We start from the raw sequence: 57,671 nt of genomic DNA on the forward strand, positions 1-57,671 counted from the left end.
ACTCGATACCGAGGGGCTGCTCAGCAAAACCCTTCCCAGAGACAAGCCACACTCTGGAGCCGCCGTTTACCCGGCGCACGCTGCGCTAGCACTCACAGAGCGGCCTGCCGCATTGTCGTCCGCATTCGCCGATACAGGCGTCGACTACGTTGCGATAAACGGGGCAACCGTCTACCGAGCTCGCGACGACGCAGCCGCCATGCGCCTGGTAGCAGCGCTCAGGAACGGTGCATTGAACACAGTTGGTCTTGTTAAGGCCGAAGCCCCAGCACACCTCCCGGTGGCGCATTGCTACGACCTAGATCCGAACCTCAACATGACTGGAGTCAACAACCCGCGATGCATTGCGCCAGTCGGCCGATACGTCATTTCGGTTGCTGGGGCAAACCTTCAAGAAGTGCGTCAACGGGCTGCTGCACAGTACAAGTTACTCGCGACGGCAGGCTAACCTCGATCTTTCGCGGGGCCTTCGGCCTGACGTAGCTGGTTTCGGATTGACCATCATGTCAATCCGGAAATACAATCCGGGCCTGTGGTACCGACAGCGAACCCGCTGATCGGGCCGACACCGCTTGCCTGAGACTGCGGATCAACCGTTCTCAACCTGGCTCAGGCCCAGGTTATGGCCGGCCTCCGCAACATCGCCAATGCCCACCGACAGACATCACGCTCGCGACATCAACCGGCCCGTCGAACTACTGATCACCCGCTGAGATCCGACTTTGCCAGAGCTCTACGGGGATTGCGCAGATCGTATGGGGCCGCGCGGGCGGGGGTCGTTGGCTGAATAGGGCCGACAAGCGGCCCCGCCAAAGATCACTGCCACAGCGCGATATGAACCAAAACAGCGGGTCCGGACTGTTACCCGGACCCGCCGTTGAATGGAAGATCAGCCCTCAAGCATTTTGGCGAGTTGCCCGTCCATCGCCTTCATGTTTTCCGCACCCGACAGGGTCTTGGTACCAATGGCCGCGAGGGCAGTGTTCAGCTGGATCGCATCACCCTGCCACTTGGATTGAATGACAGCGAACGCAGTCGAACCCGCACCCTCGGACCAGTTCGCCTCAATGAAACGCTGGAACTCGTTCTCGTAGTCCTGCAGCGCGGTGGTGATATCCTCCGCCGCCTTCTTCAGACCGGTACCGGAATCGTTGATCGCACCGAATTCATACCGGATTGCACCGAGGTCAGCCATTTTTTACCCTCCTTGTATTATGTGATGTCTTTTAGGAAAGATCGAGCTCGTGGGACGCGATGATTTCCTGCGCGACCCCGATCTCTGTCTCGCTGATCGTGTTCGCGACAGTTGCAACATTGTCGGAAGATTCGAAAAGCTTCTGGTTCATGCTCCGGGCGGCATTGAGGTAGCTGGTCATCGACTGCTGGAATGCCGTGCCCGCTGCGCCCTGGAAGGCCGGATTATTCACGTCCTGAGCGAGACCGTCGGCCCTCAGGATCATGGCATTGATATCGTCGTGCTTGACCTTCATGCTCTCGGAGAAGCTCTTAATCTCGGCCGGCTCCGCACTGAAACCCATCTTGTGACTCCTTCGCAGTCAACGGTGGGCCAGACCCCCCTGCTGGCGATCTGCGCCCCTTCATCTTGGTTGGACGCACCATCGGCGCGTTCGGTTCCATCATTTTCGGAAGAGTTTTCCGGACCTACGGCGAGATCGTGACAGTCTTCATCACTTCCTCACAAGCAGTGCTGACAGTCCCCCATCCTCCCGGGCCGTACTGGCAACCGACGTTGGTCTGGATGCCGTGGTCGAGTAGGACGTACCACCTGACGACGGATCCGTCGCCAGGAGATTCTTGGTAGCCGATCCCCCGGCGCCCAGCGAACACCACGTCACGCTCGGGGGTGCCGAACCGCCCTGGTTCAGCCTTCGCGATACGTGCTGTGATGTCCCTTAGCACTTCATCATATCCAGCCTGTTCTGCAACAGTGTTGTATGTCACAGTAATCCGGGCGGGGGTGGCGCCGCGCGAAACGAGCGCGGCTCGGTCCGTGTTGGATCCGGCGGTGAGCTGCCACTCCACCGGGATATTGAAGGTGACGCGACCCATCACGTGGTGTCGTGGTGCGGCGGCGCCCGAACCCAGCGTTGGTGGTGCGCTCGGTGTCAAGGGCACTTGGGTGGTTACCGGTGCCATCCGGGAAGTCGTGGAGGCGGTTGCCGCGTCGGCATCGCTGCCGCGGGTGGTTACGACCACGCCGACGGTGAGCACGGTGACCAGTACTGCTGCTGCCGCAACGATTTTCGCTGTGGCTAAGCGCGGGGAAGGCGCTGTGGCGGCGGCTCGCTCACGCAGGGTACCGACCCAGTCGGCGTTGTGCTCCGGAGCTTGGCGGGAGCGCTGTTCGTTGTGAGCCGACGGTGAAAGCAGCAGCCCTGTTGTAGGCATCGCCTGGACTAGTGGCGTCGGCTGTGCCGTCCACGACTCTGTGACGAACTGACGGAGACGATCCAAGAGCGGCTCGTCATGCGGGCCGACGAGGATCACCGAGGACGGACGGTAGCCGCCGAGCACCTTGCTAATTATGGAGATCAGCAGTTCGACCGCATCGTCGTTCCAGTCACCCGCGGCCAGGGTCGGTTCGAGTTCGCTGGCGGTAACCTCGATCTGATCCCTGGTTCGGTTGACCGCGGTAACCATGACGTCCAGCGACCCGATCTCGATGACCACGATGAGTTCCGACGCCGCGAACGACTGTCGCGACCTGGCGACACGAACAGCGATAGATTCCAGCACGATCGAACCGGAGTACCGCCCGAAGGAGCGACCAATACCAGTCCGCTGTGCCGCTGACCAGGAACTCGGGTGCGCGACCCCAATCGAACCGACCGGTGTTGACGGGGACAGGTCGGCGAAGACCTGGTCGACCACGGCATCGGTGGCGGCGGCCGTCGACATCGGCTGCGGCTCGAACCCGATCCACGCCGAATCCGATAGCGCGAAGGCGGAGATCGCAGGCTGCATCGGACCGACCGGTGCGCCGACCACGATGCCGTCCCGCACCGGCAACACCGTGGGTGCGACATCCGCGTGCCTGGCAGCGTTCCGCGCCAGAACGCGCGAATCGCTGACCACTACGTCGATATCGGTCACAAGGCCGGGCTCCATGCCACCTGCACCAGATCGATTGCGTTCCTGGTAACCAGGGTGCCGCGGCCCGGCGGCATCGCGCTGGCTCGCACGGTGCCGAACAGCTGGCCTTCGTCTCGGCTGCCGCTCATCACGAGACCGATGCAACCGACATCGCGCATCCGGGAGATGACCGGCTCGTACAGCGCACGCGAGGCACCACCCGAGCGGCGCGCGATGATCAGGTGGAAGCCGATGTCCTTGGCGTGCGGTATGAACTCGATCAAAGGCGAGAGCGGATTGCCCGACGATGTGACGACCAGGTCATAGTCGTCGATAACTAGATAAAACTCCGGCCCGCTCCACCAAGAGCGCGCCCGCAGTTCCTGCTGAGTGATCTTCGGACCGGGCATCCGAGACTTCAGAATGCCGACAATCTGTTGCACGTATGCAGTCAACACCTCTGACGAGGGCGCATAACCGGCAAGGTGTTTTGTCTCGACTGAGCCAAGCAAGGTACGGCGGTAGTCACCAAGGATGATCTTGGCCTGGGCCGACGTATTCGACTCCACGATTCCCTGCACGATGCCGCGCAGCAATGCGGTCTTACCGCACTCACTATCTCCGAACACCAAGAAGTGCGGCGTCTCACCCAGATTGAGCATGGCAGGCGCCAGTTCCGACTCATTGACACCGATCGGAACCTGCAGATTCGGCCGCGAGGTATCCAACCCCATCGGCCAATTGTTCATCGCCTGCAGCAGCGCCGGGCGCTCGAGCAGCTCAGGCAGCGTGCGGGTGCCGGGGGCGGGGCGCCCAGGCGTGCGCTGCGCGATCAACTCGACCGCATTCGCGACACCGACACTGAGATCCATCGGATCGGAGCTGCCGTCGACACGTGGCAGTGCCATCAGCATGTGCAGCGCGTCCGGCGTGATACCGCGACCCGGACGGCCCTGTGGCACAAGTGAGGCGAACTTGCGGCCGATGTCGGAGTCCATCGGGTCACCGAGGCGGAGTTCGATGCGCGTGGCGATCTGGTCCTTCAGGGCTGGGCGCGCTTCCATCCACCGGGACAGTGCGATGACGACGTGGACGCCGTAGGAGAGTCCTTGCAGGGCAAGGTTGGTGATCTGCTGCTCAAGTGCCTCGTAGTCCTGGCGGATCGTGCCGAAGCCGTCGATGACGAGGAAGGCGTCGCCGTAGGGGTCGGCGTGGGCGCCTGCCGCGGCGGGGCTGCTCTTGGGGTCCATCGCACGCAGGCGGCGGTACTCCACCATGGACTCGATGCCCAGCTGGTGGAAGCGCTGTTCGCGCTGACGGACCAGGGTGCTCATCTCGGCGACCGTGCGCCGGACCTTGTCCGGGTCCAACCGGTTGGCGACCGAGCCGACGTGCGGCAGACCTTCCAGGCTGGACAGGGTGCCACCACCGAAGTCGAGGCAGTAGAACTGCACCTGCTCGGCGGTGTGGGTCATCGACATGGCCATCACCAGGGAGCGCAGTGCCGTCGACTTGCCCGACTGCGGGCCACCGACGATCGCCACATGGCCGCGCGAACCCGAGAGGTCCAGCATCATCGGGTCGCGGCGCTGGTCGTACGGCCGGTCGACGATGCCGATCGGTGCACGCAGGGTGGCGGCGGCGGAGTACTCACCGGTGATGATCGAACGCGGAATCAACTGGTCCAGGGTCGGGGCGTCATCGAGCGGCGGCAGCCAGATCTCGTGGGCGGGGCGGCCGTGGCCGGTGATGCGGGAGACCAGCATGTTCAGGTTCGACATCTGGTCGCCGTCGTCGCTGGGGGACTCGGGCTCGTAGGTCGATTCGACCGGGACCGGGACACGGTCGGCGGTGCGGAAGCCGACGTGGTTGGCGCTGAACGGGCGGGCGTTGACGTCGATTTCGCCGCCGACGATGCCTGCGCTGGTGACCTCGCGCTGGGGGCCGCCGCCGACGTAGGGGCCGGAGACGTAGGAGGCCTGGAAGCGCTGAATCTCGCCGGAGTCGGCCTTGAGGTAGCCGCCGCCGGGGGAGTTCGGGAGGTTGTAGGCGTCGGGGACGCCGAGGACCTGGCGGGACTCGTTGGCGGAGAAGGTCTTCAGGCCGATGCGGTAGGACAGGTGGGATTCGAGGCCCTTGAGCTTGCCCTCTTCCAGGCGCTGCGAGGCGAGCAGGAGGTGGACGTGCAGCGAGCGGCCCAGGCGGCCGATCATCACGAACAGTTCGGCGAAATCGGGGTGCTGGGTGAGGAGTTCGGAGAACTCGTCGAGCACGACGAACAGCGCGGGGAGCGGGTCGAGGTCGGCGCCGGCGGCGCGGGCCTTCTCGTATTCGGAGACGTTGGCGAAATTGCCTGCCTGGCGCAGGACTTCCTGGCGGCGGTTCATCTCGCCTGCCAGCGCGTCCTTCATACGGTCGACGAGGTCGGCCTCGTCTTCGAGGTTGGTGATGACCGCGGCGACGTGCGGGACGCCGTCGAGGCCGAGGAAGGTCGCACCACCCTTGAAGTCGACCAGGACCAGGTTGAGCTGGTCGGGCGAGTGGGTGGCGAGCAGGCTGAGCACGAGGGTGCGCAGGAACTCGGATTTACCGGAACCGGTTGCGCCGATGCACAGGCCGTGCGGGCCCATGCCGTTCTCGGCGGCTTCCTTGATGTCGAGTTCGACCGGGTTGCCGTCGGCACCGACACCGAACGCGACGCGCAGTCGTTCGCGACCGTAGCGCGGGCGCCAGGCGCTGGCGGGGTTGAAGTTGCCGATGTCGCCGAGGCTCATCAGCTGCGACCAGGTGGAGATGGTCTCGTTGTCGTCGGTCTCGACATCGCTGCTGCGCTGGGTGGCTGCGCGGTAGGGGGCGAGGCGGCGGGCGGCCTGCTGGGCCTGCTCGGCGCTGACGCGGTCGATGGTGGCGAAGCGTTCCTGGTTGCCGGTGGCGCCGCGGCCGAGGCATTCGCCGTCCTCGACGACCATCTTGATGCCGCGCGAAACAGCAAGGCGGGGTGCGTAATTGCACAGGTCGATGATGGTGACGCCCTCGAAGCCGGATTCGCGGAGCTGATCGTCCTCGGCTTCGAGCAGGCCGCCGTCGACGACGATCACGACGTGCACCAGGTTCGGGTTGTTCGGCTGGTTACGCGAGTAGCGCACGCGGTTGCCGAGCAGCGGGTGCAGGCTGCTCAGCGCTTCGCGGATGGAGCCGTAGAACATGCGCTGGGTGCCGATGCCGTCGGAGACCTCGGGGTGCTGGGTGTGCGGGAGCCACTTGGTCCACTCCCACTCGCGCGCGGTGTCGGGGCCGCAGACGACGGCGACGAGCACCTGGTCGGGGGCCTGGAACATGCACAGCTGCAACAGCATCGCGCGGGTCATGTCGCGTGCCTGGGCGCGGTCGCCGTCGAGGGCGATGGTGCCGAAACCCTTCACCGCGATGGCGGTGGGCAGGTCGGGAACCGTCGAATGCGCGCGGACGAAGCGGCGCAGCGAGACGGCGGCGATCGGTTCCAGTTCCTCGACCGGGCCGGTCTCGGGGGCGACCAGCCGGGTGGCCAGGCGCTGACCGCCGAGACCGATGCGGGCGTGGCAGAAGTCCTTGTCGCCGGAGCGGCGCTCCCACATGCGGCTGGTGCCCGCGAGCATCCAGATCAGGCCGGGCTCGGGGTGGCTCCACTCGACGGCGGCGCGTTGCTGTTTGGCGGTTTCGTCGACGTCCTTGCGGACCTGGTCGAGGTAGCGCAGGTAGTCCTTGCGGTCCTCGTTGGCCTCGGCGGCCTTGGCGCCCTTGCCACTTCCCTGGCCGAACATGGTGACCATCGACATGATCATCATCAGCGGGAACATCATCGACATCGGGTTGCGCATCATGTCGCCACCCTGCGTGAACATCAGCGCCATCATGCCGACCATGCCGACGACCATGACGACGGGCATCAGCTTCATCAGCAGGTTGCCCGGGGTGATCCGGGGGATCTCGGGCGGCGGCTGCAACGTGACCTCGCCACCTGGCGTGCGCGGCATCTCGCGCCGGGCACGGCGCTGGAACCTGACTGTGCTCATGGTCGAAGACTCCCCCTGCTTGACTACTCGCTGCCTGTCCTCGCGACGGGCTCAGTGTAGAGGTCGCGGCCGACATGTCGTATGGTTCGTCAGGCATTCTGCTGTCCGAACGGTGAGTTCCGCAAACTGTCGATCGTCTGAGCGGTCGAGCGGAAACACGAGGTAGAGACGGAGTTGGGGGAGTTTTGACGCACGCGCGACTCGATCATCTTGAAGAGGATTCCGCGCGCGGCATCGTTCGCGCACCGGACCTGGCCCGGGTGACGATTCTGGCCAAGCACACGCAGGTCGACATGGCGATTCCGGTCGATGTGCCGGTCGCGCTCGTCATTCCGAGCGTGGTCGACATGGTCGCTCAGCACAGCCGGTCCAATGATTTCGACAACGACGGCGAGCGCTACGAGCCCGCCGAATGGGTGCTCGCCCGGATCGGCCACCCCCCGTTCTCGAACTCCCTCAGCCTCGGTGAGCACGGCGTCCGTGACGGCGAACTCCTCATGCTGGAGAGCGCATCGCACACCGCGCCGACGCCGCTGTTCGACGACATCATGTACAATGTCGCGATCGCCGACGCCGAGCACTACCGGAGCTGGACGCCGAAGACGGCGCGCATCACCGGTTCTGTGCTCGCCGCGATCACGATGCTGGTCGGCTGCTTCGGCCTGCTCGCCGCGCCGGACGCGTTGCCGTTCTGGGTGACCGGCTCGCTCGCGCTGTTCGTCGCCATCCTGTGCGTCGTCGCGGGCACGGTTCTCAGCCGCATGTACGGCGACACCTCCGCCGCGCTGGTCCTCGGCGGCTGCGCGCTGCCGACCGCGTTCACCGGCGGGATGCTGCTGGTCCCTGACCATTACGGCTGGGCCCATCTACTGCTCGGTTCAACGCTGTTCGGCGCCACCGCGGTGCTGGCCTGGCGCGTCACCGGTGTCGGTCTCGCCCTGTTCATCGGCGCCGCAACGGTATCGGTGTTCGTCATTCCCGCGGCGATCGTCGGGTTGCTCACCGATCAGCCGGTCAAGGCCGTCGGCGCGGTCGTCGCCGCGGTCGCGCTGGCCGGGCTGTCGCTGTCGCCGCGCGTGTCCATGCTGCTGGCGAAGCTGCCGCTGCCACCGGTGCCCTCCCCCGGCACCCCGATCGACCCGACCGAGGACGACCCGGACGACCACCGCGCCCTGCCGACCCTCGACGCGTTGCGCGCCAGGTCGGAGCGGGCCCGCAACTACCTCGCCGGCCTGGTCACCGCGACCACGCTGGTCACCGTCGTCGGCGCGCTGCTCGCGATCGACGCGGGCGCCGACGACGCCTACTGGCCCGGTATCGCGCTCGCGCTGGTCTGCGCGGCCGTGCTGATGTTCCGCAGCCGTACCTACGCGGGCGCCGAGCAGGCGATCGTGCTGATCGCGGGCGGCGCGGCGATCGTGCTGATCATGCTGATCGGCGTCTCGCTCGAAATGCGCCAGCCGCTGGTGGTTTTCGGTGCCGCGCTGGCCATCCTGATCGCCGCGCTGGTGATCGGCCTTATCGTGCCGAACCAGTCGGCGACACCGCCGATGCGCCGGGCCGTCGAACTGCTCGAGTACGCGTTCGTCGCCGCGGTGCTGCCGCTGGTGTTCTGGGTCGCCGAGCTCTACTCCCTCGTCCGCGGGCTGTGAACGCGAGCCTGCGCGTCGCGGCGGCGGCCGTGGCGCTCGGTGTCGGCGCGTCGTTCGGGCTCGGGGCCGCACCGGCTTCGGCCGAGCGTCCGCCCGCGGCCGATCCAGCGAACCTGCCCGCCGGTGATCCGGCCGCACCGCCCGAGAAAACCGAAGTCGGGTCGAACGCGGTGTGCACCACCGTGGCGACCGGCGGCGACGGCGCCGCAGTGCCGGATGCGCAACGCTCGCTCGATCTGACCCGTGCCTGGGAGTTCTCCCGCGGCGCAGGCCAATTGATCGCGGTGATCGACACCGGGGTGAGCAGGCACGACCGGCTGCCCGACATGATCGCCGGCGGTGACTACGTCGCCAATTCCGGTGACGGCGCCGAGGATTGCGATGCGCACGGCACCTTCGTGGCCGGGTTGATCGCGGCGACGCAGATCCCCGGACAGGGTTTCGCCGGGGTCGCGCCCGAGGCACGCATCCTCACCATCCGGCAGACCAGCAAGATGTATCAGAAGGAGGGGGCCAACCGGAACAAGGCTCCCGAGGAGATGCCCGACGGCTACGGCAACCTGAACACCATGGCCTCGGCCATCCGGCGCGCCGCCGATATGGGCGCGAGCGTCATCAATGTCTCCGAGGTGTGGTGCGGCACCAACAAGGGCGTCAACGACAGTGCCGTCGGGGCGGCGTTGCAGTACGCGGTCGAGGTGAAGAACGCGGTTCCTGTTGTCGCCGCGGGTAATTCGGATACCTGCAAGACCGCGAACACCGTGATCGACCCGCTCGAACCGAACGCGGACCCGTGGACGAAGACCGCGATGATGGTCAGCCCGGCCCGCTGGGACGACTATGTGCTCGCCGTCGGCTCGATCGACGCGAACGGCGCGCCGTCGAAGTTCACGGTCGCCGGACCGTGGCTCAGTGTCGCGGCGCCAGGCGAGAACATGACCTCACTGAGCCCGCGTGGCGCCGGGACCGCGACCGGGACGGTCAATCAGCAGGGCGCGACCGCCGCGATCAGCGGAACCAGTTTCGCGACGCCGCTGGTGTCCGGGGTGGTCGCGCTTGTCCGCGCGCGTTTCCCCGAACTCAGCGCCAAAGAGGTGATGAAGCGGGTCCAGGCGACAGCGCACGCGCCTGCCGAGGGCTGGAATCAGTACATCGGCTACGGCAGCGTCGATCCGATCGCCGCGCTCACCGCCGAGGTCACCGGATCGCTGCCGCCGAAGCGGCCGTCGCCTTCCAAGCAGGTGCAGCTCGCGGTGCCCGCACCGGCGCCCGTACCGGACAACACCGCCCGGAATGTGGGGTTGATCGGCGCGGGCACCGTCGGCCTGCTGTTCGTGCTCGGCATGCTCGCGTCCTACCCGATCCGCCGCCGGTTCGGAGTACGCGAAGACACCTGAGTTCGCGGGGCGGCGGACGCGGTACCGTCCTCGGGTACACACCCGTCGAACCAGGTAGCCGCATGGATCCGTTGACCACTGACCGCCCGCCGACCCGCAGGCAGCGGTGGGAACGCGCGACCAATCTGCCGCTGATGGTGCTGGCCGTGCTGTTCCTGCTGCTGTACGCCTGGCGGGTGCTCGACACCGATGCCTCGCCGACGCTGGATTCCGGTCTGCTGTGGGCCGATATCGGCATCTGGGCGGTCTTCGCGGTGGACTTCGCGGTCCGGCTGCGCTTGTCCACGAATCGCGCGCGGTTCGTCCGCAAGCATCCGCTGGACCTGCTCGTCGTGCTGGTGCCGCCGTTTCGCCCGCTGCGTCTGGTGCGCGCCGCGCTGCTGCTGCTCGACACCCTCAACCGGGCGACGAAACCACGTACGCGGCTGGTCACTTTCGTCGCCACCAGTTCGCTGCTGATCCTGCTGCTGTCGAGCCTGGCGTTCTTCGACGCCGAGTACGGCGCACCCGAGAGCAAGATCAAGACCTTCGGCGATGCCCTGTGGTGGTCGGCGGTCTCGGTGACGACCGTCGGCTACGGCGACGTCTACCCGGTGACCACCGAGGGCAGGCTGGTGTCGCTGGTTTTGATGACCCTCGGCATCGGCCTGATCTCGTTCGCCATCGGCACGATGACCAGCTGGGTCGTCGAACAGCTCAAGACGGTCGACGACACGGCCGATCGCGCCGAGCGGACCCTCGCCGAACTGGTCGCCGAGGTCCGCTCGCTGCGCACCGAGGTAGCCGAACTCCGCGAGCGGTCGCAGGCTCCGCCCGGCTAGTTGGCGGCGGGGTTGACCGTCGCGACCGGCTGCTTGGCCGGCGACGGATCAGGGGCGATGCCGTCGTGCGCGACCATGGCGTCCTCGCGGCCGAGGCTCGGACCACCCGCGAGCAGACCGACGATCGGCCACGGCGCTGGTTCGGCCTTCACCTTCTCCAGCCCGAGTGCCTTGGCCGCGTCGGCGTTCTTGATGCCGAAACGGACGCCGGTGTCGGCGATGTAGAACAGGCTGTCCTTGCGGCGGCTGTCGGGTTCGATGCCGGTGGTCTGGACGTAGGCGCCGGTGGCGGGCGGGATGTAGACGGAGTCGGCGTTGGCCTTGGACCCGTCGGCCTGGGCCAGGTTGACCAGCTTGGCATTGTCCGGGATGGGCAGCGCGATACCGGTGAGCACGGAGAGTTCGGCGCGGGCGGTGCCGTCGGCGTTGTCGGTGGCGCCCGCGATCGGCTTCCAGGTCAGGCAGCTGACGGGCTGGTCCTTGGCGGTCACCAGGGTCGGCCGGTCCTTCGGGTACGACCCCACCTTCAGCGCGCTGGAGACGTTGGCGAAGGTGTGCTCGGTCGACTGGATGGTCGTTCCAGTCATGTTGGTGTTGTACGAGTTCCGGATGATCTGCGCGGTCAGCGCGCTCACCGGCTGGAGTCCGTCCTGCAACACCACATAGTCCTGGTTCGCGGCGTTGAATACCTGGACGACGTCACCGATCTTGTGCCCGCTGACGCTGTAGGACGGGGTGCCGCCGGGGTTGTCGATGGTCGGCGAGATGATCGGCAGCACTTCGGGGATCGCGTTGAGCAGGCCCTCACCGATCGGTCGCGGTGTCTCGCCGACGATTCCGAGTGCCTTGGTGACGGCGGGATCGGTCAGGTTCACCCTGGCGCGTTTGCCCTCGTAGACAAGGTATGCGGAGTCCTTGCCCTGCACCAGCAGCGCCTTGCTCACGTCCAGCACCGAAGCCTTCGAGCCGAGATCGGGCGAACCGGCCAGGACCGAAGTGGTCAGGTCCTTGCTGCCGTCGGCCTTGAGCTGGTCGCACACCGACCACTGCCTGCCCTTGCCGTCCTTGTCGTACATGATCGACGACGGCGCACCCGGAATACCGATCAGCTGACCGCGCGGCTTCTTGCCGAGCTCGGATTCCTTGACGATCACGGCCTTCGACGCCTCACCGGCGGCCAGCCGGGCCGAGGCCAGGTTGAGCGCGGGGTGCACGACGTTCTCGATGACGACATAGACGCCGCCGGATTCCTTGCCGATCAGGATCTTGCTGTCGCCGATCTTGTCCTGCGGACGCAACAGCGCGAGGATGCCGCAACCGGCAAGGACGACCAGGCCGAGCACCAAACCGACCGCGTACGCACGGGTCTGGGCACGCATCGGATCGTGCAGCATGCGCACGTCCCGGCGCACCAGGGCGTGCTCCATCCGCCGCACCAGGAAGCGGTAACCGCTGACCTGCCAGCGTGTAGTGGGTTTTGAAGGCATGGTTCCTCCCCCGAACAGTGCTCTCGTCCGGGCAACACAGTACAGTTCCCGGCAGCACTTGTTCACATTCGGGGGAGGAACCAATGGCCGAGTTCACTGGTGCGGGTCCGCGTCCACTGTTCGGTCGCATCACGTTGCCGCACCTGCTCATCGCGCAGGTGCTCGGCTTGACCGCAGGACTCCTCACGCTGGTGTGCGGCCTCGGTCCCTTCCCCGCGCTCGGCATCGCCGTCGTCGTCGCGCTGGTGCCGCTGATCCCGATCGGCAAGCGGACTCTCCTCGACTGGCTGAGCACCATCCGCCGCTATACGAGCAAGCGCGACTACACCCTCGGCGACACCGTCGACTTCCGTGACACCGACGGCCGTTCGCTCGGCCTGTACTGGGACGGCAGCCGCGTGGTCACCGTGGTCGAGGTGCTGCCGCCCAAGGGCGGGCTGACCAGGATCGCCCGCAACGCCGTGCACGCCTCCCACCTGCTCCCCCTGCCCGAGCTGGCCGCCTGCCTCAACCAGCACGACATCCTGCTCAGCGGCATCGACATCATCAGCCACGGCCACCGCAGCCGCTCCGGCACGCCCGCGGGCGCGATCTACGAATCGCTGCTCGGCCCATTGCCCGCCACCGCGCATCGCACGGTCTGGCTCGCGATCAGCTTCGACGCGGTGGCCTGCCCCGATGCGACGGCCCGGCGCGGCGGCGGCACCGACGGCGCTTCGCGCGCGGTCACCATCGCGACTCAGCGCATCATGCGCACGCTCGAGGACGCCGACTGCAGCGCCCGTATTCTCACCGCGCCCGAAATCCGCAAGGCCGTGCAGCAGATCACCGCGGGCCTCGACCCCCGCACGCTCACCCAGCGGTGGAAGTACGCCGAGATCGGCAACACGGTCAATATCGGCGGCGCGGTCGACCCCAAGCAGCTCGGTTCGGATCTGCTCGCGCAGCTGTGGGTCGCGCCATCGCGCGGCACCACCGTCGCCGTGCGGCTGCGTCCCGGTAGCGACGCCGAATCGGTGAGCGTCGGCGCCGCATGGCGATTGACCGCCCGTGAGCTGCCGGAGAAGTCGTCGAGCAAGGGCATGGTGTCGATGAACGGCAGGCACCGGGACGCGCTGCTCGCGCATCTGCCGATCGCGGTGCCCGGCGTGGACGACACTGTGCCGACCACCGAGTATCCGATCGATGTCATCGGGGCGCTGCATCTGCCGTCGGCGGGCTGCGGTCAGCTGCTCGGTTCCGACGACGAGGGCAACGGTGTCGCCGCCAGGATCATCGGTGCCGGTATCTCCTCGGTCTATGTGGCGGGCGAGCTGTATCTGGCCCAGCAGCTGGTGTTCCGCGCGCTCGCGGTCGGCGAGCGGGTGCTCGTGCGGACCGACCGGGCGCAGGCCTGGGAGCAACTGGTGAGCACCGTCGGTAACCCGGAGCGGCTGACGATCGCGGTCGAAACACACCAGTCCGACGCGGGTTTCACCGCCACCGTCGTCGACGGTGTGCTGGCGCCCGCTCCGCACGCCGGTGTCACCACGATCTATCTGACCGGCGATCCCAACGGCTGGCCCGCTTCCCGTCCCGATCTGGAGATCTACCAGCCGGGCGCGATCGGCAACCGGGTGGTGCTGCGGACCGGAACGACCAGGGTCAACCTCACCCTGGTGTCGATCCCGCGTGAGGCGACCTACATCGGCCAGCCGCGCGGCCAGCGCTCGATGGCGAACGCCTGACCGGTCGGCATTTTCGTGCAATTCGCCGCTGTGGAGTCAGAAAACTGACCGGCGACGGCCGGATTGCACGAAAAAGCCGTGTCGAGCGACCGGAGGCACTACTCGCACAGGCCGCACTGGCAGACAGCTGAGCGCTCAGCCGGGATAAGGGTCCGCGGCTCTGGCAGCGCGCAGAGTCCGCCCCCACCAAGCCAATTGGCCGAGCATCCTGGCACTCGCGTCGATGGCGGCATGGTCGTCGGTCACGCCCTGTGCGTCGAATCGGCGTTTGGCCTGGGCGAAGCTCACCGACTCGCGCACCGAGACCATGTGCAGTTCGGCGACCACCTGCCGCAGCTGTTCGACCGCGCGCAAGCCGCCCGAGAGCCCGCCGTAGGAGACGAAACCGATCGGCTTGGCCCGCCATTCGCGTTTGGCGCTGTCGAGTGCCGTTTTCAGAGACGCCGGGTAGCCGTGGTTGTACTCGGAGGTGACGACCGCGAACGCGTCGGCGGCGGCCAGCCTGGCCCGGAACGCGTCGACCTCGGGTGTCTCGGTGAGGTCGACGGGCAACGCGATGTCGCGCAGGTCGAGCACGCCGACCTCGAATTCCGGCCGCTCGGCGACCATCCCGAGAAACCAGTCGGCCACCACGGGCGCGAACCGCTCGGGGCGGGTACTGGCGACGACGACCTCCAACCGCAGCGGTGTGTCCATCCCCCGAGCTTATCGATGCCGACCAGACCCCCCACCAGCGGCGCACGATGGATCGGGCACGATGGCACAGTCGCACGGAAGGGGCAGACGTGATCATCGGGCGGTGGCAGCTGGTGGAGACGCTCGGCGCGCCGGACACGTGGTCGATGTTGACCGCGGGCACCACCCCGCGGGACTGGGCGTCGTATCAGCGGGCGATTCCGGCCGCGCTGCAACCGCTGATCGTCGCCGCCCACGACTCCGGCGCACCGGTCGAGCGGGTGCTGCCGAAATCCCGGAATCCGTGGTCGGAGATGCGATTGCGGGCCGAGCCCGTGGTGTGGCCGGGGTCGCGCGCGCACGCGGTGAAGGTGTGGGTGGGTACGCAGGCCCCTGCCGAGGAGCTTCGGGTCGCGCCGTTCCAGATCGACGCGCGCGCCAGGATCTTGTGGTCCCGGCCCGCCGGTCTCGGCCCGCATTTCGGATCCGCTCCGGTCGAATACCGCGGCGCCGAGCCGTTCCAGCGGATCGAGCGCTTCGATCGCGCACTGGATATCGTCGCCGACCTGACGCGTTCCGAGCCGGGCGGCCGGTGGTCCGGGGTGGCGACCGTGCACTCGGCGGCGGGTCCCCGGTCGCTGCTGGTTGCCGCGCGCAACGGAGCGGAGGCGCAGCGGTTTTCCTGGCGTGGCCTGTCGGTGGACGTCACCGACAGCGTTGCCCCGCAACACAAGTCGTTCGAGGCGGCGACCCTCGAGTTGCTCAGGAACACCCAGCCCGGCCTGTATCTGTGCATCCTCGATACCGCGCAGGTCCGCCAGGTTCGATGGGTCACCGAACCTGTGCCCGGGCTGCGCTGGCGCGGGATCGACGAACGGCTGATCCCGCATCCCGAGGACCGGGCCAAGATCGCCGACGCTCGCGCGCGGATCCTGGCCGGTGCCGCCAGTGCCGCGCTGACCGGGGTGCGGCTGGCCGCCGAGCCGGGTGGGTGGGTCGTCGCGGATATCGAGGTATCGCCGTTGCCCGCGGGCGACGGCGCGGGGCCTGTCTTCGTGCTCGCTCAGCTACAGGTCACCGCGCCGCCCGCGTGATCAGGGCAGTTCGAAGGGCAGCGATACCCCGGCGTGCACGCGGCAGCGCTCGCAGGTGTCCTCGCTGTCGACCGCGGCGACCGCGCGGCGCATGAGCTCCTTGAACGGGCCGAGGTTCTTCTTGAACTCGGCGAACACGTCCACCGCGTGCACGCCGTCGCCCTCCTCGAGACCCGCGTCCAGGTCGGTGACGAGAGCGACTGCGGCGTAGCACATCTCGAGTTCGCGGGCGAGCACCGCTTCGGGGTGGCCGGTCATGTTGACCAGGTCCCAGCCCTGTCCGGCGAACCAGCGGCTCTCGGCCCTGGTGGAGAAGCGCGGGCCCTGCACGACGACCATCGTGCCCGAGTCCTCGACGCGCAGCTCGGTGGCGATCGCGGACTTCACCGCGGCGGTGCGCAGGTCGTCGCAGTAGGGGTCGGCGAAGGAGACGTGGATGCCGCCGCCGTCGAAGTAGGTCTGCGGGCGGCCCGAGGTCCGGTCGACGAGCTGGTCGGGCACGGCCACGGTGCCGGGACCCCAGTCGGCGCGCAGGCTGCCGACGGCACACGGCGCGAGCACCCGGCGCACGCCGAGCGAGCGCAGTGCCCACATGTTGGCCTGGTACGGCAGGGTGTGCGGCGCGAACTCGTGCTGCTTGCCGTGGCGCGGCAGGAACGCGACGGCACGACCGTCGACCTCGCCGACCGCGACGGGCGCGCTCGGCGCGCCGTACGGTGTGTCGACCTCGACGTGGGTGGCGTCGTTGTCGAAGAAGTCATAGAAACCGCTGCCGCCGATGACGGCGAGGGCGGGCCGGGGAAGCGAACTCATACCGGTGATTCTCCCGTCTGGGCAGGTCGCGCGCATCACCGGGATCGCGCAGACGGCCCTATCTGACAATTCCGGCCGGAAACTGTACCCTAGGGGGGTATCAGCTCGCGCAGGCGAGCATCCCGGCCGGCGAGGAGACCTTCGGTGACTGCACCCACCCCCGACACCGCTACCGGCGGCGAGCACGCGGGCCACGGCCACGGCTACATCACCGCCAAGGACGACTACCTCAAGCGGCTGCGCCGCATCGAGGGCCAGGCCCGCGGCCTGCAGCGGATGGTCGAGGAGGAGAAGTACTGCATCGACATCCTGACGCAGGTCTCCGCGATGACCAAGGCACTGCAGGCGGTCGCGATGGGCCTGCTCGAGGACCACATCTCGCACTGCGTCGTCGACGCGGCGGTGGCCGGTGGACCCGAGGCCGAAGCCAAGATCAAAGAGGCGACCGACGCGATCGCGCGACTGGTCCGCTCCTGACCAGTCGGCCTGATCCTCAGGCGCCCGCGAGTTCGGCTCGCACCGGCTCCCGCCGCGCGACCCGGCCGCTGGGCACCCGGAAGTTCTCGGTGCACTCACTGTGCGCGACCGGCCGCACCGCACGGGTGATGTCCAGATCGGCGAACAGCAGACCTTCCTCCCCCTCGACCAGCGGCGGCGCCAGCTCGAGGCCGCCGGGGCCGAAGATCCGGGAGACGCCACCGCCGCCACGCAACAGGCGGCGACCCGGCAGGCGGGCGTCGACGACTTCCCAGCCCGCGACCGGCACCACGGCGACCGGCGCGATCACATAGGCCGGGCCGTCCATCGCATAGCGGACGCTGGCCGCGGTGTTGAGTTCCGGCCCCCACTCCTTGCCCTCGCCGTAGTACACGGTGAAGCCCGACCACGCGGCGATGTGGATCTGCTCGCGCTCGTCGTGCATCCGGGAGCGCACCGCGGGACGCATGTGGTCGGCCCCACCGAGGACACCGATCCGGCCGAGTTCGGTGTCACGGACCAGCAGCTTGCTGTCGGCGGCGCCGAAGACGGTGCGCTCCAGCCCGGTCGGCTCCGCCTTGCGGGCGATCGCGATCTCGCCTTTCACGTCGATGAGCGCCTGGGACATGAACACCTCGCGGCCCGCGCGCTCGGCGAAACCGATCGAGACGTGAATGCCCTTGCGACGCGCGGCGTAAGCGAGCGCCCGCAGCTCCGGCCCTTCGGCGGTCAGCGCGTTGGCCAGGTAGCGCGCGATGAACTCCTCGCCCCAGTCGACCGAATTGAGCCACATCCACCACGGGAACCCGGGCAGGAAGGTCTCGGGGAACGCGACCAGCCGCGCACCACCATCGGCGGCCTCGTCGATCAGCTCGATAGCCTGTTCGACTCCGGCGGACAAGTTCAACCACTTCGGCTCGGCTTGCACCGCAGCCACGCGTACCCGACCAAACATCGTGACCCCTGTCGCTCAATCCGTGAAAGGTGTTCGATTCACTCTCTCGCAGATGGGGGCGACATAAACTGTCATAGCGTGCCACTCGACTGACCGTCCGTGCCAAACCGGCGAATCCGCCCGGAAGTCCGGCCTGTTTTCCCGTCTCGAGGCCGGTAGACCCGATTTCTCGAGAGCATCAAGTCGTGTCCCGCACTAAGCATTCCACACGCACGCCGAACCGCGCACCGGTAACAGTGGTCCGAAAAGGGACATCCTCAATTCTGCGCCGTCACAGGCCGGAACAAAGTCGGTAACCGGCGCGGTATTCGCCGGGAGCCATGCCGAATTCCGCATGGAATACGCGATAGAAGTGCCGTTCCGCGGCGAATCCGGCGGCCGCGGCGATCTCCTCGATCGAGCGCATCCGCCCGTCGCACAACAGTTCGCAGGCATATTCGAGTCGCATCCGCAGCAAGCGGCGGGCCGGACTCTCCTCGCCTTCGAACAGGCGGTAAAGGGTGCGGCGGGAAATGGCGAAGCGATGCGCGACCGCGTCGACGGTGAGGTCGGCATCGGCGAACCGGCGCCGCATGAACGCGATGACCCTGGCCCTGGTGAGCTCGGCGGCCGACGGCCCGCGCGGCATCGAACCGGCGGCGAGCGCCAGCGCCGACGCCATCATCCCGACGCCGTGCCTGGCCAGTTCGGCGGCCACCTCGGGGTCGCTGTGGTGCACCCGCGCCAGACCGCGGAAATACGCGCCGACCGCCGATGCCGGATGGTCGGGGCCGAGCGCGATCGCCGAGGGCAGCGTGCCGAGCGGGGCGCCGACGGTGTCGAGAGCGGAGACCGGCACCTGCACGACGACCTTGTCGAACTCCTCGTCGATCTCCCAGCGGTAGGGCCTGGCGCTGTCGTAGAACACCATGCTGCCCGCCTCGACGTGCGCGGTCCTGCCGTCCTGCTGCATGACACCGCGCCCGCCCAGGTAGATGCTGGCCAGGATGTAGCGATCCTCGGCCGCGCCGATCAGCCGCGGCGTCCGCCGGACCGTCTGCGCGCCCGCCTGGACCGAGGTGACCAGCAGCCCGTCGAACTCCGTGGCGGCGATCCGGCCGCCGAAGCGCTCGGTGGCGTGGGGCGTCACCGCGAGCGGGATGTAGGTCTCGCTCATCAGCGATTCCCAGCGCTCGATTACGCGGTGGGCAGGCTGATCGGGTCCGGTCCGAACGCTGACCGTCGTCCGTCGATTCAGCACCACCCCGCGCCCTCCCTTGATCGCCAGCCAGCCCGCGTGCGGACAGCATGCCACACAAATTCGGACATATCGCCCATGCGCAATCGGCTCACGCGGTGTGGCGGCCGTCTGCGCCGCGACCGGAAACGGGTGCGGTGACCAGCCGATACTCCCCGGGCGTCATCCCGGTCTCCACCCGGAAAGCACGGAAGAAATGGCGTTCGGAGGCGAAGCCGGAGGCCTGCGCGATCGACGCCGTCGACCGGCCGGCATCGCGGATCAGCAGGACCTGCGCGCACTCGACGCGCATGCGTCGCAGCACCGTACTCAACCCCTCGCCGGTCTCGTCGAACAGCCGGTACAGGCTGCGCCGCGACACCAGGCACGCGCGGGCGATCTCGTCGACGGTCAGGCCCGCGTCGGTACACCGCGCGCGCATGAACGACAGCACCTGCTCCCGCGATAGCGCCTGCGCCGACGCCCCCGACGGGACCGAGCCACCGGCGAGTGTGATCGCCGACGCCAGCAGCTTCACCCCGTTCGCGGCCAGCACCGCGGCCTGTTCGGGTGCGCTCTGCTGGATACGGGCCAGGTCGCGGAAGAAACCGGCCACGACACCGCCGGGGCTGTCGGCCTGCACGGTCACGGCGGTGGGCAGCGCGCTGCGATCGGCGGGGACGTGTTCGCCGAGCAAGGCCAACGGCACCCTGGCCACGACCTGCGCCCACGAGCCGTCCAGGTCCCAGTGATAGGGCCGGGTGGTGTCGTAGAAGACCATGTCCCCCGGTCGCACCACCGCGATGCGCCCGTCCTGGTGCATCCTGCCGAAACCCGCGGTGAGAATGCTGACGAACAGGAACTCGCCGTCGGTATGGGCGATGCCGCTCTTGGTACGCCGAACGCGCTGGCCACTGGCACCGACAGTCGACAATTCGAAGCCGGGCATGGCGCCGCGCACGATCCACCCGTGGAATGCCTGATCGCGTACGGGGTCGACCGCCAGCGGCACATAGCTTTCCGACAGCGATGCCTCCCACCGCGCGAAGGCCTCGCCCGCCTGCAATTCCGGACCGTCGTTCAGTCGCAGCTCGACGAGAGGCTCCGACGACTCCACGCCACCCACCCCGCTCTCTTGCCCACCGACCAGCAAACCGCGGGCGTCACAATGAATCACCCGTCGCGTGATGTCAGAGCCTGCCAGATTCACGGATGTGTCGCCACCGTACGATTCAGAATGGAATATTTATCGTTCATCAAATATTCAACCGACCCCGGCCTTTGCAGGAGATACGGGCCGGACCATTCGGTCGTGTACGGCCGGTTTGTGATGCTTATCACGCATGCCCGATACGCGTCGTGTCGCGCTCAGAGTGCGACGGACCGCCGCCGGGCAACCATCCGGTATTCCCCCGGCGTCATGCCCGTCGCTTCCCGGAACACGCGATAGAACTGACATGCCTGACTACCTTGTGCAGCTTGCAAAGTCAGCGATCCGGTGACGGAATCCGCCGTCGCCCGGCGACGATCTCCAGAGCCAGCAATCCCACGCCCGCGACCACCGCGATCAGCACGGCCACCCGCACGGTCGGGTAGTCCCAGAACACGAGCACCGTCGCGGCGACGATCAGCACCGCGTACCGCAACCAGCCGATGTTCGCCGAGACGAAGCCGGACACCGGGCCGCGCTCGCCCCGGCGGAGCCGGTCCAGCACCCGGTCGGCGGTCGTGCGCACCCAGGTCGCAGGCGCCGACGGCCCGGCCAGGAAGGCGGCGAGTGCGACGAGAGCGCCGAGCACCGCGAGCACCCGCATGCTCACCCGCAACGGCAGTAGCAATGTGTCGAAGACGGTGCGCGCGACGTCCTCCGAGAGGTCCCGCGCCGAAACATGATCCAGATACACACCGCGCGCGAGCATCAGCGCCACCGCGAGCACGACCATGGCCACCAGCACGCTCGCGCCGACACCGAGAATCGCGCGCCGCCGAAAGCCGGTGCCCGCCACCAGGACCGCACCGATCGCGCAGGCGAGCGCGGCCACCGCGAGCACGATCGCCCCCCGATCGAGCAGGCGCACGGCCTGCTGGGCCTTGGCCAGCGCGTCGGATTCGGCGATCACGAATTCGGACCGCAGATCGACGACCCGGTCCGCCAGGGCGAATCCGCGACTGTCCAGTTCGTCGCCGACCTCGTCCAGCATCTGGTCGAGGGAGATCGTCACGACGCCGCCGGCGCCCACCTGAACGACACCGGTGTCCTTTCCGGTCAACGCCGTGACCAGCGCGCGATGCGCCTGCCGGTTCGCCGCGTTCCACAGGCGCGGAAAGGCGTCACTGCGCACGAGGGCGGTCGCCGCGTCCCTGACCAGCTCCTCGGATCGGGCAGCCAGCATCGAGGGCAGGCTACGCACCAGCGCCGCGGCGAGCGGGCCACGGTCCTCGGCGTCGCCGACGGACTCGAGCAGATCCGACGTCGCGCTCTCGACATCGATCCTGGCCATGACGGTCCTGGTCAACGCGTCGGCGACGGCATTCTGGACCACCGGATCGTCGGCCAGCGGCGCCATCGTCTCGACATAGTGATCGGTATCGAGGACTTCGGCGCGCAGATAACCGGCGACGACGGCGGTCAGCGTGAACAGCCCGGTGACGACCACCAGCAAGACAACGGCTATCCGCCGGAAAGGGCGAACCCGGCCACCAGAATCACCTGTCATCTGCCCGGCTTTCTCGCTGACGTCGAGTCGGGCTATCGTATCCCCGCCAAGGCGGCAGCGGCCGCAACCACGCAGCGACTAATCGCCGCAGCAGCCTCCCGCGGCGGGCAGGGTCCTGGCCTCCCTGGTCTGGGCGTTGCGCGCGGCGAGGTCGGTGTCGGCCGGGTAGTCGACGGCGACCAGGCTCAGGCCGTGGGCGGGCGCGACCGTCACCGAACTCGAGCGCTCCGTCTCGGTGAGCAGGCTCGCGACCCACTCGGGTGTCCGGCGGCCCTCACCGACGGCGAGGATAGCGCCGACCAGACTGCGCACCATCGACCAGCAGAACGCGTCGGCGCTGACAGCGGCGTTGAGCAGTTCGCCGTCGCGTTCCCAGTCGAATCGTTGCAGCTCACGCACGGTCGTCGCGCCTTCGCGGCGACGGCAGAAGGCCGCGAAATCGTGCAGGCCGAGCAGTGTCGCCGAGGCGGCGCGCATCGCGTCGAGGTCGAGCCCCGGCTTGGCGGCGACCACGCTGCGGGCGTGCAGCGGCTCGGCGCCGTAGCGCGCGGTGGTCAGCCGGTAGACGTAGTGGCGGCGGATCGCGGAGAAGCGGGCATCGAAATCCGCGGGCGCGGGGGCCACCTCGGTGATGCGCACGTCCTTGGGCAGGAACCGCGCCATCCGGTACAGCAGCTTGTCGGCGTCGAGTTCGCCGGTGGTGTCGAAGTGCGCGACCTGCCCTTCGGCGTGCACCCCGGCATCGGTGCGCCCGGCGACGGTGAGCTGGATCGGCTCGCGGAACACCTTCGACAGCGATTCCTCCAGCGTGCCCTGCACCGTGCGCAGGCCGGGCTGACGCGCCCAGCCGGTGAAATCGGTGCCGTCGTAGCTGATCCCGAGCCGCACCCGGATCGAGCTCCGCTCGGTGTCGTCCATCGCTTCCTCCGCACCTGATGTCACTGGCAAAAGAACGAGCCCGTCACCCACGAAGGGTGACGGGCTCGGCCGAACTCCTGAGAATCAGGCGTCCTTCTTGTCCTCGGCGGCCTCGTCGGCGGCCGGAGCCTCGGCGACAACCTCTTCGGTGGTCTCCTCGGCGGCGGGCGCCTCGGCCTTCTGCGAAGCGGCGACGCGACGGGCCCGATCGGCCTCGTTGGTCACGGTCTTCTCGCGGACCAGTTCGATGACGGCCATCGGCGCGTTGTCACCCTTGCGCGGCAGCGCCTTGGTGATGCGGGTGTAGCCACCCTCGCGACCCTCGAACGAGGGGCCGATCTCCGCGAACAGCGCGTGCACGATGTCCTTGTTGCGGATGACCTTCATGACCTCGCGACGGTCGGCGAGCGTGCCGCCCTTCGCCTTGGTGATGAGCTTCTCGGCGTAGGGGCGAACCGCCTTGGCCTTCGACTCGGTGGTCGTGATACGACCGTGCTCGAAAAGCGCCGTGGCCAGGTTGGCGAAGATCGCCTTCTGGTGCGACGCCGACCCGCCGAAGCGGGCACCCTTCTTGGGCTTAGGCATTGGATTCTCCTTGGGAAAGATCGTCCGGGGTGCCCCCCGAAGATCTAGAGCTGTTCGGTCTCGGCGTAGTCCTGCTCGCCGCCGTCGGTGTCACTGAAGGTGCCGGAATCGCTCCAGGTGCCGGTGCTCGCGTCGTAACCCACCACGGAGGACGGGTCGAACGAGGCGGGCGAGTCCTTCAGCGAGAGGCCGAGCGCGTGCAGCTTGACCTTGACCTCGTCGATGGACTTCTGGCCGAAGTTGCGGATGTCGAGCAGGTCCGACTCGGTACGGGCGACAAGCTCGCCCACCGTGTGCACACCCTCGCGCTTGAGGCAGTTGTAGGACCGGACGGTGAGGTCCAGGTCCTCGATCGGCAGACCGAAGGAGGCGATGTGATCCGCCTCGGCCGGGCTGGGGCCGATCTCGATGCCCTCGGCTTCGACGTTGAGCTCACGGGCCAGGCCGAAGAGCTCGACCAGGGTCTTACCCGCCGAAGCGAGCGCGTCCCGCGCCGTGATGGAGTTCTTGGTCTCCACGTCGAGGATGAGACGGTCGAAGTCGGTGCGCTGCTCGACACGGGTGGCCTCGACCTTGTAGGTCACCTTGAGCACCGGGGAGTAGATCGAATCCACCGGGATCCGGCCGATTTCCGCACCGGTCGCCTTGTTCTGCACGGCGGGCACGTAACCGCGGCCCCGCTCGACGACGAGCTCGATCTCGAGCTTGCCCTTGTCGTTCAGGGTGGCGATGTGCATGTCCGGGTTGTGCACGACAACACCAGCCGGCGGGACGATGTCACCAGCGGTGACGGTGCCGGGGCCCTGCTTACGCACGTACATGGTGACCGGCTCGTCCTCTTCGGAGGACACGACCAGACCCTTGAGGTTCAGGATGATGTCGGTGACATCTTCCTTCACGCCGGGAACGGTGGTGAACTCGTGCAGGACACCGTCGATGCGGATGCTCGTGACCGCGGCCCCCGGGATGGAGGACAGCAGGGTACGACGCAGCGAGTTGCCGAGGGTGTAACCGAAGCCCGGCTCGAGGGGTTCGATGGTGAACTTCGAGCGGTTCTCCGCCACAACCTCTTCGGTCAGTGTCGGACGCTGGGAAATCAGCATGAGGATCTACTTCCTGTCAGGGCGTCCGCTATTTGACGCCTAATCAGTGATTGCGGGGGCCGCCGTCTAAACGGCCCCCACCCTGCGGGTACACCGTCCACGGTTTAACGGGGACGGCCCACCAGCATTTACGACTTACTTCGAGTAGTACTCGACGATGAGCTGTTCCTGCAGCGGCACATCGATCTGCGCGCGCTCGGGCAGCTGGTGCACCAGGATGCGCAGACGGCCGGGGACGACCTGCAGCCAACCCGGGACCGGACGGTCGCCGACGGTCTCGCGCGCCACCTGGAACGGCAGCGTCGGCAGCGACTTCTCCTTGACATCGATGATGTCGTACTGGGAGACCTGGTAGCTGGGCACGTTCACCTTGACACCGTTGACGGTGAAGTGACCGTGGCTGACCAGCTGACGAGCCTGGCGACGGGTGCGCGCCAGACCGGCGCGGTACACGACGTTGTCCAGACGCGACTCGAGCAGACGGAGCAGGTTGTCGCCGGTCTTGCCCTTGAGGCGGTTGGCCTCTTCGTAGTAGCGACGGAACTGCTTCTCCATGACGCCGTAGGAGAAGCGAGCCTTCTGCTTCTCCTGCAGCTGCATCAGGTACTCGGATTCCTTGATCCGCGCGCGGCCGTGCTGGCCGGGCGGGTAAGGACGACGCTCGAACGCCTGGTCGCCTCCGACGAGGTCGACGCGCAGACGACGCGACTTGCGGGTGATGGGGCCTGTATAACGAGCCATTTTTTAGCTGTTTCCTTTCCCGCTAGACGCGACGGCGCTTGGGCGGCCGGCAGCCGTTGTGCGGCTGAGGAGTGACATCGGAGATCGAGCCGACCTCGAGGCCAGCGGCCTGAAGCGAACGGATCGCGGTCTCGCGGCCCGAACCCGGGCCCTTCACGAACACGTCGACCTTCTTGACGCCGTTCTCCTGCGCCTTGCGGGCAGCGTTCTCGGCGGCGAGCTGCGCGGCGAACGGGGTGCTCTTACGCGAACCCTTGAAGCCGACGTGGCCCGACGACGCCCACGAGATGACATTGCCCTCGGGGTCGGTGATCGAGACGATCGTGTTGTTGAACGTGCTCTTGATGTGCGCGTGGCCGTGCGGGATGTTCTTCTTATCCCGGCGACGCGACTTCTGAGTCTTCTTCGGGCCAGCGGCCCGGCTCTTCGGAGGCATACGCTATCCCTACTTCTTCTTGCCGGCGACGGTCTTCTTCGGACCCTTGCGCGTACGCGCGTTGGTCTTGGTGCGCTGACCACGAACGGGCAGGCCACGACGGTGGCGGATGCCCTGGTAGCAGCCGATCTCGATCTTGCGGCGAATATCGGCCTGAACCTCGCGGCGCAGGTCACCTTCGACCTTGAACTCCGAGGCTTCGATGTAGTCGCGGAGCTTGGTCAGGTCGTCGTCGCTGAGATCCTTCGAGCGCAGGTCCGGGCTGACGCCGGTCTGAGCCAGGATCTCGGTGGCGCGGGTGCGCCCGATTCCGAAAATGTAGGTCAGCGCGATCTCCATGCGCTTTTCGCGCGGGAGATCGACGCCCATCAGACGTGCCATGTGGCAGGTTCCTTAATGGTTGCGGAGGTCTGCTCCCTGTCCGTCCCCCCGTCTTCGCAGTGGGGGCACCGGCCTCCGTACCGGTGGTTGGCGCGCACACGTGCGTGCGTGCTGGAGCTGGGAGTTCTTCTTTTCGGTCAGTCCGATCAGACGATCGGTGCCCGGCGGTGCTGCTGGATCAGCCCTGGCGCTGCTTGTGGCGCAGGTTGTCGCAGATCACCATGACCCGGCCGTGACGGCGGATCACCTTGCACTTCTCGCAGATCTTCTTGACGCTCGGCTGAACCTTCACGTCCGTCCAATCTTTCCTTGGTCCACAAGGGTCTGTGAACACAGTTTTTCCCCAGCCGACGACTGGGGAAGTCTTGTAGCGCGCTCCGGCCTCGGCCGGAACACCATGCGACGCCGCGTGCCGTCAGGCTCGCGGCGTCAGACAGGCATCACTTGTAGCGGTAGACAATCCGGCCGCGTGAGAGGTCGTACGGCGACAGCTCGACGACCACGCGGTCTTCCGGAAGGATGCGAATGTAGTGCTGCCGCATCTTTCCGCTGATGTGCGCGAGAACCTTGTGACCGTTCTCGAGCTCGATCCGGAACATCGCATTGGGCAGCGGCTCGACAACTCGACCCTCGACCTCGATGGCCCCGTCTTTCTTCGCCATATCCTCCGCGATCCCGGTTATGCTTCTAACCTGAGTTTGGATTGCCTCGTAGCTGCTCGCTGGCATGCGAACAGTCGGCGCATAGGTGCACCGCCGCTCAAGCTTACCGGGCCGGGTGTCCAGAGGCAAAAATGCCCCGAACCGTACACCCGGAACCGGCGTACCGCCCGCCCAGACCGCCCGCCATGACTCCCGGGTTGTCGCGTAAACTCACCGGCGTCCAGATGTGGGTCGAGCAGATCGGGGGACCCTGGTGAGCGAGGCGCGCCGGTGAGCCGCAACAACGACAGTCTCCCCATGTTGCCGCCGTGGCTGTCGGAGAGCGACGTCACACAGGTCGGTTACGAGGCACCTGTCGAGAACCTGCCCCAGGACGATCTGATCGACGAGGCACCCAAACGCCGCCGCTTCATGAGCCGCGGCGGCAACGACGATGCCAAGAAGGACAAGCGCGGCCGCCGCCGCAGGGGCGAGGACCAGCAGCTCGAGCAGCCCGCACCGCAGCGGCAGCCCGAACCCACCGCCGAGCGCGGGAACCAGCGCCCACCCGCCGAGCGGCAGCAGTCCGGCTGGGGCACCGATCCGCTGAACCCCGGCGAGCAGCCGAACACCGGGTGGCAGGGTGGCCCGAACACAGGGGCTCCCGAGGCACCGTCCGCGGGCCCCGGGATGACACCGCCCTGGCCGCAGGAGCAGAGGCCGCCGTACAGCGAGGGCCCTCCGGCGGTCCCGCAGCCACCCGCTCCCGGGCCGTCCGCCCATGCGCCGACCCACACGGGCCCGACCGGTGCTTCTTTCACGCACACCGCGCCACCTCAGCACGGCGGTCCGAGCAGCGCGTCGCCGCACATCGGCCACACCGGCTCACCCGAAGCCGCCTACGCCGACCCGACCGCTACTCCGTCTTCGCACGGCGGTCCGATCAGCGCGTCGCCACATGTCGGCCAGACCGAAGGCCCTGCCGCCTACACCGACCCGACCATCGCGCAGGGTGACGACCGCTCGGGCCCGGCCCTGCCGACCCGCACGCCCGCGCCCCCGTCGACCGGATTCACCCCGCTCGGCCCCGGCCAGCGCCAGCTCCCCGACCTCCCGCCTCCCCCACCGCTGCCGGATCCGCCCGCCCGCCCCCGGCCGACAGAAGCCCCGCCGCGCCTGACGGCACCGGCCGAACCGCCGGTCGGCCACGCGGACCCGCTCCTCGGCCCGACCGCCACCATCGACTCGCCCGCACCGTCGACCGGTGCGGGATCGCCGATCGGCGCCCCAGACCCGCTTCTCGGTCCACTACCGACCTCTACTGTCGAGCCGCCCGCGCCATCGACTGTCGGTCCCGCTTCCGCGGGCGCGGATCTGTCGACCGGCGCGAATGCCCCGGCGATCGGCGTCGGCTCGTCGGCCGGTGCGTGGTCGATGCCGGACGAGGCAGCCGCCGAGCTGCGCTCTCCCGACGCCGAAGCCCGCCCGTCCGATGGCCGCGCCACCCGGCGGTTGCCGGACCCGGCCGACAGCGCCACCGCCTCGGCTACCGAGACACAAGCGCCGAGGGAAACCGACCCGTCGGAGCCCCGCGAACAAGCGGGCACCGGCGGCCGCCACAGTCTCGATCAGCCCGAATCCGCAGCACCTGCGGCGACCGGCCCCGCGATCATCGGCGACCATGACCCCCGCCCGGACGCCACGCGGACTCCCCCGCGCCTGCCGGAACCGCCTGCGCGCCTGAGCAACCCGTCCACCTCCGACACCGCCCTGTCGAGCACTGCGACGCACCTCCCGTCGCCCGCCGACGATGCCGCGCTGACGAACGTGCCTGTCCCGCAAGCGCCCTCCGACAGCGCCGTCTCCACGGGCGCCTATGTCCCGTCCGCTGACGACGCCACGCCCACCGCCCAGGCTCCGGCCGAGGCGACCACACGCTTGGCCCTGCCGACGGATCTCATCGCCGGCACCCCTCCGGATACCGCGAACACGTCCGCCGCTTCTTCACAGCCGTCCACCGATTCCGGATCCGCCTACACCGCAGGGGGATCCACCGGCGGGGCCTCGCCCTACCGGTCCGGTGAACCTGTCGCACCGCCGCAGCCCGCACCAGGTCCCGACCACTCGCCGTACGTCCCGCAGACGCCGACGTACGATGTGGCGCAATACAACTCGGTCCCCGGCGATCCCTCCCCCGGCGCCCAGTTCGCCCCGGACGCGCAGACCGAGATGTTCCGGCCGGACGACCCGCGCGTGCAGGCCGCTCGGAACCAGGCCCCCGGTGGCGATTCCGCGCAGCCGACCTGGCAGAGCACACCCGAGCAGCAGCCGTACTCGCAGCAATCCGGTTACCGCTCGGGCGAATTCGCACAGCCGGGCACTCCGGTTCCGCCGTATCAGCAGGCCCCGGCGCAGTTCCAGCCGGGCGACCCCGCGCAGCAGTTCCACCACCAGCCGGACGGCTCAACGACGCCGCCGTACCAGCAGGGCGAGTACCCCCGCCCGGACGGCACACCTCCGCAGCACTATGCGCAGCCCGACGGCTCGCCCGCGCCGCCGCACCAGAGTCCCGACAGCGCAGCCACGCGGCACTACCAGCAGGCCGATGGCGCTGCCGCCCAGTCGCACCAGCGACCGGACGGCGCGGCACCGCAACAATTCCCCCCGCAGTACCAACCGGACGGTTCCCCCGCGCCGCAGTTCCTGCCCGACGGCACACCCGCGCCGCAGTACCAGCGCCCCGACGGCGCCCCGTACCAGCCCGGTGACGTTGCGCCCCAGCAGTTCCAGGGCGGCCCCACCGCGCAGCCGTACCAGCAGCAGGCCCCGGGCCAATACCGACAGCCCGGCCAGTACCAGCAGCCCGGCTGGGGCGCCAACCCGCAGCAGGGCTACCAGCCGCCGTCGCTGGACAACGTGCCCGTCAAGCGCGTCAAGAAGGCGCCCGGCAGTGGCTGGCGTAAAGCGGTGCACCATGTTTCGGGTGGTGCGATCAACCCGGGTATGTCCGCCGAGGAACGTCGCCTGCAGGAGCTGGTGGCGCGTATCCGCCAGCCCGTGCGCGGCGACTACCGGATCGCGGTGCTTTCGCTCAAGGGTGGTGTCGGCAAGACGACGACCACCACCGGCCTCGGTTCGATCTTCGCCTCGATCCGCGGCGACCGGGTGATCGCGGTCGACGCCAACCCCGACTTCGGCACCCTGTCGCAGCGAGTGGCGCTACAGACCCGTTCGACCGTGCGCGACCTGCTGCTCGATCCGTCGATCGAGCGCTACTCCGATGTCCGCAGGCACACCTCGCAGAGTTCGAGCAGGCTGGAAGTGCTTGCCAGCGAACGTGATCCGGCTGCCTCGGAGTCGTTCAACGACGAGGAGTACCGGGCGGTGGCCCGGATCCTGCAGCGGTTCTACAACATCATCCTCACCGACTGTGGCACCGGCCTGATGCACTCGGCGATGAGCGGCGTGCTCGACCTGGCGCACTCACTGGTGCTGATCTCCTCGGCCGCGATCGACGGCGCGCGCAGCGCGGCGGCGACGTTGGACTGGCTCTCGTTGCACGGGCACGACCACCTGGTCCGCAACGCGGTCGTGGTGATCAACCTGCCGCGTGAGGGTTCCCCGAATGTCGGTGTGCAGCAACTGCGTGAGTACTTCCTCTCACGCTGCCGCGCGGTACACATCATCCCGTTCGACGAACACCTGTCCGAGGGCGCCGAGATCGACCTGCACCGCCTGCACAAGACGACCAAGCGGGCGTACGTGGAGCTGGCGGCGACGGTGGCCGACGAGTTCGGCGTCGATCACCACCGCTTCGGCTGAGCTACGCCGCCGGTCACCACTCCGGCAGCCTGCGGCGACCGGCGATCACATCGCGGACCAGGTCGTCGTAGGCGTCGGCCAACTCGGCGAGATGGTGCCATGCGCAGTGCAGCATCTCGTCGTTGGCTGGCATGGTCATCAGGGCGTGGTGCGCGCGCACCGAGGACTCGGCCAGGCGGTCGATGACCGCACCGATCGTCTCGGTGTGCAAGGTGGCGCCCAAGCGGTGCTGCGGGACGCCGCGGTGCACCCAGTCGTCGATGGCGAGCACCAGTTCGGCTCGGCGGCAATCGATCTCACGCATCACCACCGGATCGGTGTCGACGAATCCGCCGCGCCCGACGATCCGCTTCTCGTGCAGCACCGCCAGATCGCGCGCGAACCACAGCAGCGGTCCACCCACCACCCGATGTCCGCGACACGCCCGGACGAGAATGTCGGAGAGGGGAAGCAGACCGGTAGTCGCCGGCGGCCCGGCGGTATCGACACACCGCAATGTGTCGGGGAAAGCCATTACAACCGTAGAACTCTCCGAACCAGCCACGTTGCCTCGCCGTCGTCGCCGCACAGCACCGGATCAGGACGTTCATTACAATAAACCTCGCAAGCTTCCTGTCAAGCATTACTCGGCCGTAGGTAACCCTGACGAGTACACTTCGTTACCTGCACGACCTACCGAGGAGCATGATGGCGGACGGTCCGACCTACCTCCGGATCGCAGACCTCCTCCGTGAGGAGATCCGCGCGGGCACGTGGAAACCGGGCGACCGGCTGCCCAGCCATTCCGAACTGGCCGAGCAGATGCAGGTCTCGATCACCACCTCGCGCAACGCGATCCAGGTGCTCGTCGCCGAAAACCTTGTCTACACAGCTACTTCCCGCGGCACCATCGTGCGAAACCAGGAAGTGCTGGAATCCGTGGTCACCGACCATATTCGCCCTGATCGGCCGCGATCGGCGCACGACATCTTCGAGGAGATCGCGCGCGCGGCCAGCCGCGAACCGGCCAAGGAGTTCAGCACCAGGATGGAGCCCGCCGACGATCAGGTCGCGCAGTGGCTCGGCGTTCCCACCGACTCCTGGGTGCTGGCCCGCACCGTGGTGCAGTACCTGGACAACGAACCGTGGTCGTGGGAGGTGAGTTTCTACCCACGCGATCTCGCCGAAGCGGCGAGTATCGACTCACCCCATGACATTCCCGAAGGCACGACCCGTCGCCTGGCCGATCACGGCTACGGCGAGACCGCCCATCGAGACACCTTGACAGCACGACCGGCCAGCGCCGAAGAGGCGGCGGTGCTCGGCGTCGCCACCGGCACCGTCCTGCTCGACCACCTGCGCATCGGCGCCAACCACGAACGGGTCACCCGGGCGACCCGGCATCGTTGTCTGGCGGGCCGCAACCGGCTGGCCTACCAACTCGGCGACACGGCGGGCACCGCCGTCATCGACCGCACCCTCGGCATCGCACCCGGACCTGCCGTCGCATTGCCATGACCGTGCGGATGCGCCAAGCCGCCCTGGGCGACCTACCGCTGATCTGCCGCCTGCGGGTGCAACGCACCGCCTGGCTGACCGCGCGCGGCTCCGACCAATGGACGGTCGCGGGCCGGGGTCGCCCGATCGAGATCTTCGCCGGTGCGGTCGGCCGGGCATTGGACGCTGGTGAAACATGGATCGCCGAGATCGACGGTGAACCGGCGGGGACGATCACCGTCAACCACCGTGCCGATCCCGGCCTGTGGTCGCCGTGGGAGCTGGCCGAGGCCGTGGTCGTGCACTTCATGATCGTCGACCTGCGCTTCGCGGGCAGACAGGTCGGCCACCACATGCTCACCCACGCCGCCCACCTGGCCGAATACGAGCAGCGCCCCTGGGTCCGGCTCGATGCCTGGACCACCAACACCGAACTGCACGACTACTACCGCCGGGCCGGCTTCACCATGACCCGCATCGCGGGCCCGGCGGCCACCGGCCCTTCGCGCGCGCTGTTCGAGCGCCGCACGAGCCCGTGCCCACCGCATCCGAGCCGGATCACCAGCGTCGCGCGTCCGTTCTCGGCGGCCTCGATGCTGGATTGACGCTCACAACTGCGGCAGATCGGCGATGTGGACCATCTCGATGCCCTGGCTGCGCGACACCAGGGTGCCGCGGCCGGGTGGCATCTTGCTCGGGCGGACCTCGCCGATGAGCTTGCCCTCGTCGCGCGAGCCGCTCATGATCAGCGTCTGCACCGAGAGGTTTTTCATCGCGCCGAGAATCGGGTCGTAGAGGGCGCGCGAGACGCCACCCATGCGCCGGGTGACCACCAGGTGCAGGCCGATGTCGCGGGCCTGCGGCAGGTACTCCAGCAGCGGGGCGAACGGGTTGATCGAGCCGGTGGCGACCATGTCGTAGTCGTCGACGATGACATAGATCTCGGGCCCGGACCACCAACTGCGGTCCCGCAACTGCTGCTGGGTGATGTCGGCGCCCGGGATCCGCTTGGACAGGTAGGTGGCGACCTCGGAGATCATCGCGCCGCAGGTCTGCGAGGATGTCGAGTACCCGGCCAGCTGGGCGCCCTCCAGCACACCGAGCATGGTGCGCCGGTAGTCGATCATGATCACCCTGGCCTGCTCGGCGTTCGACTGCTCGGCGATGCCCATGACGATGTTGCGCAGCAGCGTCGTCTTGCCGCATTCCACGTCGGCGAAGGCCATGAAGTGCGGCTCGACCCCGAAATCCAGGACCAGCGGCTGCAATTCGGACTCGCCGAGGCCGACGACGATGCGGGTGGGGGTGAGCTCGACGCCTTGCGCGCTTGCGGTGGCCATCAGCTGTTCGCGCGGGAAGCTCAGCGGCAGCATCCGCACCTCGGGGGCGCGGCGGCCCGGGTACAGCGCGGTGAGTCCCTCGCGTGCCCGGGTGACACCGTCGGCGACCGTGCTCGGATCGGAATCGGAGTCGAGGCGCGGCAAGGCGATCAGCATGTGCAGGTGCTCGGCGGTGAGACCGCGGCCCGGTCGGCCGAGCGGAACCTGGTGGGCGATCCGGCGGCCCATCTCCGAATCGCTGGGGTCGCCGAGCCGCAGCTCGATCCTGGTGCCGATCTGGTCCTTGATCACCGGCCTGATCTCGGCCCAGCGCGAGGCGCCGAGCATCACGTGGATACCGAACGAAAGACCCTGGCCGGCAATGGCGTTGATCTGTCCTTCGAGCAGATCGAATTCCTCGCGGACGGCGGCCCAGCCGTCGATCACCAGGAAGACGTCGCCGAACAGGTCGGCCGCCAGCGGATCGCCGGGCGCCGCGGTGGTGCCGTTGATCTGCCTGGCCTCCAGCGCGGAGAACTTGCGCCTGCGGAACTCGGCCATCGATTCGATGCCGAGTTCGGCGAAGCGTTCCTCGCGCTGGCGCATCAGGCTGGTCAGCTCGGCGATGGTGCGCCGCACCCGGTCGCCGTCGAGGCGGCCCGCCACCGAGCCCACGTGCGGGACGCCGACGAGACCGGCCATGCTGCCGCCACCGAAGTCGAGGCAGTAGAACTGCACCTGTTCGGGGGTGTGGGTCGCGGCGGCGGCCATGATGATGGTGCGCAGCGTCGTCGACTTGCCCGACTGCGGACCACCGACGACGGCCACATTGCCCTGCGCGCCTGCCAGATTGATGGTGAGCACGTCGCGCCGCTGCTCGTACGGCTTGTCGATGACACCGATCGGCATCCACAGCTGACCGTGCCGGTTCACCGGCGAGCGCCAGTCCGGGTCGGGCAGCAGCATGTCGGCGGTCGGCGATTCGTCCAGCGGCGGCAGCCACACCTCGTGCGCGGGCCTGCCGTGGCCGTTGAGCCGCTTGACCACCACGTCTAGCAGCGAGTCCGGAATTCCTTCCTCCGCACCATGTCCCGACGGGGGCGGAGGCGGCAGCTCAGGGAGGCCGCGCAGCGGGGAGTCCTCGCTCTCGACCGCTTCCAGCTCGGCGATCTCGACCGGTGCCGCGGTGAAAACGACCGGACGCTGGCCCGCCACCGGCGCGCCGTCGTCACCGGTGGCCGTGCCCGCGGGCGCGACGTAGGGGCCGGAGACATAGCTGGCGTTGAAGCGCAGCGGTTCGGACGCGTCGCTCTTCAGGTAGCCGGCGCCGGGGACGCTGGGCAGGTGGTAGGCATCGGTGATGCCGAGCACGGCGCGGGATTCGTTGGCGGAGAAGGTCCGCAGGCCGATCCGGTAGGACAGGTGCGACTCCAGGCCGCGCAGCTTGTTCTCCTCCAGTCGCTGTGAGGCGAGCAGCAGGTGCACGTGCAGCGAGCGGCCGAGGCGGCCGATCATCACGAACAGCTCGGCGAAATCGGGCTTCTGCGAGAGCAGCTCGGAGAACTCGTCGACCACCACGAACAGCGCGGGCAGCGGATCGAGCGGAATGCCTGCGGCCCTTGCCTTCTCGTAGTCGGTGACATTGGCGTAGTTGCCCGCCGAACGCAGCAGTTCCTGGCGGCGGTTCATCTCACCGGCCAGCGCGTCCTTCATGCGGTCGACGAGCGACAGCTCCTCTTCCAGGTTGGTGATCACCGCCGCGACGTGCGGCAGCGAGTCGAGGCCGAGGAAGGTCGCGCCACCCTTGAAGTCGACGAGCACCAGGTTCAGCGCGTCGGGTGAATGGGTCGTCACCATCGAGAGCACCAGCGTGCGCAGGAATTCCGACTTGCCGGAACCGGTGGCGCCGATGCACAGACCGTGCGGGCCCATGCCGTTCTCGGCCGATTCCTTGATGTCGATCTCGACGGGGGTGCCGTCGGGGGTGATGCCGATCGGCACCCGCAGCCGTTCGCGGGCGGTGCGTGGCCGCCACACCCTGGCCGGGTCGATCTGGGCGGCGTCGGGGATGCGCAGCAGGGCCATCAGGCCGGGGTCGGCGGTGGTGCCCTCCCCCAGGCTGACGATCTGGGCCGCGGTCGCGAGCCGGTATCTGGCCAGGTTGCGGGCGAAGGATTCGGCCTCGGCGGCGCTGACCACGTCGGCGGTGGCGAACCGCTCCACCCCGGCCGCGCTGCGCGCCGACACCGCGCCGTCGCCGACGACCAGTTGCAGTCCGCGCCGGGCCGCAAGGCCGTTCTCGGGCGCGGTGAGGTCGAGGACGGTCACCGAGTCGAGACCGGACTCGCTGATGATGCGTTCGTTGCCGCTGATGTAGCCGTCGTCGATGACGACGACCAGGTGCAGGCGGCCCTGGGTCGGCTGTGGATTGCGCATGAAGCGGCCGCGCTCGAGCAGCTCGGCCTGCAGGGCCGATTCGAGCTCGCCGAGCGAGGTGTACATCATCCGGGCCGAGCCGAGTCCGTCGCGCTGGGTCGGATGCTGCACGTGCGGCAGCCATTTCGCCCACGCCCAGTTGACGTCGGGGTCGGCGCAGACGATGGCGATCGCGAGATGATCGGGGCCGTGGAAGGTGGTGAGCTCCATCAGCATGCCGCGAACCAGTTCGCGGGATTCGTCGTCGGGTCCGCCGATGTTGATCGCGGGGAACGCGCGCAACGACACCGCGGTCGGCAGTTCGTGCACGACCGAATGGGTGCGCACGAACCGGCGCAGCGCGACCGTGGAGACCGGCTCGAGGTCCTCGAGCGGACCGGTCTCCGGCCTGGCCAGTTTGGTCGCGAGCCGGTGACTGCCTACGCCGACCCGCACATGCCCGAAGTCGGGGTCGCTGGGACGGCGCTCCCACATCCGCCTGCTGCCGATGAGCGAGGCCAGGTCGGCGGGTTCCGGATGGCTCCAGCCGAGCGTCTCCAGCTGCTTGGAGCCGGTGTTGCGCACGTCCTTGCGCACCTGGTCCAAGTAGCGGAAGTAGTCCTTACGTTCCTCGTTGAGCTCCACCGCGCGCTTGGGCCCGCCGCCGCGCATGCCGGCCATCATGCCGACCATCGACATGAGCATCATCATCGGGAACATCATCGACATCGGGTTCGACAGCAGGCTGCGGCCCATCGACGCCATCATCGCGATCATGCCGACGACCGCGACCACCATGATGACCGGCATCAGCTTCATCATCAGCGGCGCGGGGATCGCACGCTGGATCTCCGGCGGCGGGGTGAGCGCGACTTCGCCACCGGGCGCGCGCGGCGGCGCGATCCTGGGGCGTCGGACGAAACCTTCGGTAGCCATTGTTGCCCTCTACTCGAATTCCGAATTCAGGTCGGGTCGCCGCGTGCGGAACGGGAAGGCCAGTGCCGCACCGACACCGAGCACGGTGAGCAGTGCCAGCGAGCCGCCGATCGCGACCAGGCGCGGGCGTGGATCCGGTGGTTGCGGTGTGACCGGTGCCGCGACCGCGTGTCCGCGGTCGGCGCCCGTGCTCACCGGTTCGGTGGGCAGCGGCGCGGTCAGCGCGGCCAGTGGGTCGATGAGCCCGGCGCCGATCGCGTCGTCGCGGCCGCGCCCCGGCGCGTGCGCGGTGCGGGTGATCCGCTCGATCACCTGCTGCGCGGTCAGGTCGGGGAACTTGGCCCGCACCAGGGCGGCCAGGCCGGCGACATACGGTGCGGCGAAACTGGTTCCGTCGACGGGCTGCACACCCTGCGCGGTCTGCACGCCGTCGACCAGGCCGGTGCCGCCCGGCTTGCTGTCGAGCGAGACGATATTGCGCCCGATCGCGGCGGCGCCGACCCACGGCCCGCGCAGCGACAGCGCCGAGGGCGCGCCGTCGGCGTCCACCGAGGCCACCGACAGTACGTACGGGGTGAACCACGCCGGGGTCGGAATGGTCGTCACCGCGCTCCAGCCCGAACCCTGGTTCTGGTTCTCGCAGGCGCCGCCGGTCTCCACATTGCCCGCCGCGGCGACCACGACGACATTGCGGTCGTAGGCGTATTTCACCGCGGCGCCGAGCGAGCTGTCGGCGGTGTCGGAACCGGCCGAGGTGCAGGCGACTTCGGAGATGTTGATGACGGTGGCGCCCATGTCGACCGCGCGGACGACGGCCCCGGCCAGGCTCAGCACGCTGCCGTAGCCGTCGCTGCGCAGCTCGCCGGGCGGCTTGGGCGCGCCCTTCCGGTCCTTGGGTTCGTAGGCGAGGCTGAGCTGGCGGATCGTGAGGATCTCCGCGTCCGGCGCGACGCCGGCGAAGGCGTCGTCGGGCGACGGGCGCGCGGCGATGATGCCGGCGACCAGGGTTCCGTGCCCGTCGCAGTCGACGGTGCCGTCGGTGTCGCTGACGTAGTCACCGCCCGCCTGCAGGGCAGGCAGCCGCGGATGCCGGTTGACGCCGGTATCGATGACGGCGACCTTCTGGCCCGCACCGCGGCTGAACTGCCAGGCGGACGGCAGGTCGAGCACCTGCTGGGCGATCGGCGGCTCGCTCGGCGGCGACCCGCGCAGCACCGGTTCGGCGCACAGCTCACGCTGTTCGGTCGGTTCCAGGGGTGCGGGCCTGCCGCTGAGGATCACCGCGGCGTCGAGCGCGCCGGGATCGATCGTGGGTGGCGCGATCGCGGCGGCGGGCGCTGGCACGCCCGCCACCGCGGCGACGATCGCCGCGGCACAGCTCACGCGGACCGCCGCGCGCCACCGGGGTGTCCGGGTCATATGTTGCGCGCGGTCGAGTACACGTCCATGACCCACAGGGCCAGTGGGATCAGCGCGATGATGAGCAGGTATTCGAAGATCTCGATCATCCGCCGCGTCACCGGCGTCACCTCGCTGTGCGGCCCGATCACCCCGAAGCCGACCACGCCGAGCGCGGTGACCAACAGGATTGCCACCGCGCCGAATTCGAGGGAGTCGTGGCCGAGACCGAGGCCGCTCACCACGGTGAGCAGGATCAGCGCGCCGCCCGCGATCAGGGTCGCCGCCTGGCCGAGATCGGCGTAGGAGCGCCCGCGCAGGCACAGGATGATCGCGGTGATCACCGCCAGCGCGACCCCGCCCGAGTGCACCGGTCCGAACGGATCGGCGGCGCCGAAGGCGCCGATGCCCGCCGTCACCGCGCAGGCGACGACCAGGCCTGTCTGGATCTGATTGGCCACCCGCGCCCGCTCGCCGAGACCCGCGGCCGACGGCAGCGCGATCGCGCCGATGGCGCCGATGCCCTCGATGGTCGGGCGCTGTTCGTGGTCGGCGGGGTCGATCGCGCCGCCCGCGGTCGGTACCGGCGGAATGGGCAGACGGGCGGCCACCGCGGCCAGCCGCGGCACCGAGGACAGCAGCACGATGGCGGCGATCAGCACGCCGGCGAACAGTTTCGGCAGGCCGGGATGCCAGAGCAGGTACACCGTGGCCGAGACGGCCGCGATCACGCTCATCGTGATCGCGGCGGCGAACAGGCCCGCGCCGGTGCCGGTCACCCGGTATCCGGCGATCGCGGCCACCAGCACCACGATGCTGCCGAGCAGCACGTGCGGCGCGCCGAGCCCGCCGGGTACCAGCAGCGCGCCACCGCCGAACAGCAACAGCAACGCGTCGAGGGACAGCCAGTTGCCGGTCACCGGGTCGAGGTACTTCCTTGCCGCGATGCCCGCGGCGGCGGAGGCAACGATGCCAGTGCCGAGCAGCGCGAAGGCAGGGGCCAGCGGATCGCTGTCGGCCCTGGTGTCCACCAGCAGCGCGAGCGCGGCGAGGATGGCGACGGTGGCAAGCACCAGGCCGGTCCAGCGCGCTGCCGCACCCGACCAGCTGCGGAATTCGCCTGCGGTGAGCCGGGATACGGCATCGATCACGTCGTCGAACAGTGCCGGCGATTCCTTGCGCGTCACCGGGCTGAGTACCAGCAGCTCGCCGTCGTAGACCTCTGCCTCGGTGAGGGTGCGGCTGGGTGCCAGCGGGTCCTGCCCGAGCCGGGCGAGGGTCCAGTGCTGGGCGCGCACCGGCGCCGCTTCCTCGTCGCCCTCCGGCAGGCGCGGATCCCGGGAACGGATCAGGGCCACCAGATCGCCGATGAATCCCGCGATCGGCACCGTGGCAGGCAGTCCGATGTCGAGCTGCGTGTCACCCCCGATCACCGAAACCCGGCATAGTTCGGGCTCATTGCCTAACAACGTCGACACCAGTGATGAACTCTCAGTCGTAGCTGACTACTTCCGTTGCGACCACCCGGCAGCGTTACCTAATCTAACGGACAGGGCAAGTCGGCGCGATCGCAGCTTCGGTCGCCGGGTTGAACGTAATGCATACACCAGACGAAGATTTCGGGGTCCGACACCACATGCCAGACATTCGCCAAGCCCAGCGTGCCTTCGACGCAGGTGTACTGTCGCTCGGCCTGTCCATCGATGGTCAGGAGTCCGCGCGCGACAACGAATACGCCAAACTAGCCTTCCAGCGCGCCACCGAATGGGACCCCTCCATGTGTGACGCCTGGCTCGGCCGCGCCGCGGCCGGCGAGGTAACCAAGGAGGTGCTGTTCAACCTGCACCGCACCAGCCTTGACTCGCTCGGCCGTGAACAGCGCAGGCTGGGCCTGGCGCCGCGCGCGATGGCGGGCCGGTTCCTGCCGGGCCTCTACATCGACTACCCGCTGGCCGCGCTCACCGAGATCTGGCTGGCCTGGGCCGCCCAGCTGATCGCCGACCAGGACTACGACCAGGCCGAGAAGATCCTCGACGAGCTGGCCGAATTGCGGCGCGGTCGCCCCGACGACCCGGACAAGCAGATCGACGACCGCATCTGCACCTATGTGCGCGGTGTCCTGCACTACAACACCCAGCGCTGGTCGGACGTGATGACCGTGCTCGCCGGGTCGGCCGAGTGGAAAGACCCCTATCTGGCCACCGGCGCGCACGTGATGGTCGGCACCGCCTGCGCGCAGCTCGGATTGTTCGGCGAGGCGATCCGCCGGATGGAAGCCGCCGAGGCGGGCCCGATTCCGTCCGCGCGCTTCACCGCGATGTACAACCGCGGCCTGTGCCTGCGCGAAGCGGGCAACGAGACCGAGGCACAGGCGCTGTTCGAGCAGGTGTACTCGCAGCTGCCCGACTTCGCCGCCAACACAACGGCGATGCGCGACCGCACCTTCCGGATCGTGGTCACCAGCCGCGAGTCCATCGACGCCAGGACGAACAAGTGGGACCCTGCCTCGGCCCCCACGCTGGCGCAGATGAACCAGGCCGACGCCGAGGACCGCGCCAAAAGCGTGCTCGCGCAGGCAAAGGCCGAACTCGACAAGCAGGTCGGCCTTGCCTCGGTGAAGACGCAGGTCGCCAAACTGCAATCCTCCGCGCAGCTGGCCAAGATCCGGGCCGAGAAGGGCCTGTCGAGCCAATCCCGCGGCCAGCACCTGGCTTTCACCGGTCCGCCCGGAACCGGTAAGACCACCATCGCGCGGGTAGTCGCCAAGATCTACTGCGGTGTCGGCCTGCTCAAGACCGACAAGGTGATCGAGGCCAAGCGTGTCGACTTCGTCAGCCAGAACCTCGGTGGCACCGCGATCAAGTCCGAGAAGCTGATCGACAGCGCCATGGACGGCGTGCTGTTCATCGACGAGGCCTACACCTTGATCCAGACCGGCCTGTCCGGCGGTGACGCGTTCGGTCGCGAGGCCGTCGACACCCTGCTGGCCAGGATGGAGAACGACCGCGACCGGCTGGTCGTCATCATCGCGGGCTACGACGGCGAGATCGACCGGCTGCTCACCGCCAACGACGGTCTGGCGTCCCGCTTCTCGAAGCGGCTGCAGTTCCCGTCCTACACCCCCGCGGAGCTCGGCCAGATCGGCGAGATCATCGCGGGCAGCCGCGATTCCCAGCTGTCCGAGGCGGCCCTGGCGGCACTCGTCGAGTCGTGCACGTTCCTCTACGACCTGGAGAGCACCGATCAGAGCGGGCAGCCGCGGCGCGGCGTCGACCTCGCGGGCAACGGCCGCTTCATCCGCAATGTCATCGAGGCGGCCGAGGAGGAGCGAGAGTACCGGCTGGCCAACGACACCGAGGTCGATCTGTCCGAGGTCGACGACGATGTGCTGATGCGGATCGAGGAATCCGATATGCGGACCGCGCTGACCGGCATCATCGCCACCCTGAACGTCGGGCGTCAGCCCAGCTGACCGGTCGCGGTGGGCGGTCCGTCCGGATCGCTTACCGCCGGTAATTATTTCGCGGGCGGCAGCGAATCGAAGCTGGTGAGCGCGTCCTTGGCCGACAGCGTCGGGCCCGGCACCAGCTGACCAACGACCGACCAGGGCGCCAGCCGGGGCTTGTCACCCAGGCCGAGAACGGCCGCGGTGGCGACGTCCGGCACACCGTAGCGAACACCGTTGTCGGCCACGTAGAACAGCGACTCGCGGCGCGGGCTGCCCGGCTCGGTGCCCGTGACCTGCACGTACTCACCGGAACTCGGCGGCAAGTACACCGCGTCCACCCGGTCGCCGGTGCCGTCGGCGGTCGAGAGCACCACCGGTTTGGCCGAATCGGCCAGCGGCAATTTGGTTCCGGTCAGCAGCGAAACAACGGCCCGCTCCCCCGGACCGTCCACCGACTTGCCCGGCGCCAGCGCGGCACCCGGATTCTTCGACCAGCTGATGCAGGCCACCGGCGCGTCATCGGCGGCGAGCACGCGCGGCTTGCGCTCGGGGAAGTCGTCGACCGGCAGGCTGTGCACCACGGGCACCCGGTCGAGCGCGTCCGGCGCGACGACGGCGATCTCGCGCATACCGTGCGAGTCGGCGTTGCGCAGCAGCTGCGCGGTGAACTCGGACACCGGCTGCACGCCCTCGGCCAGCACCACGTACAGCGACTCCTCGCGATCCGGCCCCGGCACCGAGATGATGCCGCCCACTGGCACATTCGACAGCTTGGCCGGGCCAGGCGAACCGGCCTGCGCGATCGCGGGGACCGCCAGCGGATGGTTCTCGGTAGTGGCGCCGAGGAAACCGGTGCCCATCGGGCGCGGCTTCTGGCCGGTCAGGCCGAGCGTGCGGGTCACCACCGAATCGGTGAGGTCCACTTCGGCCCGGCTGCCCCGATACACCAGGTAGGCCTTGTCCCCGCGGCGGACCAGCAGCGCGTCGTCGGGCTCGGCCGCGCCGATCCGCTCGCCGAGGGCGGGCTTGCCGACGATCGTGGTGGTGAGGCCACCGGTGGCCCCGGATGCGCCGCCGGTGGCCGAGAGCTGGGTGGTCTCGCACAGCGTCCAGTCCGAGCTCGCGCCCTGGTCCGAGCCGGGCAGCGCGGCGGGTGCGCCGGGGATGCCGAGCAGCGGGCCGCGCGGCAGCGAACCCAGCTTGTCGTCCTTGACCGCGTTCGGCGATTCGGCCGCGCCCGCGATCAGCCGGGCCGAGGCCAGATTGAGCACGGGGTGCAGCGTTTTCCCGCCGTCCTTGCTCTGCACCACGACATACATCGCGCCGCTCTGTTTCCCGGTGACGATCAGCGAATCACCGATCGCGCCCTGCGGCTTCAGAAATCCCAGGATCGCGGCACCCGCGACGATGATCAGCCCGAGGACCGCGCCCACCATCAGCGACCGGCTCTGTGAGCGCATGGGGTCGTGCAGCATCCGCACGTCCCGCCGGATCAGCGCGTGGTCGAGTCTGCGTAGCAGAAACCGATAACCGTTGACCTGGGCCTTGGTTGTCAGCTGTGCCGGCACACGCTCTCCATTGCTGCGATGATCACGTTCTCGTTCGACACGGTACCGTAATTCCGGAAATCGACTTCACCATGATTCGACGTATGCCAGCCAGGGACAACGATTTTGAACAATGGGATGAACGCCCGGGAAACCGGTGGCGACAATGTTTACGACACCTTGCGTGATCCGGAATTCTGGCTGTTCCGCATCTTTCCGCTGCGGGCCTGCGTGCCCGTCGCTGTCCTCGCCGCGATCGTGGCCTGGGTGGTGCTGGCCACCACGAATTCGGTGCCAGGTGCGTGCGGTGGCGCGGCGGCGGTGCTGCTGATCGGGCTGATGCCGATCCGCAGGCGCACGCCTGCCGTCCGGTTCGGCGGCTGGCTCGCGCGCAGGCTGCGCGGCCGCGCCGACACCCTCGACCGGGCGCCCGCCTTCGACGTGCCGCTGGCCGAGGGCGGCGGCTGCGGCGTGCGCTGGGACGGCGATCTGCTGCTGACCATGCTGCGGATCGACCCGCCGCCGGATACCCTCACCCTGCTGCGCCGCGGCTCGCTGAGTGCCGACCAGCTGCTTCCGCTCACCGAGATCGCCCGCTGCCTTGACCAATTCGATGTCCAGCTGGTCGGCATCGACGTGATCGCCACCGGGGCGCGCACCGCGGGCACCGGCGCCGCCGCGCACCTCTACGACCGCATCCTCGGTCCGCTGCCCGCGATCGCGCACCGCACCTGCTGGCTGGTGCTGCGGCTGGATCCGGTCGCCAACGCCACCGCCGTCGACAAGCGCGGCGGCGGCGCCGAGGGCGCGCTGCGCACGATGATCATCGCGACCCGCCGGGTCGCCAACCGGCTGGCCACGCACGGCATCGACGCCGCAGTGCTCACCGCCACCGAGCTGAACGCGGCGGTCCGCCAGCTCACCCACGGCTTCGACCCACTCGAGCTCACCGAGACCGCCTACGGCCTGTCGACCGAGCACCGCCATCTCACCCACTACCAGCTGACCGCACCGATGATCGGCACCAACGGTCTCGCCGACATCTGGGCGACTCCGAGCCTGTCGACCACGGTGACGATGCGTCTGCACCCCGGCGCCCGGCGCACCGCCCGCCGCGACGACAAGGTGGGCACGGTCGTGCTCAACGCCGTCGTCCGGTTCGACACCGCGGTGCCGCTCGATGAAATGCCGCTGCCCGGGTTGCGCGAACTTCCCGGCAGCCAGCGGCGCATCCTGCTCGACACCCTGCCGATCGGTGCCGCCGACGATCTCGGCGGCCGCGACGGCTACCGCGGCACCCTCATCGCGCTCACCGATATCGCCGTCCCGACCACCGGCTGTGGCCAGCTGATCGGCGCCGACGAACAGGGGCAGGGCATCGCGGTGCCGCTGATCGGCGCGGGCACCCGCCACGTGGACGTGATCGGCAATCTCGATCTGGCCCAGCAGGTGGTGCTGCGGGCCACCGCGCTCGGCGCGCACGCGGTCGTGCACACCACGCGGCCGCAGGCCTGGCACTCGATGGTGGCGAATCTGGCCACCCCGCAGCTGCTCTCGATCGCGCCGCGCGCGGCGGGCGCGACACCGCAGCCGCAGCCGGGACCGCCGCCGGTACCCGCCGCGCCGTACCCGACCACCACCGTGCTGGTCTACGACGGCATCGCGCCGACGGCACACCTCGGTGGCGCGACGATCGTCGAGGTCCGCACCGCCGAACGCGAGGCCGACGCGGTGGAACCCGATGTCACGCTGGTGCAGGACCCGTACGCGCCCAACCGGATCACCGTGCGTACCAGCACCGGCAGCGCGACCGTGACGATGGTGACCACGCCCGACGAGATGCACTACATCGGCGAATCACTCGCCGCTCGCTGAGCAGAGACGCCGAAGGCCGACCGGAAGCGAATTCCGATCGGCCTTCGGCGAATTCGACGATTTCAGAAGTCGGCGAAACCGTCGCCGACCTTGCCGTCGGCCTCGAGGGCGCGGTTGAGCGCCGATTCCACCTGCGCGGCCAGCTTGTCGAGCCGGTCGAGGGTGTCGGACAGCTCGCCGGTCACGCTCTTGTGCGCAGCGTCGAAGTTCTGGTGGGCGTTGTCACCCTGCAGGGCGGCGCGGAAGTTGGTTGCGGCCGACTGCAGCTCGGAGATCTCGCCCTGCATCTTGCCGCCGTAGGTCTGCAGGTCGCTGAACAGCTCGTTCATCGCCGCAGGATCATAAAGAATGGTCATGCTCTAATTCCTTGTCGTTGCGAATGCGATTGTGATCGTGGCGAGACGATCAGACGCCGAGGGTCGTGACCGGGGCGGAGGAGGTCGCGCCGCCGCCGGACAGGCCGCCCTGGTCCATGTTGACGATGGTGGTCTTGCCCGTGTTGATGGCCTCGTTGAAGCGGTCGAACTTCGCGTTCAGATCGATGGACTCCTTGTGCCAGGCTTCGGCGACCTTCACGAACTCGTCATGCGCGTCGCCCTTCCAGCCGCGCACGACAGCCTGAGCGGCACCATCGATTTCGTTGATCGAGCGACGCAGGTTGCTGATCGACTCCTCGAGCGCGGAGACGACGTTATCTACGCCACCGGCTTCTACACCAACTGATCCCTGAGGGGGCATTGTCGAACCTTTCCTTCTTGATGGGTGACACGGAAGATGGCTGCTACGGCTGCCACCTCCCACCGGGAAGCCCCTCGAGGAGCGCACCGATCGCCTGGGTGAGGCGGTGGTCGGTGCCCGGCGTGATGGTGGACCACACCTGCCCGTCGGGCGCCGTCATCGGCGCGACGACGATCCGGCCGCGCGCGGTGTCGTACACCGCGACCGCGCCAGGGGCTCGGGTGGTCAGCCCGTCGTGGTGGACGGAGGCGGTGATCTCGGTGTAGCCGTGGCAGGAGCCGAAGGCCGCACCGAGCACTGTCGCTTCGTGCGCGTCGATCCCGAGCGCGTACATCGCGTCCACGTAGTCGCTGGTTGTCGTCGCGCCGTCTAGCCGGCGGGCGAGGTCGTCGGCCGCGACGCTGACCGTGCCGATCTCCGCCTGCGGACAGGCGGGCAGCGCGGTGAGCAGCAGCCGGGTCAGTTCCCGGTCGGAGCCGTCGATACCGGGGGTGGCGAGCTCGAAGGTGGCGCCGGACCTGGTCGCGACGGCGTGCTGAGTGCCGCGGCGCGCCAGGCAGATCCGGACCTGCTCGTCGGCGCGGTAGCTGCGCGCGGCCAGTTCCGCCTCGGGCATGGTGAGGGTGAACAGCGCGTCGGCCAGTCCGGGCTCGACATCGCCGTACCCGTCGAAGACGCCGCGGGCCGTGAGCTCGGCCACGGCGCCGTCGCGCGCGGCCTGCCAGGCCTCGAAGGTGTCCTGTCGCGGGCCGACGCCGAGCACCAGCGGCAGAGTCTGCACACCGAGCCGCTCGGCGACCGCGAGCAGGGAGTCGTTGGTCAGTGTCGTCACGCGGCACCACCACCCGTCTGGGTCGTGCTCTGCTGCGGTGCCGGACGCTCGGCGACGCCGAGAACCGCGGGCGCGGCCTGGATCTCGCCTTCGGCCACCAGCTGATCGGATTCCTCGAAGGCCAGGCCTGCGCGCGGGAAGCGGGCCGCGTCCTGCGCGCCCGCCGTCGGCGCCATCGCGCCGGGCACGACGGGCGCCGCGTGACCGGTGGTGGCCGCGGCGACCGCAGCGGGCTGCGCGGTCGGCGCGACCGCGGTACCGGACTGGACGAACACCGGTGCGCGATAAGCAGTCTGCACCGGGGCGGGCAGCACCGGCATCCCGGCGAACCCGCCCATCATGCCCATGCCGGGCACGACGGGTGCGCCGGGCGCCGAGGTGGACTTGGTTCCGGACTCCTCCGCCAGCAGCGCCGCCTCGGGCACGATCGGCGGGGGCGGCACGTGCAGCCACGGGTTCGCCAGTGGCTCGGTGGCGGCCTCGTAACTGCGCATCACCCGGGACGCGACGGCCTTGGCGACATCGGCCTCGGCATCGGTCTCCGCCGCGATGGCCTTGATCGGCGCACCGAGCATGGCGCCGACCTGTTCCAGCGCCTTCTGCGCGGCGGTGATCGCCGCGATATCACCCGAATTGGGCATGGCGCGAGCAGCGACCTCGTAGGCAAGCACCTGCGCCTGCATCCTGGCGGCGTTGGCCGTGGCGGCGGCCGCCGTCTCGAACAGCCAGTCGCGCAGGGTCGAGATACGTTCCCACACTTCGTCACTGCGGCCGGACCGCCAGGACCCACGCAGTGTCTGCAGCACCTGCTCGTAGTCGAGCACGGCCGCGCCGAAGGCCGCGGCGAGCCGCGTCCAGGCGGCGGCCGCGTCGGCCATCGGCATCGGTCCGGGACCGGTGGTGAGTTCGGTGGCCAGCCGTTCCGGCTCGCGTGCCTCCCACACCACACCGGTGAACCCGGGCTGCGGCGGTTCGATCATCAGGCGGAGAGACCGCTCGTGTTGTCGGTCTCCATCCGATCGAACTCGGTGACCTGCGCGCGCAGGGTCGCGGCGAGCTTGCTCATCTCGCGCGCGCCCGACTCGGCACCGGTCAGGTAGTCGTCGGCGACGCCGTTCGCCGTGATCGCCGCCCTGTTCGACACCTCGTCGGTGCCCGCGGGCGCGACGTGCAGCGCTGGCGCGACAGCGGTCAGCTCGGTGGAGAGCCGATCGACGATGGCGTCCAGCGCCGAGGCGGCCTTGGCCGCTGCGGCCGAATCGAATTCGAAGGTGTTGCTCATTGCCACTCCTGTCGTGGTCGTACCCGCGTCACAGTGTGAGTTCCTTGTCGGGCGGTGCCTCGGTGGTCACCGGCTCGGCGCCGCCGACGACCGGCATCGACACCCCGTCGATCTGGCCGACGACCTCGTCGCCGTGGTGGCCGGTGACCAGTTGGGTGTGCACTGCCTCGCTGCCGCCACCGTCGACGGCCCTGGCCATCGGCGCGCCGGCGCCGCCCGCGCCCATCGGCATGTAGCCGGGTGCGGATGAGCTCGTCGCGGTGCTCGCCGTGCTCCCGGTCGCCGGTGCGGCGCTCGCCATTCCGCCGAGCCCGACGGTGGACATGCCGCTGCCTTTACCGCCCTGCCAGGGGCTCAGCGGCGTCGCCGCGGCGGCGGCAGCACCGACCCCGCCGATCGCGCCCATGCCACCGCCGCCACCGAGGCCAGCGGCGGCCGCCGCGTCCTCCGCCGAGATGGCCTCGCCGGTGGTCGCGGTGTCGGTGGTCGTCGTGCCGGTGGTGTTCGTCGCGGACAGCGACGTCACCTGCTCGGCCAGTGAACCGAGCGAGGAGGCCGCCGTGGTGGCGGTGCTGATCAGCGGCGTGATCATGCTCATCAGCTGGGACAGCGACTCCGACGACGAGTCGACGCCGGTCGGGGCGTTGGTCACCGGGACCTTCTCGCCCGCGGTCGTCATCTCCGCGCTGCGGCTGACCAGCTCGACCTTGGTCTCGGCGGTGATAGCCAGCGCCTCGGTCATCGCCTCGATCGTCGCAGCGACCAGCACACCCTGGCCGACCGGGGTCATCGCGTAGAGCGGGGCGAGCGCGACCGTGGCCGAATAACGGGCGATGACCGCGCCCAGCTTGGCCGCGCCCACCGCGACATTGCCCGCCGCGCCGGCCAGCACCGTCTTCTCCTGGGTGCTCTGCGCCGCCAGCTTGGCGCCGTCGGCCTGGGCCGCCGTCGCCTTCGTCGTCGCCTCGGAGGCCGCGGCGCTCTGCCACAGCGACATCACCGTCTGCAGCGCCGTGGAACCGAGCGACATCACGGTGCTCAGCACCGAGCTGACGTTGGACAGCATCTCGGTCGGGTCGGCGCCGGTGCCGGTGCCGGTGCCGCCGAGCTGGCCGGTGCCGAACGCGGACGCGAGCTGGGTGAGTGGCTGCATCAGCGCGGTCAGATCGATCGCGGGCAGCGGCGGCATCTCGGGCAGCTGCACGAACTGCGGCAGCTGCGGAAGCTGCGGCAGGCCCATCGAGCTCAGCGCCTGGCTCACCGGCTGGTCGAGCAGGGGCGCCATGGCGCTGCCGCGCAGCAGTTCCAGCACGGTCGGATCCAGCGCTACGCCACCGGACGGCGCTCCCCCGGAAAACGTCATGGCTACTTGATCACCGAGGCGATGCCGAGCTTGCCCGCCGTGTCGGCGCCCTCATAGGTCGTCGCCGCCTGCGCCGCGGTGAGCGCGGTGCCCGCGTGGACGGCAGCCAGCTCTGCCACCGAGGTCAGGTGGTTGGCCTGGGCGTAGGCGAACGACAGCAGGAATTCCTGCCCGATCAGGCCGAACACCGGCACCACGGCGGCGACGGTCGCGGCCTGGTCGACGGCACCGGCCTGCGCCACCCCGGCCGCCATCGTGGCCGAAGCACCCGCGTACGCACGAACTGCATCGGGAACTACCGCAACGTGATTCATGACCATCGTCCAATCTCGAAACAGCCCTTGGTGTTTCGTTACTTTATCTACCCGTTCCAAATCGGCGCTATGCATCGCACCGGTGAAGATCAGCTGAATCTCACGTGCCCGCTTCGTTGAAGGCGGTGATCAGCCCGGCGCGTTCGCCGTAGGCGCGATAGGCGGCGGCCCGCGCGGTATCGACCAGCACGCGCTCGAAACTCTCCGGCGTCAGCTTGCCGACGGCGGGCGAGAACTCCAGCCCGACCATGGCGCCGGTGCCGTCGACGGTCACCGTCACGGCACCGTCGGGCGAGGTCTCCTGTGCCCCGATGTGCTGCGTCGCCTCGCTCAGATCCTGCAGCCGGTACAGCTGCCCCTGCACGCGGGCGATGAGTTCGTCCATGGTCTCGACCATGTCCTGACCTCCTCCCTAGTCGACGATTCTGTGCCAATTACCTACGGAATCCGCGCCGGCTCATACCGAACGCAGCCAGCTCTCCGGTTCGGTGTCGTATTCCTGTTCCTCGACGATCTCCGCCGCCGCGACCTCGGCCTCGGTCGGCAGCCCGGTCGCCGCGAGCAGCCCCGGATCGAATCCCGCCTCGGCCAGCTGATTCCGCCGCGCCAGCCCGGCCCGGTTGGCCGACTTCTGGCACAGCCGCAGCACCTCGGCCGCCAGCGCACCCGGATCCCCGCGCAGCTGATCGGCGGCGATGGTGATACCCACCGGCAAACCCCGCTCGGTGGTACGCACCTCGATCGCGCCCGTCAGCGACGCGGCGGTGAACTCGGTTGGAAACTCGTCCATCTGCCCTCCCTACGCACGATCATCCTTGATGGCTCTGACAATTTCGGCGATGTTCATATTGATCAGCGAAACCATCCTGCGGCGGTCGGCGGGGACCACCCTGGCCGGTGTGCCGGGGACAATCACGTACCGGCCGTCGTCGACCACGTCACGCCAAACCAGGTACAGGCGCAGAATGCCGCGCGGACCGAACCGCGACGACCCCTGCTCGAACTCGATCGTGCCGGTCAGATCCTCGGGCTGCTGCAGGAAGTCGGCGCCGTCCGCGGCGGGGTCGTCACCGGTGTCGTGCACGAGCGAACGGCCGAACGAGAAGTCGATGTCCTGCGCCATCCGGTCGACGAGCTCGAAGTCGCGGCGCCTGCCCGCGTCGGCCGCCGGAAAGGCCGCGGCCACCGCGTCGCCGAGCGCGAGCGCGTCGTGCCTGGTGACCGTGAAGCCCGCCGAGTCGAGCATGGTCTCCCCCGGCTCCTGGCGCACCAGGAACGCGTCGTCGCCCTTGCGCACCCCGAGGATCCGAAGCGACCGCTTCGGGTTCGCCGGGTCGAGCCCGTCGACGCCGCGGGCGATCACCCGGATGTCGGGCCGGGTGAGCGCCTCGACGAGCTGGGTCAGCTCGGCGCCACCGCGGCGGCGCAGGGCCTGCCAGGCCTCCCGCTTGATCCGGACGCTCTCGGAATAGGTCTGCGGCACACCGCGATAGCTCAGCGGCTGCGGCAGACCGTCTTCCTTGAGTTCCTCGTACAGCGCGGCGAACTCGACCGGGGTGAACTCCAGAACGGCTGTCACTGCTCGATGACCGGTCTCGCCACGATCGGCGCCGCGCCGATCGCCTCCTCGAGGTGCTCGACCGAGTCGAGGTAGTCGGCCCGCTTGTGTTCCTTCTGCTGACCGCCCGCACCGGCGCCCGCGCCGCCCATCGGTGCCATCGGCATGCCGCCCATCGGCGACCCGGCGCCACCCGCGATGCCCGCGCGGCTCGCCATCCCTTCCAGTCCGGTCGCGGTGACCGCGGCCCTGGGGAACAGGCTCGACGCGTTCTGCAGGTTCTGGCCGGGCAGGCCACCACCCGCACCGCCGCCGGCGCCACCACCGCCACCGCCGCTCTTGGCGGCCGAGGTCATCTTCTTGGCCTGTTCCTCGAGCGCGGAGTTGAGCCCGGCCAGGCCTGGCACCGAGGACAGGGCGCTCTGCTCTGCGGCGGCGGCGCTGGCCTGATCCAGCGCCGACTGCGCGGCCGAACTCGCCTGCTCCATACCGGAGGTGAGCGCCGAGGCGGCCTGCTCCAGTCCCGATGACGCCGCCGACTGCGCCTGCTTCGCCGCGTCCTCGGCCGCCTTGGTTGCCTGCTCGGCCGCGGTGCGGGCCGCCGCCTTGGCGGCGTCGCTGGCGGCCTGCTGGGCGGCGGTCTGCGCGGCGCTGGTCAGCGCCGACATGCCGTTCTGGAAGCCGGACGACAGCCCCGAGGCGCCGGCACCGGAGCCCGACCCGGAGCCGCCGCCGGACCCTGTCCCTGCCCCGGTTCCGGTGCCGTTCCCGGTGGGCTGTTGGCCGGTCGTCGGCGGGATCGGATCGGGCAGCAGCGCGATCACGTCCGCGGTGTGGTCCACTCCCAGCACATAGGTGCTCTTCATCGCGTTGGCGTAGCCCTGCTGGTGCGTGAGCTCCTTGCGGGTTTCCCAGGCGCGCACCGACTCCGGCACCATGAGCGGCACCTCGGTGGCGCTCACCGCCTGCAACGACGTCCGGGTCCCGTACACCCAGTCCGAGACGTACTGCAGCGCCGTGCCGAGGGCCTTCATGCCGTCGACGAGGTCCTTGTTGCCCGTTCCGTAGGCGGTGATCGCCTGCCGGGCGCGATCGGCGCCACCGGCGTTGCCCGGGCTGCGCCAACTGCTCTCGGTGGCGATCATCGCGTTCGACAGCTCGTCGAACTTCTCCTTCAGCCTGCCAGCCAGCCAGGTCCAGTCGGTGGCGGCCTGGGCGACGGTGACCGACATGTCCGGGCTGGCCATCGACGCGATGATCGTCTGGTACTGCGCGTAGGTGAACTGCGTCGGGTCCTCGGCGTTGACGATCATCGGGTCGAACTTCAGGCCCTTGGGCATGAGCAGGCTGTCGGGGACGCCGCCGCCGTCCTTCTTCAGGACGGTGATGTCCATACAGCGACCGAAGGCCTGGGGGCGCTGGCCGAGACTCTCGGTCTTGCCCTTGTCGGCGTTGATCCGACCGCGCAGCGCCGCGAAATCGGCCTTGCCGCCGGTGTCACTGTCGCCGTAGGCCTTACCCGCCGCGAGGAAGGTGTCGCCCATGTCGTCCAGGATCTTGGTGTGGTCCTCGAGGATGCTCTTGAGGTCGCGGCCCTTGGCCGAGAAACGGTCGGCCAGCGCCGCCGCCGACGGGACCACCGCGGCGAACGCCTTGAGGTTGTCCACCTTGGCCAGCTCGGCCTTCACCGAGTTCACCCGGATCCGGACTTCGATCGCCTCGTTGACCAGGCCTTCGATGACCTTCGGCTGCAATTCCAGTGCACCGCTGAGCGACTCGCTGCGCAGCCCACTCCACGGATTGGGTGTCTCACCCATACGCGACCGTCCTCCTCATCACCACACGGGCGCCCCTGCGACGAGAGACCCTGCCAGCGCGATCGATTCTTTCGTCGTAGCAACGATTCTAATGTCGCGGAAATGAATCGCGCATGTACAGTGCCGATCTCGCTGGTGGCGGCGGGTCGACAATCGGTTGGCGGAGTCAGCGGAACCGGTCGACCGCCGCGTGGAAGTTCTGGTCGGCCTGATCGAATCGGGTTGGGCGGTAACCGTTCTCGCGCAGGTGGTCGAGGAATTCGGGGGGCAGGGTGAGCGGGTGGCCCGCGTAGTACTCGATGAAGTCGGCGCGCCAGATCCACTCGCCGTCCGAGCACAGGGAGGCGCCGCCGGGAATCCAGCCCTCGTCGGTGAGCAGGTCGGGGACGGCGGACATGATGTCGAACACCCGTGGCGCCGCGCGCAGATACGCGAGCACCCGTGCGTGCTCGGCGGGCGGTTCGGACGCCAGCGCGGCGGTGAAGGAGGGCAGCTCGTCGCGCTCACCGTCGTACATCTCGCGGTACATGCCGAGCGGCTTCAGCTCGACGACATCGCCGGGCGCGCCCGCCACCAGCTGGTTGTCGATCAGGGCGCCGTGCTCGTCCCAGCGTTTGCGCAGGCGCAGGTAGCCGGGCCTGGCGTAGACGTCGAGGGTGGCCAGGGTGCCGTCGCGGCGCCATTCCCGCCACTCGCCGACGGCGAGGCCGCGCTGCATCAACCCCTCCGAGGCGAGCGCGCCGTTGTCGTGCCAGGCCTGGCTGAGCCCGTCGTCGTAGCCGTCGACGAACGACCACCGCCCGACGACGGTGCCGTCGGGGCCGATCTCGATCGCCTGACCGGTGTAGGGGGTGCCGCGGTAGGTGGTGCGGTCGTCGTCGGAGCCGAGGTGGAATTCCGGATCGTCGACGTCGAGCGCCGTGCTGTCGGTCATCTGGTGGTGTCCCTTCCGGTCGCGCCCGCGACGGTGAGCTCGAAGAACGCGCCGTCGATGTCGAAACTTCCGTCGTCGCCGAACAACTCGGTGAGCGCCGCGCGGGTGACCTCGCCCGCCTCGGCCGCGGTCACCAGCGCCGTCACGGCGGCGAGCCGGTCGCCGGTCGTGCCGACGAGATCGGCGATCACGCCGGCCACCGTGTCGGTGGTCCAGATGCCGGGCACCGCGGGGGCCAGTTCGGCGGAGGTGGGCGAATCGCCGCGATACCAGGCGCCGCCGTCCCACCAGTAGCAGAACGACAGCAGGCCGTCGGCGCAGCGGCTGTTGAGCGTCGGCTCGGCCACCCACGACGGCGCGCCCCGATACAGCTCGGGCATGGCGGCGCCGTCCTGGTAGGCCTCACGCAACCGGGGCGCGTCCCACACCCCGCCGGAGAGCACTGCGCGCTCGCCGGGCAGCCGGACCAGGGTCGATCCGCTGCGCTGGGTGCCCTCGAACACGCACACTCCCGGTGCGATCCGGGGTCCGAGCGGCGAGCCGACCGCGACGAACGCCGCGGCCAGCACCGCCCAGCGCCGGGCGATCAGCGGATACGGCGGGAACTCCTGATCGGGCTCGGAGCGGACCGGCTCCCGGCCGCGGACACGATCGCGCAGCTCCTGTTCGGCCGCCCGCCGTGGGGTACGGAGCTGGCGGTCGCCGTGGCCGACATAGGCCGCCAGCCACACCGGCAGCGAAGCACGCGGATAGATCTCCAGGTCGCTGCGGTAGGCCGCGGGCGCGAAGAGCTGGCCCGGCGGGAACGGTTCGGCGCCGTAGTCGTAGTCGATCTCCATCTGCCCGTCGCCGGTGAGGTCGAGCAGATAACGCCACCACGCCTGGTCGTCACGCTGGGCCGAGAGCCGCCGGTGCTCGCGGACGAGGGCGAGCACGTCTTCGGCCGGGAAAACCCGCACCGCGCGGCCCTGTTCGTCGGCGAACATCACCACCGCCGCTTCGGCGGTCACCGTCATCGCGAACGACGCGGTGAGCCGCCACCAGCCCTGCGGGCCGAGTTCGGCGAGCTCTAGACCGATCCGGTAGCTGAGCGCCGACATCCGCTCGGCCACGTCCGCGGTCGGCGGCTCGGCGGTGCCGACCGCGGCGCCCGCGTCCGGCCGGTTGTCCGTGTGCTGCTCAGCCATGCCTCTCCCGATACCGACGCTCGAAATCGTCGATGAATATCGACGGCGCCACCGCCGACGACGACCGTTCCAGCACACCGTCGTCAGCGACGTAGTAGATCGCCCTGCCGATCGCGATCTCCCCCGGTTCGACCGGGACGTAGACCATCCAGCCCATCGACAAGCGGTCGGCGCGCAGCTGCGCGACCGGGAAGGCGGCGGGGTCGACGGCGTGCTCGGCCAGATACTTGCCGACCAGGGCGACGGCCTCCCTGCGCGGCATCGGCCACGCCGACTCGGTGGTCACGACGCCGGCGACGATCAGCTGGAACAGCCCGCCGTCGAGGTCGAAAAAGCCTTCGTCACCGAATAATTCGACCAGCGTGCCGCGCGTGACGACACCCGCTTCGGCGGCGGCGACCAAGGTCTCGGCGGCGTCGCGCAGCGGCGCGGGTGGCTGGTCGTCGATCATCCGGGCGACGGTGTCCGCGGTGGACTCCGCCGAGAACACCGGCGGGACCGCGGGGGCGATCGCCTCGGGTCCGGGCGACTCGCCCTGATACCAGGCGCCGTCGTCCCACCAGTAGCAGAAGGTGAGCAGCCCGCCCGCCGCGCGGCGATCGAGGGTCGGGGTGGCCACCCAGTCGGGGGCGCCCGCGAACAACAGTGGCAGTGCGGCGCCCGTGTTGTAGGCCGTGCGCAGGCCGGGCTCGTTCCAGACACCGCCGGACAGCACCGCGCGATCGCCGGGGAGGAGATACAGCGAGCTGCCGTGCCGCTCCCCGGTGTCGAAGCGGGCGATCGACGGCAGGAACCGCGGGCCCCACTCGTCCTCGACCGCCACCGCGCCCGCGGCCAGCACCGCCCAGCGCGCCACGAGCAGCGGCAGCGGCGGCAGTCCGGGCACCGCGATTGGCTGTGTTCCCGCCGCGGCATCGGCACGGGCCGCCGCCGCTGCCGTTACGGGTGCGCGCAGCTGGCGGTCGTCGTGCGCGAGATAGGCGGCCAGCCAGAACGGCAACGCGCCTCGGGGAAAGGCCTCGAGATCGGCCTGGTAGGCGCCCGGCGGGAACAGGTGGTCGGCAGGGAAGGGCTCGTCGCCATAGTCGTAGTCGACCTGGATGCGGCCCTCCGGTGTGAGTCCGAGCATCAGCCGCCACCAGGGTCCGTCGCCGAGTTCGGCCGACAGCTGCCGATGTTCCCGGATCAGCTCGAGCACGTCGGCCGACGGGCGCAGCCGGGTCACCCGCTGTTCGTCGTCGGAGTACACCGCGAGCACGATCTCGGCGGTCACGGTCATCGTGAAGACCGCGTCCAGCCTGCGCCAGCCTGCCGGGCCCTGGGCGGCGAGCGCGCGGGCGGCGCCGTGCACCAGTTTCCTGGCCTCCTCGGCCACATCGCGGACGACTGGTTCCGGCGCGAGGGTGAAACTCACGTCGACTTCGTCCTCGGCCGTTTCGGGGGCTGTGCTGTCGCCGGCGCCGGGTGTGCGCGCCGGTTCGTCGGCGGAGTCGGGCGTGCGCGCCGCCTCATCGGCGGAGTCGGGTGCGCGCGCCGGCTCGTCGGCGGAGTCGGGTGCGCGCACCGGCTCGTCGGGCCGTGGGGCTGCCTGGGCCGGTTCGTCGGTGGGGCTGGTCACGTCGCGCAATCTCCTGGCGAGGTCAGGCTCACGGTAGGCCGAGCAGGGGTAGGTCCAACGGGCGATTGCCGGACGACTCGTCCCAGGCGCGGTAGGTCAGCGCGTCGGGCGTGGCGATGCCGAAGCCGTCGCGCAGACCGGTCACCACCATCGCGGCGACGGTCCGGTACCGCGCGGGCGTGGCGGGCCACGGGGTGTCGATCCACCAGTTGCCGGGCAGGCCGTCCTCGGGTGGCTGCCAGCCGGCGTCGGTGATCACCCGGACGCCCGCTGGGCCCGCGCGCAGCGACTCGTCGAGCGCCGACTCGCCCGCCAGCTCGGCCGACAGCATCGTGTCGAGCTGCCGGAACTGTGCGTATCGCGGGGATTCCGCGCGGGATTCGTGGATGATCAGCACCGAACCGGCACTCAGCAGGGCGAGCTGTTCGGCCAGCGCGCCGGCGAAGGCCGACCAGTCCGTCACGACAGGCCGCCTTGTCGCTCGGCCTCGATATTGCGGTCGTCGGCCGCCAGCCGGGCATTGGTCACCAGCGACAGCACCACCGACACCGGCGACTGCGCCAGCACCAGGGTCGTCCCTGTTCCCGTCCAGCGAATCTGGGGCCACGGACCGGGAATTCGTCCGGTCGGTTCGCCCAGCGTCGCGGTGAGGACCGCGGCCAGTTCGGCGAACGCGGTGCGGATCCGTTCGGCCCCCGCCGCGTCCTCCTCGACGAAATCGGTGAGCCGGGTGTCGATCCGCACGGCCTTGCCGCTCGCGCCGTGAACCTTGCCGCTGCCGGCGCCGAGGCCGGTGTCGAGCAGGACCCAG

51 protein-coding genes and 1 pseudogene (1 of these 52 running past the window's edge) are annotated in these 57,671 nt (G+C 69.0%); 12 read left to right on the forward strand and 40 right to left on the reverse strand.

Annotated features, from left to right (window positions below; genetic code table 11):
* A pseudogene (locus ACFWF2_RS14655) lies at positions 1-448 on the forward strand (hypothetical protein); the annotation flags it as partial.
* A gap of 441 nt (positions 449-889) precedes the next feature.
* On the opposite strand, the gene ACFWF2_RS14660 reads toward ACFWF2_RS14655, so the two are convergent.
* The 4 genes from ACFWF2_RS14660 to eccCa (ACFWF2_RS14675) form a co-directional block, all read right to left on the reverse strand.
* On the reverse strand, positions 890-1,195 hold the full coding sequence (locus tag ACFWF2_RS14660; protein ID WP_379307964.1) for a WXG100 family type VII secretion target: 306 nt from the start codon (positions 1,193-1,195) through the stop codon (positions 890-892).
* Between the two features lie 31 nt (positions 1,196-1,226).
* Positions 1,227-1,538: a WXG100 family type VII secretion target gene (locus tag ACFWF2_RS14665; RefSeq protein WP_379307965.1), complete on the reverse strand. Its 312-nt coding sequence runs from the start codon at positions 1,536-1,538 to the stop codon at positions 1,227-1,229.
* Between the two features lie 124 nt (positions 1,539-1,662).
* Positions 1,663-3,114 carry a type VII secretion-associated protein gene (locus tag ACFWF2_RS14670; RefSeq protein WP_379307966.1) on the reverse strand — a complete coding sequence of 484 codons (1,452 nt, stop codon included), beginning with the start codon at positions 3,112-3,114 and terminating at the stop codon, positions 1,663-1,665.
* The gene (gene eccCa, locus ACFWF2_RS14675; protein WP_379307967.1) at positions 3,111-7,145 is read right to left on the reverse strand and encodes a type VII secretion protein EccCa; all 4,035 of its coding nucleotides are present in this window, start codon (positions 7,143-7,145) and stop codon (positions 3,111-3,113) included. The genes ACFWF2_RS14670 and eccCa (ACFWF2_RS14675) overlap by 4 nt, the downstream gene beginning before the upstream one ends.
* Before the next feature lie 185 nt (positions 7,146-7,330).
* On the opposite strand from eccCa (ACFWF2_RS14675), the gene eccD (ACFWF2_RS14680) reads away from it, so the two are divergent.
* The 3 genes from eccD (ACFWF2_RS14680) to ACFWF2_RS14690 all read left to right on the forward strand — a co-directional run bounded on the left by eccD (ACFWF2_RS14680) (position 7,331) and on the right by ACFWF2_RS14690 (position 11,015).
* Positions 7,331-8,797 (forward strand): type VII secretion integral membrane protein EccD, encoded by a 1,467-nt coding sequence (eccD, locus tag ACFWF2_RS14680; RefSeq protein WP_379307968.1) that lies wholly within the window; start codon positions 7,331-7,333, stop codon positions 8,795-8,797.
* Positions 8,794-10,194, forward strand: a complete 1,401-nt coding sequence (gene mycP, locus ACFWF2_RS14685; protein WP_379307969.1) for a type VII secretion-associated serine protease mycosin — start codon at positions 8,794-8,796, stop codon at positions 10,192-10,194. The genes eccD (ACFWF2_RS14680) and mycP (ACFWF2_RS14685) overlap by 4 nt, the downstream gene beginning before the upstream one ends.
* Positions 10,195-10,256: 62 nt before the next feature.
* Positions 10,257-11,015: a potassium channel family protein gene (locus tag ACFWF2_RS14690; RefSeq protein ID WP_379307970.1), complete on the forward strand. Its 759-nt coding sequence runs from the start codon at positions 10,257-10,259 to the stop codon at positions 11,013-11,015.
* Here the strand turns inward: ACFWF2_RS14690 and eccB (ACFWF2_RS14695) are convergent.
* A complete protein-coding gene (eccB, locus tag ACFWF2_RS14695; RefSeq protein WP_379307971.1) occupies positions 11,012-12,502 on the reverse strand; it encodes a type VII secretion protein EccB in 1,491 nt (496 codons plus the stop codon). The genes ACFWF2_RS14690 and eccB (ACFWF2_RS14695) overlap by 4 nt on opposite strands.
* An 83-nt stretch (positions 12,503-12,585) precedes the next feature.
* Between eccB (ACFWF2_RS14695) and eccE (ACFWF2_RS14700) the strand changes: the two genes are divergently transcribed.
* Complete coding sequence (gene eccE, locus ACFWF2_RS14700; RefSeq protein ID WP_379307972.1) at positions 12,586-14,229, forward strand: type VII secretion protein EccE; 1,644 nt, start codon at positions 12,586-12,588, stop codon at positions 14,227-14,229.
* Between the two features lie 135 nt (positions 14,230-14,364).
* Here the strand turns inward: eccE (ACFWF2_RS14700) and ACFWF2_RS14705 are convergent, their stop codons facing one another.
* Entirely contained in the window at positions 14,365-14,925 is a 561-nt protein-coding gene (locus ACFWF2_RS14705; RefSeq protein WP_379307973.1) for an NADPH-dependent FMN reductase, read from the reverse strand.
* Between the two features lie 89 nt (positions 14,926-15,014).
* Here ACFWF2_RS14705 and ACFWF2_RS14710 point away from each other — a divergent pair, with 89 nt between their 5' ends.
* Entirely contained in the window at positions 15,015-15,998 is a 984-nt protein-coding gene (locus ACFWF2_RS14710) for a GAF domain-containing protein (protein ID WP_379307974.1), read from the forward strand.
* On the opposite strand, the gene ACFWF2_RS14715 is transcribed toward ACFWF2_RS14710, so the two are convergent.
* Entirely contained in the window at positions 15,999-16,811 is an 813-nt protein-coding gene (locus ACFWF2_RS14715; RefSeq protein WP_379307975.1) for an S-methyl-5'-thioadenosine phosphorylase, read from the reverse strand.
* A 144-nt stretch (positions 16,812-16,955) separates the two neighbouring features.
* Between ACFWF2_RS14715 and ACFWF2_RS14720 the strand changes: the two genes are divergently transcribed.
* Positions 16,956-17,288 carry a metal-sensitive transcriptional regulator gene (locus tag ACFWF2_RS14720; protein WP_379081090.1) on the forward strand — a complete coding sequence of 111 codons (333 nt, stop codon included), beginning with the start codon at positions 16,956-16,958 and terminating at the stop codon, positions 17,286-17,288.
* A 16-nt stretch (positions 17,289-17,304) separates the two neighbouring features.
* Here ACFWF2_RS14720 and ACFWF2_RS14725 read toward each other — a convergent pair whose 3' ends face one another.
* From ACFWF2_RS14725 to infA, 12 genes are all read right to left on the reverse strand, one after another.
* Positions 17,305-18,225, reverse strand: a complete 921-nt coding sequence (locus ACFWF2_RS14725) for a nitrilase-related carbon-nitrogen hydrolase (RefSeq protein WP_379307976.1) — start codon at positions 18,223-18,225, stop codon at positions 17,305-17,307.
* Positions 18,226-18,514: 289 nt separating this feature from the next.
* Positions 18,515-19,399: a helix-turn-helix domain-containing protein gene (locus ACFWF2_RS14730; protein WP_379307977.1), complete on the reverse strand. Its 885-nt coding sequence runs from the start codon at positions 19,397-19,399 to the stop codon at positions 18,515-18,517.
* A gap of 172 nt (positions 19,400-19,571) precedes the next feature.
* Positions 19,572-20,576, reverse strand: coding sequence for a helix-turn-helix domain-containing protein (locus ACFWF2_RS14735; protein WP_379307978.1), 1,005 nt, complete (start codon positions 20,574-20,576; stop codon positions 19,572-19,574).
* 370 nt (positions 20,577-20,946) lie between these two features.
* Positions 20,947-22,176, reverse strand: a complete 1,230-nt coding sequence (locus ACFWF2_RS14740; RefSeq protein WP_379307979.1) for a hypothetical protein — start codon at positions 22,174-22,176, stop codon at positions 20,947-20,949.
* Positions 22,177-22,254: 78 nt separating this feature from the next.
* The gene (gene truA / locus ACFWF2_RS14745) at positions 22,255-23,094 is read right to left on the reverse strand and encodes a tRNA pseudouridine(38-40) synthase TruA (RefSeq protein WP_379307980.1); all 840 of its coding nucleotides are present in this window, start codon (positions 23,092-23,094) and stop codon (positions 22,255-22,257) included.
* An 84-nt stretch (positions 23,095-23,178) separates the two neighbouring features.
* Positions 23,179-23,679 carry a 50S ribosomal protein L17 gene (gene rplQ / locus ACFWF2_RS14750; protein ID WP_378845528.1) on the reverse strand — a complete coding sequence of 167 codons (501 nt, stop codon included), beginning with the start codon at positions 23,677-23,679 and terminating at the stop codon, positions 23,179-23,181.
* A 44-nt stretch (positions 23,680-23,723) separates the two neighbouring features.
* Positions 23,724-24,782 carry a DNA-directed RNA polymerase subunit alpha gene (locus ACFWF2_RS14755; protein WP_022567324.1) on the reverse strand — a complete coding sequence of 353 codons (1,059 nt, stop codon included), beginning with the start codon at positions 24,780-24,782 and terminating at the stop codon, positions 23,724-23,726.
* A 135-nt stretch (positions 24,783-24,917) separates the two neighbouring features.
* Entirely contained in the window at positions 24,918-25,523 is a 606-nt protein-coding gene (gene rpsD / locus ACFWF2_RS14760; RefSeq protein ID WP_378845530.1) for a 30S ribosomal protein S4, read from the reverse strand.
* A 22-nt stretch (positions 25,524-25,545) separates the two neighbouring features.
* Positions 25,546-25,959, reverse strand: coding sequence for a 30S ribosomal protein S11 (rpsK, locus tag ACFWF2_RS14765; RefSeq protein ID WP_019045110.1), 414 nt, complete (start codon positions 25,957-25,959; stop codon positions 25,546-25,548).
* Between the two features lie 9 nt (positions 25,960-25,968).
* A complete protein-coding gene (gene rpsM / locus ACFWF2_RS14770; protein WP_019045109.1) occupies positions 25,969-26,340 on the reverse strand; it encodes a 30S ribosomal protein S13 in 372 nt (123 codons plus the stop codon).
* Positions 26,341-26,518: 178 nt separating this feature from the next.
* A complete protein-coding gene (rpmJ, locus tag ACFWF2_RS14775; RefSeq protein ID WP_011207363.1) occupies positions 26,519-26,632 on the reverse strand; it encodes a 50S ribosomal protein L36 in 114 nt (37 codons plus the stop codon).
* Positions 26,633-26,780: 148 nt separating this feature from the next.
* Positions 26,781-27,002: a translation initiation factor IF-1 gene (gene infA / locus ACFWF2_RS14780; RefSeq protein ID WP_003418601.1), complete on the reverse strand. Its 222-nt coding sequence runs from the start codon at positions 27,000-27,002 to the stop codon at positions 26,781-26,783.
* 270 nt (positions 27,003-27,272) lie between these two features.
* On the opposite strand from infA, the gene ACFWF2_RS14785 reads away from it, so the two are divergent.
* Positions 27,273-30,803, forward strand: a complete 3,531-nt coding sequence (locus ACFWF2_RS14785) for an AAA family ATPase (protein WP_379307981.1) — start codon at positions 27,273-27,275, stop codon at positions 30,801-30,803.
* A 13-nt stretch (positions 30,804-30,816) separates the two neighbouring features.
* Here the strand turns inward: ACFWF2_RS14785 and ACFWF2_RS14790 are convergent, their stop codons facing one another.
* A complete protein-coding gene (locus ACFWF2_RS14790; protein ID WP_189030564.1) occupies positions 30,817-31,209 on the reverse strand; it encodes a DUF4254 domain-containing protein in 393 nt (130 codons plus the stop codon).
* 281 nt (positions 31,210-31,490) lie between these two features.
* Between ACFWF2_RS14790 and ACFWF2_RS14795 the strand changes: the two genes are divergently transcribed.
* The gene (locus tag ACFWF2_RS14795; RefSeq protein ID WP_379307982.1) at positions 31,491-32,300 is read left to right on the forward strand and encodes a GntR family transcriptional regulator; all 810 of its coding nucleotides are present in this window, start codon (positions 31,491-31,493) and stop codon (positions 32,298-32,300) included.
* On the forward strand, positions 32,297-32,884 hold the full coding sequence (locus tag ACFWF2_RS14800) for a GNAT family N-acetyltransferase (protein WP_379307983.1): 588 nt from the start codon (positions 32,297-32,299) through the stop codon (positions 32,882-32,884). Before ACFWF2_RS14795 ends, ACFWF2_RS14800 begins: the two co-directional genes overlap by 4 nt.
* 3 nt (positions 32,885-32,887) lie before the next feature.
* Here the strand turns inward: ACFWF2_RS14800 and eccCa (ACFWF2_RS14805) are convergent, their stop codons facing one another.
* From eccCa (ACFWF2_RS14805) to eccD (ACFWF2_RS14815), 3 genes are read right to left on the reverse strand one after another with little or no spacing between them, the layout of a single operon-like run.
* Complete coding sequence (eccCa, locus tag ACFWF2_RS14805) at positions 32,888-36,949, reverse strand: type VII secretion protein EccCa (protein ID WP_379307984.1); 4,062 nt, start codon at positions 36,947-36,949, stop codon at positions 32,888-32,890.
* A gap of 9 nt (positions 36,950-36,958) precedes the next feature.
* The gene (gene mycP, locus ACFWF2_RS14810; protein ID WP_379307985.1) at positions 36,959-38,368 is read right to left on the reverse strand and encodes a type VII secretion-associated serine protease mycosin; all 1,410 of its coding nucleotides are present in this window, start codon (positions 38,366-38,368) and stop codon (positions 36,959-36,961) included.
* Complete coding sequence (gene eccD / locus ACFWF2_RS14815; RefSeq protein WP_379307986.1) at positions 38,365-39,825, reverse strand: type VII secretion integral membrane protein EccD; 1,461 nt, start codon at positions 39,823-39,825, stop codon at positions 38,365-38,367. The genes mycP (ACFWF2_RS14810) and eccD (ACFWF2_RS14815) overlap by 4 nt, the downstream gene beginning before the upstream one ends.
* Positions 39,826-39,983: 158 nt before the next feature.
* Between eccD (ACFWF2_RS14815) and eccA the strand changes: the two genes are divergently transcribed.
* Positions 39,984-41,819: a type VII secretion AAA-ATPase EccA gene (gene eccA / locus ACFWF2_RS14820; RefSeq protein ID WP_379307987.1), complete on the forward strand. Its 1,836-nt coding sequence runs from the start codon at positions 39,984-39,986 to the stop codon at positions 41,817-41,819.
* 44 nt (positions 41,820-41,863) lie between these two features.
* Here eccA and eccB (ACFWF2_RS14825) read toward each other — a convergent pair whose 3' ends face one another.
* Positions 41,864-43,363, reverse strand: a complete 1,500-nt coding sequence (gene eccB, locus ACFWF2_RS14825) for a type VII secretion protein EccB (RefSeq protein ID WP_379307988.1) — start codon at positions 43,361-43,363, stop codon at positions 41,864-41,866.
* Positions 43,364-43,480: 117 nt separating this feature from the next.
* Here eccB (ACFWF2_RS14825) and eccE (ACFWF2_RS14830) point away from each other — a divergent pair, with 117 nt between their 5' ends.
* Complete coding sequence (gene eccE, locus ACFWF2_RS14830) at positions 43,481-45,217, forward strand: type VII secretion protein EccE (protein ID WP_379307989.1); 1,737 nt, start codon at positions 43,481-43,483, stop codon at positions 45,215-45,217.
* A gap of 62 nt (positions 45,218-45,279) precedes the next feature.
* On the opposite strand, the gene ACFWF2_RS14835 is transcribed toward eccE (ACFWF2_RS14830), so the two are convergent.
* The 16 genes from ACFWF2_RS14835 to ACFWF2_RS14910 all read right to left on the reverse strand — a co-directional run.
* On the reverse strand, positions 45,280-45,573 hold the full coding sequence (locus tag ACFWF2_RS14835) for a WXG100 family type VII secretion target (RefSeq protein ID WP_379307990.1): 294 nt from the start codon (positions 45,571-45,573) through the stop codon (positions 45,280-45,282).
* Positions 45,574-45,622: 49 nt separating this feature from the next.
* Positions 45,623-45,955 (reverse strand): WXG100 family type VII secretion target, encoded by a 333-nt coding sequence (locus ACFWF2_RS14840; RefSeq protein WP_379307991.1) that lies wholly within the window; start codon positions 45,953-45,955, stop codon positions 45,623-45,625.
* Between the two features lie 43 nt (positions 45,956-45,998).
* Complete coding sequence (locus tag ACFWF2_RS14845) at positions 45,999-46,787, reverse strand: ESX secretion-associated protein EspG (protein WP_379307992.1); 789 nt, start codon at positions 46,785-46,787, stop codon at positions 45,999-46,001.
* Positions 46,784-47,767 carry a PPE domain-containing protein gene (locus ACFWF2_RS14850; RefSeq protein ID WP_379307993.1) on the reverse strand — a complete coding sequence of 328 codons (984 nt, stop codon included), beginning with the start codon at positions 47,765-47,767 and terminating at the stop codon, positions 46,784-46,786. Before ACFWF2_RS14850 ends, ACFWF2_RS14845 begins: the two co-directional genes overlap by 4 nt.
* Complete coding sequence (locus ACFWF2_RS14855; protein ID WP_379307994.1) at positions 47,767-48,069, reverse strand: PE family protein; 303 nt, start codon at positions 48,067-48,069, stop codon at positions 47,767-47,769. The genes ACFWF2_RS14850 and ACFWF2_RS14855 overlap by 1 nt, the downstream gene beginning before the upstream one ends.
* A 28-nt stretch (positions 48,070-48,097) precedes the next feature.
* Positions 48,098-49,432: a hypothetical protein gene (locus tag ACFWF2_RS14860; RefSeq protein WP_379307995.1), complete on the reverse strand. Its 1,335-nt coding sequence runs from the start codon at positions 49,430-49,432 to the stop codon at positions 48,098-48,100.
* 2 nt (positions 49,433-49,434) lie between these two features.
* Positions 49,435-49,746, reverse strand: a complete 312-nt coding sequence (locus ACFWF2_RS14865) for a type VII secretion target (protein WP_379307996.1) — start codon at positions 49,744-49,746, stop codon at positions 49,435-49,437.
* Between the two features lie 100 nt (positions 49,747-49,846).
* Entirely contained in the window at positions 49,847-50,143 is a 297-nt protein-coding gene (locus tag ACFWF2_RS14870; RefSeq protein WP_379307997.1) for a YbaB/EbfC family nucleoid-associated protein, read from the reverse strand.
* 60 nt (positions 50,144-50,203) lie between these two features.
* Entirely contained in the window at positions 50,204-50,536 is a 333-nt protein-coding gene (locus tag ACFWF2_RS14875; protein ID WP_189030527.1) for a hypothetical protein, read from the reverse strand.
* 9 nt (positions 50,537-50,545) lie between these two features.
* Entirely contained in the window at positions 50,546-51,325 is a 780-nt protein-coding gene (locus ACFWF2_RS14880) for an ESX secretion-associated protein EspG (RefSeq protein WP_379075612.1), read from the reverse strand.
* Positions 51,322-53,121 carry a hypothetical protein gene (locus ACFWF2_RS14885; RefSeq protein WP_379307998.1) on the reverse strand — a complete coding sequence of 600 codons (1,800 nt, stop codon included), beginning with the start codon at positions 53,119-53,121 and terminating at the stop codon, positions 51,322-51,324. The genes ACFWF2_RS14880 and ACFWF2_RS14885 overlap by 4 nt, the downstream gene beginning before the upstream one ends.
* Before the next feature lie 166 nt (positions 53,122-53,287).
* Entirely contained in the window at positions 53,288-54,055 is a 768-nt protein-coding gene (locus ACFWF2_RS14890; protein ID WP_379307999.1) for a toxin-antitoxin system YwqK family antitoxin, read from the reverse strand.
* Positions 54,052-55,242 (reverse strand): hypothetical protein, encoded by a 1,191-nt coding sequence (locus ACFWF2_RS14895; RefSeq protein ID WP_379308000.1) that lies wholly within the window; start codon positions 55,240-55,242, stop codon positions 54,052-54,054. Before ACFWF2_RS14895 ends, ACFWF2_RS14890 begins: the two co-directional genes overlap by 4 nt.
* On the reverse strand, positions 55,235-56,860 hold the full coding sequence (locus ACFWF2_RS14900; protein ID WP_379308001.1) for a hypothetical protein: 1,626 nt from the start codon (positions 56,858-56,860) through the stop codon (positions 55,235-55,237). Before ACFWF2_RS14900 ends, ACFWF2_RS14895 begins: the two co-directional genes overlap by 8 nt.
* A gap of 28 nt (positions 56,861-56,888) precedes the next feature.
* The gene (locus ACFWF2_RS14905; protein WP_379308002.1) at positions 56,889-57,323 is read right to left on the reverse strand and encodes a hypothetical protein; all 435 of its coding nucleotides are present in this window, start codon (positions 57,321-57,323) and stop codon (positions 56,889-56,891) included.
* Positions 57,320-57,671 carry the 3' portion of a DUF6301 family protein gene (locus tag ACFWF2_RS14910; protein ID WP_379308003.1) on the reverse strand. It continues 143 nt past the right edge of the window, so only the last 352 of its 495 coding nucleotides appear in the window; its start codon lies off the right edge, out of view; it ends in the stop codon at positions 57,320-57,322. The genes ACFWF2_RS14905 and ACFWF2_RS14910 overlap by 4 nt, the downstream gene beginning before the upstream one ends.

This window comes from Nocardia sp. NPDC060259 (assembly GCF_042728775.1).
In the GTDB taxonomy this organism is placed as follows: Bacteria; Actinomycetota; Actinomycetes; order Mycobacteriales; family Mycobacteriaceae; genus Nocardia.

Excerpts from the sequence above, each read along its gene's own strand:
- eccA (WP_379307987.1), top strand. The coding sequence starts at position 39,984 with ATGCCAGACATTCGCCAAGCCCAGCGTGCCTTCGACGCAGGTGTACTG.
- eccB (WP_379307971.1), bottom strand. The coding sequence starts at position 12,502 with ATGCCTTCAAAACCCACTACACGCTGGCAGGTCAGCGGTTACCGCTTC.
- ACFWF2_RS14660 (WP_379307964.1), bottom strand. The coding sequence starts at position 1,195 with ATGGCTGACCTCGGTGCAATCCGGTATGAATTCGGTGCGATCAACGAT.
- truA (WP_379307980.1), bottom strand. The coding sequence starts at position 23,094 with ATGGACGACACCGAGCGGAGCTCGATCCGGGTGCGGCTCGGGATCAGC.
- ACFWF2_RS14730 (WP_379307977.1), bottom strand. The coding sequence starts at position 19,399 with ATGAGCGAGACCTACATCCCGCTCGCGGTGACGCCCCACGCCACCGAG.
- ACFWF2_RS14705 (WP_379307973.1), bottom strand. The coding sequence starts at position 14,925 with ATGGACACACCGCTGCGGTTGGAGGTCGTCGTCGCCAGTACCCGCCCC.
- eccCa (WP_379307984.1), bottom strand. The coding sequence starts at position 36,949 with ATGGCTACCGAAGGTTTCGTCCGACGCCCCAGGATCGCGCCGCCGCGC.
- ACFWF2_RS14865 (WP_379307996.1), bottom strand. The coding sequence starts at position 49,746 with ATGAATCACGTTGCGGTAGTTCCCGATGCAGTTCGTGCGTACGCGGGT.
- ACFWF2_RS14690 (WP_379307970.1), top strand. The coding sequence starts at position 10,257 with ATGGATCCGTTGACCACTGACCGCCCGCCGACCCGCAGGCAGCGGTGG.
- rplQ (WP_378845528.1), bottom strand. The coding sequence starts at position 23,679 with ATGCCTAAGCCCAAGAAGGGTGCCCGCTTCGGCGGGTCGGCGTCGCAC.
- ACFWF2_RS14885 (WP_379307998.1), bottom strand. The coding sequence starts at position 53,121 with ATGGGTGAGACACCCAATCCGTGGAGTGGGCTGCGCAGCGAGTCGCTC.
- ACFWF2_RS14870 (WP_379307997.1), bottom strand. The coding sequence starts at position 50,143 with ATGGTCGAGACCATGGACGAACTCATCGCCCGCGTGCAGGGGCAGCTG.
- ACFWF2_RS14795 (WP_379307982.1), top strand. The coding sequence starts at position 31,491 with ATGGCGGACGGTCCGACCTACCTCCGGATCGCAGACCTCCTCCGTGAG.
- ACFWF2_RS14740 (WP_379307979.1), bottom strand. The coding sequence starts at position 22,176 with ATGACAGGTGATTCTGGTGGCCGGGTTCGCCCTTTCCGGCGGATAGCC.
- ACFWF2_RS14855 (WP_379307994.1), bottom strand. The coding sequence starts at position 48,069 with ATGAGCAACACCTTCGAATTCGATTCGGCCGCAGCGGCCAAGGCCGCC.
- ACFWF2_RS14800 (WP_379307983.1), top strand. The coding sequence starts at position 32,297 with ATGACCGTGCGGATGCGCCAAGCCGCCCTGGGCGACCTACCGCTGATC.
- ACFWF2_RS14875 (WP_189030527.1), bottom strand. The coding sequence starts at position 50,536 with ATGGACGAGTTTCCAACCGAGTTCACCGCCGCGTCGCTGACGGGCGCG.
- rpsM (WP_019045109.1), bottom strand. The coding sequence starts at position 26,340 with ATGGCACGTCTGATGGGCGTCGATCTCCCGCGCGAAAAGCGCATGGAG.
- ACFWF2_RS14715 (WP_379307975.1), bottom strand. The coding sequence starts at position 16,811 with ATGAGTTCGCTTCCCCGGCCCGCCCTCGCCGTCATCGGCGGCAGCGGT.
- eccCa (WP_379307967.1), bottom strand. The coding sequence starts at position 7,145 with ATGAGCACAGTCAGGTTCCAGCGCCGTGCCCGGCGCGAGATGCCGCGC.
- ACFWF2_RS14860 (WP_379307995.1), bottom strand. The coding sequence starts at position 49,432 with ATGACGTTTTCCGGGGGAGCGCCGTCCGGTGGCGTAGCGCTGGATCCG.
- ACFWF2_RS14835 (WP_379307990.1), bottom strand. The coding sequence starts at position 45,573 with ATGACCATTCTTTATGATCCTGCGGCGATGAACGAGCTGTTCAGCGAC.
- eccE (WP_379307972.1), top strand. The coding sequence starts at position 12,586 with ATGGCCGAGTTCACTGGTGCGGGTCCGCGTCCACTGTTCGGTCGCATC.
- rpsK (WP_019045110.1), bottom strand. The coding sequence starts at position 25,959 with ATGCCTCCGAAGAGCCGGGCCGCTGGCCCGAAGAAGACTCAGAAGTCG.
- ACFWF2_RS14850 (WP_379307993.1), bottom strand. The coding sequence starts at position 47,767 with ATGATCGAACCGCCGCAGCCCGGGTTCACCGGTGTGGTGTGGGAGGCA.
- ACFWF2_RS14895 (WP_379308000.1), bottom strand. The coding sequence starts at position 55,242 with ATGGCTGAGCAGCACACGGACAACCGGCCGGACGCGGGCGCCGCGGTC.
- ACFWF2_RS14840 (WP_379307991.1), bottom strand. The coding sequence starts at position 45,955 with ATGCCCCCTCAGGGATCAGTTGGTGTAGAAGCCGGTGGCGTAGATAAC.
- mycP (WP_379307985.1), bottom strand. The coding sequence starts at position 38,368 with ATGACCCGGACACCCCGGTGGCGCGCGGCGGTCCGCGTGAGCTGTGCC.
- infA (WP_003418601.1), bottom strand. The coding sequence starts at position 27,002 with ATGGCGAAGAAAGACGGGGCCATCGAGGTCGAGGGTCGAGTTGTCGAG.
- rpsD (WP_378845530.1), bottom strand. The coding sequence starts at position 25,523 with ATGGCTCGTTATACAGGCCCCATCACCCGCAAGTCGCGTCGTCTGCGC.
- eccE (WP_379307989.1), top strand. The coding sequence starts at position 43,481 with ATGAACGCCCGGGAAACCGGTGGCGACAATGTTTACGACACCTTGCGT.
- ACFWF2_RS14665 (WP_379307965.1), bottom strand. The coding sequence starts at position 1,538 with ATGGGTTTCAGTGCGGAGCCGGCCGAGATTAAGAGCTTCTCCGAGAGC.
- ACFWF2_RS14755 (WP_022567324.1), bottom strand. The coding sequence starts at position 24,782 with ATGCTGATTTCCCAGCGTCCGACACTGACCGAAGAGGTTGTGGCGGAG.
- ACFWF2_RS14890 (WP_379307999.1), bottom strand. The coding sequence starts at position 54,055 with ATGACCGACAGCACGGCGCTCGACGTCGACGATCCGGAATTCCACCTC.